The organism is Tahibacter sp. (assembly GCF_032229445.1).
Classification (GTDB): domain Bacteria; phylum Pseudomonadota; class Gammaproteobacteria; order Xanthomonadales; family Rhodanobacteraceae; genus Tahibacter.
Genome location: NZ_JAVTWC010000064.1, coordinates 1 through 55,796 on the forward strand (window position 1 = coordinate 1; position 55,796 = coordinate 55,796).

The 55,796-nt window shown below is 66.3% G+C and carries 52 protein-coding genes, 3 tRNA genes and 2 pseudogenes; 15 read left to right on the forward strand and 42 right to left on the reverse strand.

Features of this window, described 5'->3' with window-relative positions; translation table 11 throughout:
* The 18 genes from RUU78_RS12220 to tpiA form a co-directional block, all read right to left on the reverse strand.
* Positions 1-77, reverse strand: a tRNA-Met gene (locus RUU78_RS12220).
* 209 nt (positions 78-286) lie between these two features.
* Entirely contained in the window at positions 287-1,729 is a 1,443-nt protein-coding gene (gene nuoN / locus RUU78_RS12225; protein WP_313916962.1) for an NADH-quinone oxidoreductase subunit NuoN, read from the reverse strand.
* 10 nt (positions 1,730-1,739) lie between these two features.
* Positions 1,740-3,296: an NADH-quinone oxidoreductase subunit M gene (locus RUU78_RS12230; RefSeq protein WP_313916964.1), complete on the reverse strand. Its 1,557-nt coding sequence runs from the start codon at positions 3,294-3,296 to the stop codon at positions 1,740-1,742.
* 25 nt (positions 3,297-3,321) lie between these two features.
* Positions 3,322-5,361: an NADH-quinone oxidoreductase subunit L gene (nuoL, locus tag RUU78_RS12235; RefSeq protein ID WP_313916966.1), complete on the reverse strand. Its 2,040-nt coding sequence runs from the start codon at positions 5,359-5,361 to the stop codon at positions 3,322-3,324.
* 7 nt (positions 5,362-5,368) lie between these two features.
* A complete protein-coding gene (gene nuoK / locus RUU78_RS12240; protein WP_313916968.1) occupies positions 5,369-5,674 on the reverse strand; it encodes an NADH-quinone oxidoreductase subunit NuoK in 306 nt (101 codons plus the stop codon).
* Positions 5,671-6,285, reverse strand: coding sequence for an NADH-quinone oxidoreductase subunit J (locus tag RUU78_RS12245; protein WP_313916970.1), 615 nt, complete (start codon positions 6,283-6,285; stop codon positions 5,671-5,673). The genes nuoK and RUU78_RS12245 overlap by 4 nt, the downstream gene beginning before the upstream one ends.
* A 19-nt stretch (positions 6,286-6,304) precedes the next feature.
* On the reverse strand, positions 6,305-6,796 hold the full coding sequence (gene nuoI / locus RUU78_RS12250) for an NADH-quinone oxidoreductase subunit NuoI (protein WP_313916972.1): 492 nt from the start codon (positions 6,794-6,796) through the stop codon (positions 6,305-6,307).
* Positions 6,793-7,857, reverse strand: a complete 1,065-nt coding sequence (gene nuoH, locus RUU78_RS12255; protein WP_313916973.1) for an NADH-quinone oxidoreductase subunit NuoH — start codon at positions 7,855-7,857, stop codon at positions 6,793-6,795. Before nuoH ends, nuoI begins: the two co-directional genes overlap by 4 nt.
* 4 nt (positions 7,858-7,861) lie before the next feature.
* The gene (gene nuoG / locus RUU78_RS12260; protein ID WP_313916975.1) at positions 7,862-10,207 is read right to left on the reverse strand and encodes an NADH-quinone oxidoreductase subunit NuoG; all 2,346 of its coding nucleotides are present in this window, start codon (positions 10,205-10,207) and stop codon (positions 7,862-7,864) included.
* Between the two features lie 13 nt (positions 10,208-10,220).
* Positions 10,221-11,552: an NADH-quinone oxidoreductase subunit NuoF gene (nuoF, locus tag RUU78_RS12265; RefSeq protein ID WP_313916977.1), complete on the reverse strand. Its 1,332-nt coding sequence runs from the start codon at positions 11,550-11,552 to the stop codon at positions 10,221-10,223.
* Positions 11,553-11,560: 8 nt separating this feature from the next.
* Positions 11,561-12,088 carry an NADH-quinone oxidoreductase subunit NuoE gene (gene nuoE, locus RUU78_RS12270; protein WP_313916979.1) on the reverse strand — a complete coding sequence of 176 codons (528 nt, stop codon included), beginning with the start codon at positions 12,086-12,088 and terminating at the stop codon, positions 11,561-11,563.
* A 16-nt stretch (positions 12,089-12,104) separates the two neighbouring features.
* Complete coding sequence (locus RUU78_RS12275) at positions 12,105-13,358, reverse strand: NADH-quinone oxidoreductase subunit D (RefSeq protein WP_313916981.1); 1,254 nt, start codon at positions 13,356-13,358, stop codon at positions 12,105-12,107.
* A 3-nt stretch (positions 13,359-13,361) separates the two neighbouring features.
* Positions 13,362-14,096 carry an NADH-quinone oxidoreductase subunit C gene (locus tag RUU78_RS12280; protein ID WP_313916983.1) on the reverse strand — a complete coding sequence of 245 codons (735 nt, stop codon included), beginning with the start codon at positions 14,094-14,096 and terminating at the stop codon, positions 13,362-13,364.
* 12 nt (positions 14,097-14,108) lie between these two features.
* Positions 14,109-14,663, reverse strand: a complete 555-nt coding sequence (locus RUU78_RS12285) for an NADH-quinone oxidoreductase subunit B family protein (RefSeq protein ID WP_313916985.1) — start codon at positions 14,661-14,663, stop codon at positions 14,109-14,111.
* Complete coding sequence (locus RUU78_RS12290; RefSeq protein ID WP_313916986.1) at positions 14,654-15,010, reverse strand: NADH-quinone oxidoreductase subunit A; 357 nt, start codon at positions 15,008-15,010, stop codon at positions 14,654-14,656. The genes RUU78_RS12285 and RUU78_RS12290 overlap by 10 nt, the downstream gene beginning before the upstream one ends.
* A gap of 82 nt (positions 15,011-15,092) precedes the next feature.
* A tRNA-Leu gene (locus tag RUU78_RS12295) sits at positions 15,093-15,177 on the reverse strand.
* A 12-nt stretch (positions 15,178-15,189) separates the two neighbouring features.
* Positions 15,190-15,654: a preprotein translocase subunit SecG gene (secG, locus tag RUU78_RS12300; protein ID WP_313916988.1), complete on the reverse strand. Its 465-nt coding sequence runs from the start codon at positions 15,652-15,654 to the stop codon at positions 15,190-15,192.
* A 6-nt stretch (positions 15,655-15,660) separates the two neighbouring features.
* Entirely contained in the window at positions 15,661-16,422 is a 762-nt protein-coding gene (tpiA, locus tag RUU78_RS12305; RefSeq protein WP_313916990.1) for a triose-phosphate isomerase, read from the reverse strand.
* Positions 16,423-16,561: 139 nt separating this feature from the next.
* Here tpiA and RUU78_RS12310 point away from each other — a divergent pair, with 139 nt between their 5' ends.
* Positions 16,562-17,377 (forward strand): SDR family oxidoreductase, encoded by an 816-nt coding sequence (locus RUU78_RS12310; protein WP_313916992.1) that lies wholly within the window; start codon positions 16,562-16,564, stop codon positions 17,375-17,377.
* Positions 17,377-19,254, forward strand: a complete 1,878-nt coding sequence (locus tag RUU78_RS12315; protein WP_313916993.1) for a hypothetical protein — start codon at positions 17,377-17,379, stop codon at positions 19,252-19,254. Before RUU78_RS12310 ends, RUU78_RS12315 begins: the two co-directional genes overlap by 1 nt.
* A 128-nt stretch (positions 19,255-19,382) precedes the next feature.
* Here the strand turns inward: RUU78_RS12315 and RUU78_RS12320 are convergent, their stop codons facing one another.
* Entirely contained in the window at positions 19,383-20,318 is a 936-nt protein-coding gene (locus RUU78_RS12320) for a 2-oxoglutarate and iron-dependent oxygenase domain-containing protein (RefSeq protein ID WP_313916994.1), read from the reverse strand.
* 115 nt (positions 20,319-20,433) lie between these two features.
* Positions 20,434-21,786, reverse strand: coding sequence for a phosphoglucosamine mutase (gene glmM, locus RUU78_RS12325; protein ID WP_313916996.1), 1,353 nt, complete (start codon positions 21,784-21,786; stop codon positions 20,434-20,436).
* A gap of 421 nt (positions 21,787-22,207) precedes the next feature.
* On the opposite strand from glmM, the gene RUU78_RS12330 reads away from it, so the two are divergent.
* A complete protein-coding gene (locus RUU78_RS12330; protein ID WP_313917000.1) occupies positions 22,208-24,055 on the forward strand; it encodes a S8 family serine peptidase in 1,848 nt (615 codons plus the stop codon).
* Positions 24,056-24,059: 4 nt separating this feature from the next.
* On the opposite strand, the gene folP is transcribed toward RUU78_RS12330, so the two are convergent.
* From folP to rlmE, 3 genes are all read right to left on the reverse strand, one after another.
* Positions 24,060-24,950, reverse strand: a complete 891-nt coding sequence (gene folP, locus RUU78_RS12335) for a dihydropteroate synthase (protein ID WP_313917002.1) — start codon at positions 24,948-24,950, stop codon at positions 24,060-24,062.
* Between the two features lie 140 nt (positions 24,951-25,090).
* Positions 25,091-27,019: an ATP-dependent zinc metalloprotease FtsH gene (ftsH, locus tag RUU78_RS12340; RefSeq protein ID WP_313917004.1), complete on the reverse strand. Its 1,929-nt coding sequence runs from the start codon at positions 27,017-27,019 to the stop codon at positions 25,091-25,093.
* 11 nt (positions 27,020-27,030) lie between these two features.
* The gene (gene rlmE, locus RUU78_RS12345; RefSeq protein WP_313917006.1) at positions 27,031-27,654 is read right to left on the reverse strand and encodes a 23S rRNA (uridine(2552)-2'-O)-methyltransferase RlmE; all 624 of its coding nucleotides are present in this window, start codon (positions 27,652-27,654) and stop codon (positions 27,031-27,033) included.
* A 100-nt stretch (positions 27,655-27,754) separates the two neighbouring features.
* Between rlmE and yhbY the strand changes: the two genes are divergently transcribed.
* A complete protein-coding gene (gene yhbY, locus RUU78_RS12350) occupies positions 27,755-28,051 on the forward strand; it encodes a ribosome assembly RNA-binding protein YhbY (RefSeq protein WP_313917007.1) in 297 nt (98 codons plus the stop codon).
* 7 nt (positions 28,052-28,058) lie between these two features.
* Positions 28,059-28,430 carry an MTH938/NDUFAF3 family protein gene (locus RUU78_RS12355; RefSeq protein ID WP_313917009.1) on the forward strand — a complete coding sequence of 124 codons (372 nt, stop codon included), beginning with the start codon at positions 28,059-28,061 and terminating at the stop codon, positions 28,428-28,430.
* A gap of 7 nt (positions 28,431-28,437) precedes the next feature.
* Here the strand turns inward: RUU78_RS12355 and RUU78_RS12360 are convergent, their stop codons facing one another.
* From RUU78_RS12360 to surE, 6 genes and pseudogenes are all read right to left on the reverse strand, one after another.
* Positions 28,438-29,346 carry a sigma-70 family RNA polymerase sigma factor gene (locus RUU78_RS12360; protein ID WP_313917012.1) on the reverse strand — a complete coding sequence of 303 codons (909 nt, stop codon included), beginning with the start codon at positions 29,344-29,346 and terminating at the stop codon, positions 28,438-28,440.
* A gap of 258 nt (positions 29,347-29,604) precedes the next feature.
* Positions 29,605-30,054: pseudogene (locus RUU78_RS12365) on the reverse strand (peptidoglycan DD-metalloendopeptidase family protein); the annotation flags it as partial.
* 312 nt (positions 30,055-30,366) lie between these two features.
* A pseudogene (locus RUU78_RS12370) lies at positions 30,367-30,666 on the reverse strand (LysM domain-containing protein); the annotation flags it as partial.
* A gap of 13 nt (positions 30,667-30,679) precedes the next feature.
* On the reverse strand, positions 30,680-31,285 hold the full coding sequence (locus RUU78_RS12375; protein WP_313917014.1) for a DedA family protein: 606 nt from the start codon (positions 31,283-31,285) through the stop codon (positions 30,680-30,682).
* A gap of 43 nt (positions 31,286-31,328) precedes the next feature.
* On the reverse strand, positions 31,329-32,006 hold the full coding sequence (locus RUU78_RS12380; RefSeq protein WP_313917016.1) for a protein-L-isoaspartate(D-aspartate) O-methyltransferase: 678 nt from the start codon (positions 32,004-32,006) through the stop codon (positions 31,329-31,331).
* Positions 32,003-32,779: a 5'/3'-nucleotidase SurE gene (surE, locus tag RUU78_RS12385; protein ID WP_313917018.1), complete on the reverse strand. Its 777-nt coding sequence runs from the start codon at positions 32,777-32,779 to the stop codon at positions 32,003-32,005. Before surE ends, RUU78_RS12380 begins: the two co-directional genes overlap by 4 nt.
* 117 nt (positions 32,780-32,896) lie before the next feature.
* On the opposite strand from surE, the gene RUU78_RS12390 reads away from it, so the two are divergent.
* Positions 32,897-33,454 carry a Smr/MutS family protein gene (locus RUU78_RS12390; RefSeq protein ID WP_313917020.1) on the forward strand — a complete coding sequence of 186 codons (558 nt, stop codon included), beginning with the start codon at positions 32,897-32,899 and terminating at the stop codon, positions 33,452-33,454.
* Between the two features lie 49 nt (positions 33,455-33,503).
* Here the strand turns inward: RUU78_RS12390 and RUU78_RS12395 are convergent, their stop codons facing one another.
* The 9 genes from RUU78_RS12395 to RUU78_RS12435 all read right to left on the reverse strand — a co-directional run bounded on the left by RUU78_RS12395 (position 33,504) and on the right by RUU78_RS12435 (position 40,575).
* A complete protein-coding gene (locus RUU78_RS12395; protein ID WP_313917022.1) occupies positions 33,504-33,728 on the reverse strand; it encodes a hypothetical protein in 225 nt (74 codons plus the stop codon).
* A gap of 136 nt (positions 33,729-33,864) precedes the next feature.
* On the reverse strand, positions 33,865-34,902 hold the full coding sequence (gene truD / locus RUU78_RS12400; RefSeq protein WP_313917023.1) for a tRNA pseudouridine(13) synthase TruD: 1,038 nt from the start codon (positions 34,900-34,902) through the stop codon (positions 33,865-33,867).
* Positions 34,899-35,378 (reverse strand): 2-C-methyl-D-erythritol 2,4-cyclodiphosphate synthase, encoded by a 480-nt coding sequence (ispF, locus tag RUU78_RS12405; protein WP_313917064.1) that lies wholly within the window; start codon positions 35,376-35,378, stop codon positions 34,899-34,901. The genes truD and ispF overlap by 4 nt, the downstream gene beginning before the upstream one ends.
* A gap of 135 nt (positions 35,379-35,513) precedes the next feature.
* Complete coding sequence (gene ispD / locus RUU78_RS12410) at positions 35,514-36,206, reverse strand: 2-C-methyl-D-erythritol 4-phosphate cytidylyltransferase (RefSeq protein ID WP_313917025.1); 693 nt, start codon at positions 36,204-36,206, stop codon at positions 35,514-35,516.
* Positions 36,207-36,216: 10 nt separating this feature from the next.
* Positions 36,217-36,528 carry a cell division protein FtsB gene (gene ftsB, locus RUU78_RS12415; RefSeq protein ID WP_313917027.1) on the reverse strand — a complete coding sequence of 104 codons (312 nt, stop codon included), beginning with the start codon at positions 36,526-36,528 and terminating at the stop codon, positions 36,217-36,219.
* Between the two features lie 11 nt (positions 36,529-36,539).
* Positions 36,540-37,835 (reverse strand): phosphopyruvate hydratase, encoded by a 1,296-nt coding sequence (gene eno, locus RUU78_RS12420; RefSeq protein WP_313917029.1) that lies wholly within the window; start codon positions 37,833-37,835, stop codon positions 36,540-36,542.
* Positions 37,836-37,855: 20 nt separating this feature from the next.
* Positions 37,856-38,068 (reverse strand): hypothetical protein, encoded by a 213-nt coding sequence (locus RUU78_RS12425; RefSeq protein ID WP_313917031.1) that lies wholly within the window; start codon positions 38,066-38,068, stop codon positions 37,856-37,858.
* A gap of 9 nt (positions 38,069-38,077) precedes the next feature.
* Positions 38,078-38,911: a 3-deoxy-8-phosphooctulonate synthase gene (gene kdsA, locus RUU78_RS12430; protein WP_313917065.1), complete on the reverse strand. Its 834-nt coding sequence runs from the start codon at positions 38,909-38,911 to the stop codon at positions 38,078-38,080.
* A gap of 2 nt (positions 38,912-38,913) precedes the next feature.
* Positions 38,914-40,575 (reverse strand): CTP synthase, encoded by a 1,662-nt coding sequence (locus RUU78_RS12435; RefSeq protein ID WP_313917032.1) that lies wholly within the window; start codon positions 40,573-40,575, stop codon positions 38,914-38,916.
* 324 nt (positions 40,576-40,899) lie between these two features.
* On the opposite strand from RUU78_RS12435, the gene RUU78_RS12440 reads away from it, so the two are divergent.
* The 8 genes from RUU78_RS12440 to parE all read left to right on the forward strand — a co-directional run bounded on the left by RUU78_RS12440 (position 40,900) and on the right by parE (position 50,578).
* Entirely contained in the window at positions 40,900-41,061 is a 162-nt protein-coding gene (locus RUU78_RS12440) for a hypothetical protein (protein ID WP_313917035.1), read from the forward strand.
* An 89-nt stretch (positions 41,062-41,150) separates the two neighbouring features.
* Entirely contained in the window at positions 41,151-42,938 is a 1,788-nt protein-coding gene (locus RUU78_RS12445; protein WP_313917037.1) for an aminopeptidase P family protein, read from the forward strand.
* Between the two features lie 10 nt (positions 42,939-42,948).
* Positions 42,949-44,064, forward strand: coding sequence for a UDP-N-acetylglucosamine 2-epimerase (non-hydrolyzing) (gene wecB, locus RUU78_RS12450; protein ID WP_313917039.1), 1,116 nt, complete (start codon positions 42,949-42,951; stop codon positions 44,062-44,064).
* A 111-nt stretch (positions 44,065-44,175) separates the two neighbouring features.
* Positions 44,176-45,240, forward strand: coding sequence for a hypothetical protein (locus tag RUU78_RS12455; protein ID WP_313917041.1), 1,065 nt, complete (start codon positions 44,176-44,178; stop codon positions 45,238-45,240).
* Entirely contained in the window at positions 45,237-47,465 is a 2,229-nt protein-coding gene (locus RUU78_RS12460; protein ID WP_313917043.1) for a glycosyltransferase, read from the forward strand. Before RUU78_RS12455 ends, RUU78_RS12460 begins: the two co-directional genes overlap by 4 nt.
* A complete protein-coding gene (locus tag RUU78_RS12465; RefSeq protein WP_313917044.1) occupies positions 47,462-48,208 on the forward strand; it encodes a class I SAM-dependent methyltransferase in 747 nt (248 codons plus the stop codon). Before RUU78_RS12460 ends, RUU78_RS12465 begins: the two co-directional genes overlap by 4 nt.
* Positions 48,209-48,281: 73 nt before the next feature.
* Positions 48,282-48,548, forward strand: a complete 267-nt coding sequence (locus tag RUU78_RS12470; RefSeq protein ID WP_313917046.1) for a hypothetical protein — start codon at positions 48,282-48,284, stop codon at positions 48,546-48,548.
* A gap of 140 nt (positions 48,549-48,688) precedes the next feature.
* Entirely contained in the window at positions 48,689-50,578 is a 1,890-nt protein-coding gene (parE, locus tag RUU78_RS12475; protein ID WP_313917047.1) for a DNA topoisomerase IV subunit B, read from the forward strand.
* Between the two features lie 436 nt (positions 50,579-51,014).
* Here parE and RUU78_RS12480 read toward each other — a convergent pair whose 3' ends face one another.
* The 4 genes from RUU78_RS12480 to RUU78_RS12495 are packed head-to-tail and all read right to left on the reverse strand — an operon-like array spanning position 51,015 to position 55,186.
* Positions 51,015-51,215: a hypothetical protein gene (locus RUU78_RS12480; RefSeq protein WP_313917049.1), complete on the reverse strand. Its 201-nt coding sequence runs from the start codon at positions 51,213-51,215 to the stop codon at positions 51,015-51,017.
* Between the two features lie 47 nt (positions 51,216-51,262).
* Positions 51,263-52,042: an N-formylglutamate deformylase gene (hutG, locus tag RUU78_RS12485; protein WP_313917050.1), complete on the reverse strand. Its 780-nt coding sequence runs from the start codon at positions 52,040-52,042 to the stop codon at positions 51,263-51,265.
* 40 nt (positions 52,043-52,082) lie between these two features.
* The gene (locus RUU78_RS12490; protein ID WP_313917053.1) at positions 52,083-53,882 is read right to left on the reverse strand and encodes a CocE/NonD family hydrolase; all 1,800 of its coding nucleotides are present in this window, start codon (positions 53,880-53,882) and stop codon (positions 52,083-52,085) included.
* A gap of 11 nt (positions 53,883-53,893) precedes the next feature.
* Positions 53,894-55,186, reverse strand: coding sequence for an FAD-dependent oxidoreductase (locus RUU78_RS12495; RefSeq protein WP_313917055.1), 1,293 nt, complete (start codon positions 55,184-55,186; stop codon positions 53,894-53,896).
* 85 nt (positions 55,187-55,271) lie between these two features.
* Here RUU78_RS12495 and RUU78_RS12500 point away from each other — a divergent pair.
* Positions 55,272-55,348: transfer RNA gene (locus RUU78_RS12500), tRNA-Pro, on the forward strand.
* Positions 55,349-55,796 lie beyond the last annotated feature (448 nt).

Genomic DNA, 55,796 nt, shown 5'->3' on the forward strand with positions numbered 1-55,796 from the left:
TGGTAGCGGGGGCAGGATTTGAACCTGCGACCTTCGGGTTATGAGCCCGACGAGCTGCCAGACTGCTCCACCCCGCATCAGAGAAACGGAAGTCTACGGATAGTGAGGGATTTACGCAAGCATTAAGAGTGATCTCATCTGCATTGCGCGCAGGTTTCGATTCCCTGCTGCATCCCGTCACATCCTCGCCCCATGACTGTTGTCCAGTCATAAGGCCGTCCCAGACCCAAGGACACTCCACAAAAGCAAAAAGCGGTCCTGCTATCTCACCGGCCGGCGCTGCGGTTTACGGTGTGATGCCGAGCGCACGCGCGCACCATCCGTACAACGGACCCCAGGTGAGGCCGAGCACGAGCAATGCAAGGGCGTTGATCGAGATCACTGCGCGCATGGGCGCGTCGGCCGGCTTGACGATGGCAGTTGCGCCCTCGGCCGGGTCGTCGAAGTACATGACCTTGACGATGCGCAGGTAGTAGTAAATGCCGATGATCGCGAACACGGCGCCGGTGATGGCGAGCCAGAGCGTACCGGGGACGGCGACCGCCTTGAGCACGAGCAGCTTGCCGAAGAAGCCGAACAACGGCGGCACGCCGGCGAGTGAGAACATGGTCAATGCCATGAGGAACGCGTACCACGGCGCGCGCTGTCCGAGGCCCTTGTAGTCCTCGATTTCTTCCGCCTCGAAGCCGGCGCGGGACAACAACAGGATGACGCCGAAGGCCACGGCAGCGGTCAGCGCGTAGCTGATCGCGTAGAACATCGCGGCCGCATAGCCTTCCGGCTGGCCGTTGACGAGGCCAAGGAACAGGAAGCCCACATGTGAGATCGTCGAGTAGGCCAGCATGCGTTTGAGGTTGCTCTGCATGATCGCCGCGATATTGCCGATCGCGAGCGACAGCACCGCCAGCAGGGCCAGCATGAGCTGCCAGTGGCCGCCGACGCCGTCGAGACCCGACTCGAGCAGGCGATACGCCATGCCGAACGCGGCCAGCTTGGGCGCCGAGCCGATGAATGCGGTGACCGCGGTCGGTGCGCCCTGGTAGACGTCGGGCAACCACATGTGGAAGGGCGCCGCGCCGAACTTGAATCCCAGGCCGACGACGACGAACACCACGCCGAACAGCAGCAGGCCGCGTTGCGTGCCTTCGGCAGCCGCCTTGTGGATCACGGCCAGATCCAGCGAACCCGTCGCGCCGTAGATCATGGACATGCCATAGAGCAGCATGCCCGAGGCCAGAGCACCGAGGACGAAATACTTCATCGCCGCTTCGGAGGACAGCGGTGAATCCCGGTTCAGGGCAACCAGCGCATAGGACGACAGGGCGAGCAGTTCAAGGCCGAGGTAGATCATGACCAGGTTGCCGGCAGACACCAGCAACATCATGCCGAGCACCGCGAACAGGCAGAGCACGTAGAACTCGCCGATGAACAGGCCACGATCGCGCAGATACGGCCGCGCATAGACGAAGACCAGCGCGCTCGTCAGCAGCACGAACACCTTGAGTATGCTCGCGATGCCATCGCGCACGAACATGCCGCCGAACGCGGTGGGCGTGCCGAAATGTTGCAGCACCAGCCAGCCGGTCACGGCCAGCGCGACGATCGACAGATAGTGCGTGACGCTGCGCTGCGCCGGCTTGAGGAACAGATCGAGCAGCAGCAGCGCGCAGATCGCTACGGTCAGGAAGGACTCGGGCAGCAGGGTGAGGATGTCGTTAAGGCTGATCATGGTCGGTCCTTCACGCGCCCTTGCTGATGACGATGTGCTTCACGAGCTCGGCGATCGGCGCATCCATGAGGTTGCCCAGCGGCTGCGGCCACAGGCCGAACAACAGCACCGCCACGGCCAGAGTAGCGAGTACGAAAGTCTCGCGCGCATCCATGTCCTGCAGTTGGGCGACATTGTCGTTGGCGACCTCGCCGAAGATCACGCGCTTGACCAGCCACAAGGTGTAGGCCGCGCCGATGATCAGGGTGAACGCCGCCAGTGCGCCAACTACCGGGTTGTACTGGAACGCGGCAAGGATGACCCAGAACTCGCCGACGAAGCCGCTGGTGCCGGGCAGACCGCAGTTGGCCATCGCGAACAGCACGAAGAATGTCGCGAAGCGTGGCATCGTGTTCACCACGCCGCCGTAGTCGCGGATCATGCGTGTGTGCAGCCTGTCGTAGAGCACGCCGACGCTCGCGAACATCGCACCCGAGATGAAACCGTGCGAAATCATCTGCACCATCGCGCCCTGGATGCCGATTGCCGCACCGTTCGCATTGCCGCTACGCGCGAGCGCGAGCGATATGAAGACGCCGAGGGTGACGAAGCCCATGTGCGCGATCGACGAATACGCGATCAGCTTCTTCATGTCTTCCTGCACCAGCGCGACATAGCCGACGTAGACCACGGCGGTCAGCGACATCGCGATCACGACCCAGGCGTATTCGGTGCTGGCGTCGGGAACGATGGGCAGCGAGAAGCGGATGAAGCCGTAGCCGCCAATCTTCAGCATGATTGCGGCCAGCACGACGGAGCCACCGGTCGGCGCCTCGACGTGGGCATCCGGCAACCAGGTATGCACCGGCCACATCGGCACCTTGACCGCGAACGCGATCAGGAAGGCGAAAAACAGCCAGGCCTGTTCCTGCGCCGAAAGGCTGACCTGCGCCAGCTCCGCCAGCTCGAACGTGCCGGTCTTGAAATACAGGTACAGCAGTCCGATCAGCATGAAGATCGAACCGAAGAAGGTGTAGATGAAGAACTTCAGGGTCGCGTAAACGCGACGCACGCCGCCCCAGATGCCGATGAGGATGAACATCGGGATCAGCATGCCTTCGAAGAAGACATAGAACAGCAGCGCGTCGAGCGCGCAGAACACGCCGACCATGAGGCCTTCGAGCACCAGCATGGCAGCCATGTACTGACTGACCTTCTCATTGACCGAACCCCAGCCGAGGATGATCACGAGCACGCTTGTGAACGTGGTCAGCAGCACCAGCGCGACCGAGATGCCGTCGACACCCAGGTGATAGCGCACGTTCAGCGCTTCGATCCAGAGCACGTTTTCCTGCAGGTACATGTTCTTCAGCAGGCCCAGGTCCGGCGCGCTGCGGGCGATCGCGTCGGCCACGGCATGGTTGAAGCCCGTCAGCATCGCGAGACTGATGACGAACGTGAGTACAGCGACGCCGAGCGCGATCGCACGCGCAGCGCCGGGACGCTTGTCGCCCGCCAGCAGCACCGGAATCGCGCCGAGAATGGGCAGCCAGATCAGCAGGCTAAGCAAGGGCCAGTTCGCAAACATTGTCATTATTCCCTTGTGCGCCGAGTCAGCGTGCCAACCACAGACCGGCCAGCAGCACGATCAGCCCCAGAATCATCGCGAACGCGTAGTGGTACAGATACCCCGACTGCACGCGGCGCACGCGGGCCGCGATGCCGCGAACCAGTGCGGCCGCGCCGTTGACGATACCGTTGTCGATCACAGCGACATCGCCGCCGCGCCACAGGCCGCGGCCGAGCTTGAGGCCGCCGCGAGCGAACACCGCGAAATACAGGTCGTCGACGCCGTACTTGTTCTGCAGCAGGCGGTAGATCGGCGCGAACATCGTCGCGGCGCGATCGGCGATCGAGCGATTGAACAGGTACACATACGTGGCGACGGCGAAGCCGGCCAGCGCGAGCCAGAACGGCGGCGCCATCAGCCCATGCAGCAGCATCGCCCACGGCCCGTGCCATTCATGCGCGAGTTCGGCCAGCGGGCCGCCCTCCTTCACCACGATCGCGCCGGCGAAATAGTCGCCGAACAGCATCGGTCCGATCGTAAGCCAACCTATGATCACCGAAGGAATCGCGAGCAGGATCAGCGGCAGCGTGACGACCCAGGGCGACTCGTGCGGCGCATGTTCCAGGTGACCCGGCGCGTGATGGCCGTGGTCGTCGGCATGATCGTCAGCATGGCCGGCGTGATGCGCATGGTCCTTGTGCTCGACGACGAAGCGTTCCTTGCCATGGTAGGTCAGGTAGATCAGGCGGAAGCTGTACAGCGCAGTGACGAACACGCCAATCAGCACGCAGAAATACGCATAGCCTGAACCGAAGCGATGGGATTCGTGCACCGCCTCGATGATGGCGTCCTTGGAGAAAAAGCCCGAGAAGCCCGGGAAGCCGGTCAGCGCGAGGGTGCCGATCCAGCCCGTGATGAAGGTAATGGGCATGTATTTCTTGAGGCCACCCATGTAGCGCATGTCCTGCTCATGGTGCATCGCCATGATGACCGAGCCGGCACCGAGGAACAGCAGCGCCTTGAAGAACGCATGCGTCATCAGATGGAAGATTGCCGCGGAATACGCCGACACACCGAGCGCGACGGTCATGTAGCCCAGCTGGGACAGGGTCGAATACGCGACCACGCGCTTGACGTCGTTCTGCACGATGCCGATCAGGCCGGTGAACAGTGCCGTGGTCGCACCGATGATCATGACGAAGGACAGCGCCGTTTCCGACAGTTCGTACAGCGGCGACATGCGCGCGACCATGAAGATGCCGGCGGTGACCATCGTCGCGGCGTGGATCAGCGCCGAGATCGGCGTCGGGCCTTCCATCGAATCCGGAAGCCAGACGTGCAGCGGCACCTGCGCCGACTTGCCCATCGCGCCTATGAACAGCAGCACGCCGATCACGGTCGCGGCTTCCCAGGGATGTCCGGCAAGCACTTCGAGCGTCTTGCCGGTGAGCGTCGCATCGGCCGACCTGAACACGACGGCGTAGTCGAGCGAGCCGAACCAGAACAGCACAGCGGCGATGCCGAGCAGGAAGCCGAAATCGCCGACGCGGTTGACCAGGAACGCCTTCATGTTGGCGAAGATCGCCGTCGGCCGCTTGAACCAGAAGCCGATCAGCAGGTACGAGACCAGGCCGACCGCTTCCCAGCCGAAGAACAGCTGCATGAAGTTGTTGCTCATGACGAGCATGAGCATCGAGAACGTGAACAGCGAGATGTAGCTGAAGAAGCGCTGGTAGCCGGGATCTTCGTGCATGTAGCCGATGGTGTAGATGTGCACCAGCAGCGACACCGAGGTGACCACGACCATCATGACCGCGGTCAGGCGGTCGACGAGAAAACCGACATGAGCACTCAGCGGACCGATCTCGAACCAGGTGTACAGGTTCTCGTTGAACACGCCCCAGCCGCCGGTGGACTCCTGGTAGAGCACGTAGCACGACAGCAGGAACGACACCGCCACGCCGGCGATGGTGACGGTATGCGCGCCGGCGCGGCCGACCTGCCTGCCGAACAGGCCGGCAACGATGGCGCCGAACAGCGGCGCGAGCGCGATGACGAGGAGAATCAGCTTGGGCGTGATCATCTTCCGCTTATCCCTTCATCGAATCGATTTCGGCCACGTTGATGGTGGCTCGGTTGCGGAACAGCACGACCAGGATGGCCAGGCCGATCGCGGATTCCGCCGCGGCGACCGTCAGAATGAAGAACACGAAGACCTGCCCCGCCGGATCGCCCAGATAACGGCTGAAGGCGACGAAGTTCATGTTCACTGCGAGCAGCATCAGTTCGATCGCCATCAACAGCACGATGACGTTCTTGCGGTTGATGAAGATGCCCGCGACGGAGATGCAGAACAGGATCGTGCCGAGCACGATGAAATGCGCGAGCGAGATCATGCGGCGTCTCCGTTCTTCGGACCTTCGCTGGCCATCTTCACGACGCGCAGACGCTCATCGCGCTGCACCAGCACCTGCTGGCTCGGCTTCTGCGTGCGCACGCCGCTGCGCTTGCGCAGGGTCAGCGTGACCGCGGCAATCAGCGCGACGGTGAGGATCAGCGCGGCGATCTCGAACGGCAGCAGGAACTGCGTGAACAGCGCCTTGCCGAGCCAGGCAGTATTGCCGCCGGCGGCGATCGCCGGATTCTCCGGCAGAGGGATTGCCTGCATGGACTTCAGGCCGATCAGGCTGAGCATCTCCGCGAGCATCACGACCGCGACGATCACACCGACCGGCAGGAAACGGATGAAACCTTCGCGCAGGGGTTCCATCTTGATGTCGAGCATCATGACCACGAACAGGAAAAGCACCATCACGGCGCCGACATAGACCACGATCAGGGCGAGTCCGAGGAACTCGGCCTCCATCAGGATCCAGATGCCGGCCGCGGTGAAGAAGGTCAGCACGAGGCTCAGCGCCGCATGCACGGAATTCTTCAGCGTGATCACGGCCAGGGCCGATGCGACCAGCACCGCGGCGAAGGCATAGAACAGTATCTGCTGCGTCATCGGGCGTTCTCCTGCGCGCTCAGCGGTAAGCCGCGTCTTGTGCGCGTGCGGCCGCGATCTCGGCCTCGTAGCGGTCGCCCAGGGCCAGGAGTTTTTCCTTGGTCAGGATGTTCTCGCCGCGTTTTTCAAAGTGGTACTCATGGATGTCGGTCTCCACGATCGAATCGACCGGACAGGACTCTTCGCAGAAACCGCAGAAGATGCACTTGAACAGGTCGATCTCGTAACGCGTGGTACGGCGCTGGCCGTCGCTGGCGCGCGGCGCCGCGTCGATCGTGATGGCCAGGGCCGGGCACACGGCCTCGCACAGCTTGCACGCGATGCAGCGCTCTTCGCCGTTGGGATAGCGGCGTAGTGCGTGCAGGCCGCGGAAGCGGTTGGACTTGGGAATCTTTTCCATCGGGTACTGCATCGTGTATTTCGGCTTGACGAAATACTTGCCGGTAACCCATAGGCCCTGCAGCAATTCCAGCAGGAACAGGCTCTTGACGTAATTGAGGACGCGATTCACGGGGTGACTCCCGGGCCGATGGTCACGCCGCCAAAATAGGCGAGGCAGCCGGCGACGAAGGTCCAGGCGATGGTGATCGGTATGAACACCTTCCAGCCCAGGCGCATGATCTGGTCATAGCGGTAGCGCGGGAACGTCGCGCGGAACCACAGGAAGAAAAAGGCCATCACGAATGCCTTCGCGAACAGCCACCACCAGCCCGGCGCCGACAGGATGCCCAGTCCCCAGCCCTGCACCGGCGACAGCCAGCCGCCGAGAAACAGGATCGAAGCGAGGAACGCGACCAGGATCATGTTGGCGTATTCGGCCAGGAAGAAGATCGCGAAGGCCGAGCCCGAATATTCGACGTGGAAGCCGGCGACGATTTCCGACTCGCCCTCGGCCACATCGAACGGCGCGCGATTGGTTTCGGCTACGCCGGAGATGAAATAGATCACGAACATCGGCAGCAGCGGCAGCCAGAACCACTCGAGGAAGCCCCTGCTGCCGGCCTGGGCGTCGACGATGTCGGACAGGTTGAGGCTGCCGCAGAGGATCAGCACGCTGACCAGCGCCATGCCCATCGCGATTTCATAGGACACCACCTGCGCGGCCGAGCGCATCGCGCCGAGGAAGGCGTACTTCGAGTTCGACGCCCAACCCGCGAGGAGGATGCCGTAGACGCCGAGCGAGGTCATCGCGAGCAGGTACAGCAGTCCCGCGTTCGCATTCGACCAGGCGAGCCTGTCGCCGATCGGCACGACCGCCCACGCGGCCATCGCCGGCGCGAGCGCCAGCAGCGGCGCGAGATAGAACAGGAAGGTGCTGGCCTTCTCGGGAACCGTGATTTCCTTGAACAGCAGCTTGAACACGTCGGCGAAGGCCTGCGCGAGTCCGAGCGGACCGATCTGGTTCGGCCCCATGCGGACGTGCATCCAGGCCATGACCTTGCGTTCCCACCATACGAACATCGCCACCGAGATGATCAGCGGCACCATCGGCAGCAGGATCAGGCCGAGGAAAGTGGACAGCGTCGGCCACTGGGCGACGAAGTTGTTGAGCAGCGCGATCAGGGAGTCCATGCGCCTATGCCTTGCTGATGCTGAGTTCGGCGCCGTAGGCCGGCAGCGCTGCGGTTTCGCCGTAGCCCGCCTCGATCCAGGCGCCACCGCGGGGCACGCCGGCGCTGACCACGACCGGCAAGGTCGCGGTGCCGGCCGTGCCAGTAACCTTGACCATGCTGCCGTCGTCGATGCCGAGGCCGGCCGCGTCCTGCGGGTTCAGGCCGAGCCCTGCGCCGCTGTTGAGCGGATGCGCCTGCAGCGCCGTCGCGCGACGCACCACGGCGTCGCTGCGGTAGATCGGCACGGTCGCGATGCGCACAAGCCCCTTGGCTTCCTGACGGCTGGCGACCTTGGCCTGCACCTGCGGCGCGATCGTCGCGGTCTTCGCCGCGAGCGTGGCGCGCAGCTCGGCCATTTCCGTGAAGTCGAAACCCGCCACGGCGAGCTTGCCGCCGAGCGCGCGCAGCACCTTCCAGCCGGGACGCGCCTCACCCGGCGGTTTGGCGCCGGCCGTGACGGTCTGGCTGATGCCGTTGAGGTTCACGAGCGTCGCGTCGGTTTCCGGCAGCGCCGTGATCGGCAGGATCACGGTCGCGACGGCCTTGAGCGCGTCACTCGCGAATGCGCTGAACGCGATCACGACATCGGCCTTGGCGAGCGAGGTCATGGCCAGCCCACCGTCGCCGAAATCGTAGGGTGGCTCGGCGCCGTAGAGCACATAACCCTTGCGCGGCAGCGCAAGCATGGTGCGCGCATCGAGTCCGCCGCTGGCCGGCACGACGCCGCTGCGCGTCAGACCCAGCGTGTTCGCGCCGAGCGGAACTTCGTTGTAGCCGGCGTCCGTCGCAAGCGCGACGAAGCGCGCGCAGGCACGCAGCAGCGACGCCTGCGGATGCATCGCGGCAGCTTCGCCAAAGATGATCACCGCGGCGCTGGCGTCCTTGAGCGAGGCGGCCAGCGCGCGCGCGGCATCGTCGGTGGTCGCCGAAGCGAGCAGCGCAGCGAGCTCCGACGGTGCTTCCCCGCCGAGATCGAGCGCAGCCCTGGCGAGTTTTACGGCTTCGTCGGCAAGCGCCGCCGGCGCAGCGATCAGCTTGCTGGCGAGGTCATAGTTCAGATCGAAATCGATCGGGTTCAGCACATGCACTCGCGCGCCGCGCCGGGAAGCCTTGCGCACGCGATGGTTCACGAGCGGCAGTTCGTGACGCAGGTTGGATCCGAACAGCAGCACTGCGCCAGCCTTCTCGATCTCGGCCACTGGCGTGGCGAAGCCGAAGCCTGCCGCCGCGTCAGTGAAGTCGAGCTGGCGCAGGCGATGATCGACGTGCTTGGAACCCAGCCCGCGCACGAGTTCGGCAACGAGATGTCCTTCCTCGTTCGAGGTGGCCGGATGCACCAACGCGCCGAGGTCGTCGCCGCGCACACTCCTGAGCTTTTCGGCCGCCAGATTCAGCGCCTCGTCCCAGCCGACCGCAGTCCATTCGCCGTTCTTCTTCACGAGCGGCTGGGTCGCACGATCGGCCGCATGGAGACCCTGGTGGCTGTAGCGGTCGCGGTCGGACAGCCAGCACTCGTTGATCGCTTCGTTGTCGCGCGGCACATGGCGCAGCACGTCGCCGCGGCGCGTGTGCAGCCAGATGTTGGAACCTTGCGCGTCGTGGTAGCCGACGCTCTCACGCGCGATCAGTTCCCAGGCACGCGCCTGGAAGCGGAACGGCTTGTTCGTCAACGCGCCGACAGGGCAGACATCGATGATGTTGCCGCCGATCTCGCTCTCGATGGTCTTGCCGACATAGGTGCCGATTTCCAGGTTCTCGCCGCGGTTCATGCCGCCGAGCTCGTACGTGCCGGCGACTTCGCTGACGAAACGCACGCAACGCGTGCACTGGATGCAGCGCGTCATCTCGGTCGCGATCAGCGGGCCGATGTCCTCGTCTGCGACGGCGCGCTTGCGCTCGACGAAGCGGCTGACCGAACGGCCATAGCCCATCGACAGATCCTGCAGTTCGCACTCGCCGCCCTGATCGCAGATCGGGCAATCCAGCGGGTGGTTGATGAGCAGGAATTCCATGACGTTGCGCTGCGAGCCCAACGCCTTCTGCGAGCGTGTCAGAACCTTCATGCCTTCCATGACCGGCGTCGCGCAGGCCGGCATCGGCTTGGGCGATTTTTCCACTTCGACGAGGCACATGCGGCAGTTCGCCGCGATGGTCAGCTTGTCGTGGTAGCAGAAGCGCGGAATCGGCACGCCGGCCTTGTCGGCAGCGTGGATGATCATCGAGCCTTTCGGCGCGAGCATGGCCTTGCCGTCGATCTCGATGTTGACGTGATCGGGCGGCGTGGTCGGAGTTGCGGGCTGGGCGCTCATGCGTCGTTCGTCCTCACGCGGCCTTGCCGAGCTGGTCGTCGACGAGCGAGCGCTTGTTGACGATGAAATATTCGAATTCGTGCCAGAAGTGCCGCAGCATGCCCTGTACCGGCCAGGCCGCGGCTTCGCCGAACGCGCAGATGGTATGACCTTCGATCTGGCCCGCAGCCTGCTTGAGCATGGCCAGATCGCTGAGTTCGGCCTTGCCTTCGACGATGCGCGTAAGCATGCGGTACATCCAGCCCGTGCCTTCGCGGCAGGGCGTGCACTGGCCGCAGGATTCGGCGTAATAGAAGCGGCTGATGCGCTGGCAGGCGCGCACCATACAGGTCGAATCGTCCATGACGATGACGGCGCCCGAACCGAGGCCGGAACCGGCCTTCTGGATCGAGTCGTAGTCCATCGTGCATTCGAGCATGGTCGCCGCGGGCAATACCGGCATCGACGAACCGCCCGGAATCACGGCCTTGAGCTCGCGGCCGTTGCGGATGCCGCCGGCGAGCTGCAACAGATCCTTGAACGGCGTGCCGAGGCGGATCTCGTAGTTGCCCGGCTTTGCGACGTGCCCCGAGACGGAAAAGATCTTCGGCCCACCGTTGTTCGGCTTGCCGAGATTCAGGAACCAGTCCGCGCCGTTGCGCAGGATCGCCGGCACCGAGGCATAGGTCTCGGTGTTGTTGATCGTGGTCGGCCGGCCGTACAGGCCGAAACCGGCCGGGAACGGCGGCTTGAAGCGCGGCTGGCCCTTCTTGCCCTCGAGCGATTCCATCAGCGCAGTTTCTTCGCCGCAGATGTAGGCGCCGGCGCCGAGCGCGGTGTGGATGTCCACGTCGACGCCCGAGCCCTGGATGTTCTTGCCGAGCAGCCCCGCGGCGTACGCTTCTTTCAGCGCTTCCTCGAAGTTCTCGAACGGCTCGTGGTGGAATTCGCCGCGCAGGTAGTTGTAGGCGACCGTCGAACCGGTGCAATAGCAAGCGATGGCCAGGCCTTCGACGACCGAGTGCGGGTTGAAGCGCAGGATGTCGCGGTCCTTGCAGGTGCCCGGCTCGGACTCGTCCGAATTGCAAAGAATGTACTTCTGCCCCGGCGCCGTGCGCGGCATGAACGACCATTTCAGGCCGGTCGGAAAACCTGCGCCACCGCGGCCACGCAGCGAGGACTTCTTGATTTCCTCGATCAGCGTCGCGGCATCGGGTTTTTCGGCCAGGATCTTCTTCCAGGCCTGGTAGCCGCCCACGCTGAGATAGTTGTCAAACGCCCAGGGCTTGTCGAAATGCAGCGTCGTGTAGACGACCTGGTGTTCCTGCGGAGCGGGGCCGACCGGGCCAGTGGAATGCGATGCCATGTCGTGCCTCACTTCAGGCCGTCGAGAATCTGGTCCACCTTCTCGGTGGTCAGGTTCTCGTGGTAGTGGCCGTTGACGACCATCATCGGCGCGCCGCAGCAGGCAGCCAGGCACTCTTCCTCGCGTTTGAGGTAGATGCGACCGTCGCCGGTGGATTCGCCGAGCTTGACGCCGAGCTTGTTCTCGCAATAGCGCACGACGTCTTCGGCACCGTTGAGCCAGCACGAGATGTTGGTGCAGATCGCGACGTTGTTGCGGCCGACCGGCGACGTCTCGAACATCGAGTAGAACGTGGCAACTTCATAGGCCCAGACGCTGGGCAGGTCGAGGTACTTGGCCACCGCCGTGGTCAGCTCGTCGGTCAGATAACCACCGTGCTGCTCCTGCGCCGCCATGAGTCCCTGGATCAGCGCCGAGCGCTTGCGGTCCGGCGGGAACTTCGACGCCCAATGGTCGATGTGGCGGCGCGTCTGCTCGGTCAGCGCGACCAGCGGGTCGACGTCCTTGACCTGGTTGTAGGTGCCAGTGGCTTTCATGATGTGCTCCGGGCGCTCAGCGGTCGATTTCGCCGAACACGACGTCGTAGGTGCCGATCATCGCGACGACGTCGGGCAGCATATGGCCGCGCACGATCTCGTCCATCGACGACAGGTGGGCAAAGCCGGGCGCGCGCACTTTCAGGCGGAACGGCTTGTTGGCACCGTCGGAAACGAGATAGATGCCGAACTCGCCCTTGGGCGCCTCGACCGCGCTGTAGGTATCGCCGAGCGGCACGCAATAGCCTTCGGTGAAGAGTTTGAAGTGATGGATCAGCGCTTCCATGTCGTCCTTCATCTCCTCGCGGGACGGCGGAGCGACCTTGAAGTTCTCGATCATGACCGGGCCGGGATTGGCCCGCAGCCACTTCACGCACTGTTCGATGATGCGGTTGGACTGGCGCATTTCCTCGACACGCACGAGATAGCGGTCGTAGCAGTCGCCCTTCGTGCCCAGCGGAATGTCGAAATCCAGATTGGCATACGCGGCGTAGGGCTGCTTCCTGCGCAGATCCCAGGCAACGCCCGAACCGCGCAGCATCGGACCGGACATCCCCCAGGCGAACGCCTGTTCCGGTGTCACCACGCCGATACCTACGGTGCGCTGCTTCCAGATGCGGTTGTCGGTCAGCAGCGTTTCGTATTCGTCGACCTTGCCGTAGAAGTCCTTGCAGAAGGCCTCGAGGAAATCGAGCATCGAACCTTCGCGCCATTCGTTCATGCGCTTGAGATCGCCGCCCTTGTGCCAGCGCGATTCCTTGTACTGCGGCATGCGGTCCGGCAGGTCGCGGAAGACGCCGCCGGGACGATAGTACGTCGCATGCATGCGCGCGCCGGACACCGCCTCGTAGCAGTCCATCAGTTCCTCGCGCTCGCGGAACGCGTACAGGAACACCGCCATGGCGCCGAGATCGAGTGCGTTCGAACCGATCCACATCAGATGGTTGAGGATGCGCGTGATCTCGTCGAACATCGTGCGGATGTACTGCGCACGGATCGGCGCTTCGACGCCGACGAGCTTTTCGATCGCACGCACGTAGGCGTGCTCATTGCACATCATCGAGACGTAGTCGAGCCGGTCCATGTAGCCGATGGACTGGTTGAACGGCTTGGATTCGGCCAGCTTCTCGGTGCCGCGATGGAGCAGGCCGATATGCGGATCGGCGCGCATGATGGTCTCGCCGTCCATCTCCAGCACCAGGCGCAGCACACCGTGCGCGGCCGGGTGCTGCGGGCCGAAGTTGATCGTGTAATTGCGGATTTCCTGCATGGCTTACTTCCCCGCTGCCGCAGTGGCGGCGGCTTCGGCCTGGGCCGTGTCGTAGCGCGAATCGTCGCGGATGACGCGCGGCACGAGCACGCGCGGATCGATGCTGACGGGCTCGTAGATCACGCGCTGCTTCTCCGCGTCGTAGCGCACTTCGACGTTGCCGATCAGTGGGAAGTCCTTGCGGAAGGGATGGCCGACGAAACCATAGTCGGTGAGGATGCGGCGCAGGTCCGGATGGCCTTCGAACACGATGCCGTAGAGATCGAAGGCCTCGCGCTCGAACCAGTTCACGCCCGGATGCAGGGCGGTCAGCGACGGCATGATCGGCAGCGCGTCGTCGAGGCAGAAACCCTTGAGGCGCAGGCGCCGGTTGTGCGTGATCGACAACAGATGGGCGACGACGGCGTAGCGCTTCAGGTTGCCGCTCACGCGCGGGCGCTCGTCCCAGCGAAAGCGGCCCGGGCCCTGCCCTTCGACGCCACGCGAGAAGCCCTGGCTGGATACGTCGGTCGTATCCCACTCAGTCTGGCCATAGCTCAGATAGTCGACACCGCAGACGTCGACGACCTGCTCGAAGCGGAACTCGGCCTCATCGCGCAAAGCCTGCGCGACCGCGAACCAGTTCTGCGGCAGCACTTCCAGCGTGGTTTCGCCGCGCCACTCGGTGGCGGCGACGACATCGGCACCGAAGCGCGCGGTAAGGCGCTGCGCCAGCGTGGTAGGCAGGTTGTCGCTCATGCGGGGAGTCCGTTAGCGCGCGATGGTGTTGGTGCGGCGAATCTTTTTCTGCAACTGCAAGATGCCGTAGATCAGCGCTTCCGCGGTCGGCGGGCAGCCGGGCACGTAGATGTCGACCGGCACGATGCGATCACAGCCGCGCACCACCGCATAGGAATAGTGATAGTAGCCGCCGCCGTTGGCGCAGCTTCCCATCGAGATCACCCACTTCGGATCGGGCATCTGGTCGTAGACCTTGCGCAACGCCGGCGCCATCTTGTTGACCAGGGTACCGGCGACGATCATCACGTCGGACTGGCGCGGGCTCGGACGGAACACGACGCCGTAGCGGTCCAGATCCAGGCGCGAAGCGCCCGCATGCATCATCTCGACGGCGCAGCAGGCCAGCCCGAACGTCATCGGCCACATCGAGCCGGTGCGTGCCCAGTTGATCAGTGCATCGGCGGACGTGATCGCAAAACCGCGCTCGACCAGCGGGTTGTCGCCGTCAGGCCGCAGGATGTCGTCGACGGTGGAGACCGGAACCGGGTTGTGCATGACCCGGCTGAGGCTGTCGGTCATTCCCATTCCAGCGCTCCCTTCTTCCAGACGTAGACGAAGCCGACGACGAGCAAGGCCAGGAACAGACCCATTTCGATCAACGCGACGAGGCCGATCTGCTTGAAGACCACCGCCCACGGGAACAGGAAGGCGATTTCCAGATCGAAAATGATGAACAGGATGGCGATCAGGTAGTAGCGCACGTCGAATTTCATGCGCGCGTCTTCGAAAGCTTCGAAGCCGCATTCGTACGCGGATTGCTTACGCGCGTCGGGACTCTTGGGTCCCAGTACGGTGCCTACCGCCAACAGCACCAGGCCAAGGCCGGTGGCGGCGACGAGAAATAGCAGGATGGGCCAATATTCGGCAAGCACGAGTCCGTGAACCTCCGCACCGGTAAACGATGCATCAGCGGCCGCGCGCAGTGTGCTGAATCCCGCACGACCGTAACTAGATTGGTGCCCAAAGGGGGACTCGAACCCCCACGACCTAAGTCGCTACCACCTCAAGGTAGTGCGTCTACCAATTCCGCCATCTGGGCAATGTGTTCCAACTAGTTCTTCTTCGACTCGTCCGCCTTGGCTTCGGTCTTGTCGTCACTCTTGGGAGCGGCGGCAGGAGTAGCGGGCTGGGGCACCACGGGCACATCGGTAGCTGCCGGGGCCGGTACCGACGCCTGTGGTACATCGCCTGTCGGCGGTGCAGCGTCAGGAGTTTTCGCGGGAGCGGCAGGTACTTCGGTACCGGACATGAGACCCAGATCGGTTTGCGGCTTGGGAGCCGTGCCACCGCCAAGGTACATGCCCATGCCCAGACTGAGCAGGAAGAACAAACCGGCCAGAACCGCAGTAGCCCGCGACAGGAAGTTGGCCGATCCGCGCGCACCGAACACCGTAGCCGACGCACCCGAGCCGAAGCCCGAACCCGCGTCTGCACCGGCGCCGCGCTGCAGCAGAATCAGCGCCACCATCGCTACTGCGATCAAAATATAGAACACGTTGAAGATTGTAAGCAGCATCTCGACTCAGCCTGGGCGCGCCTGAAGCGCGGCCTCACAAATCTTGAGGAAATCGGCCGCGACCAGTGAGGCGCCGCCAATCAATCCACCGTCCACATCTGCCTGAGCGAACAGCTCGACGGCGTTGGCCGGTTTGACACTACCGCCATAAAGTATGCGCAGCAAGTTGGCGAGTGTAGCATCGTGAATCGCGAATTGGCTACGGATAAACGCGTGTACTGCCTGCGCCTGTTCCGCGCTCGCCGTGCGTCCCGTACCGATGGCCCAGACCGGCTCATAGGCGACCACGGCATCGGCAAACGCTGCGATGCCGCAGGCCTGGATCACCGCTGCTATCTGCGCGCCGACGACGGCTTCGGTCTGACCGGCCTCTCGCTGTTCGAGCGTCTCACCGACGCACAGCACCGGGATCAGTCCCGCCGCCTGGGCCTGACCGAACTTGGTCGCGACGCGCCCGTCAGATTCCGCGTGGTACTGGCGACGCTCGGAATGGCCGACCAGGGTATGGCGACAACCGATGTCGCGAGCCATGGCCGCGGCGATCTCACCGGTATAGGCGCCCTGCGCATGTTCGCTGACGTCCTGCACGCCGAACGCGAGCGCAGTGCCGGCGTGAGCGGCAGCCAACCCGGCCACGTAGACCGACGGTGGGAACACGGCCACATCGACCCCGGCCGGCAGCCCTGCAAGGATGGCGCGCACGAGCTCCGCCGCACTCGCGGCGCTGCCGTGCATCTTCCAGTTCCCTGCCACCAGCTTGCGACGCATCGGGTTCATATCCGCGAAAGGGCGCGCAGGATAGCGACGCATCCGTGGCGACGCAATTCGCCATTGCCAGTGACCGGGGTCTCAGGTTGAATCGCGGTTCCGCCCGCGGCCCAGCGCCGCCTTCGCGCAAGGAAACGCCATGTCCAACCCTGCCGCCCGCTGGGCGCTCGTCACCGGCGCCTCGGCCGGCATCGGCTCGGCCTTCGCGCGCGAACTGGCGGCCCGCGGCCATCGCGTCGTCCTCACGGCGCGGCGCGAAGACCGGCTCGCCGCGCTGGCCGACGAACTGCGCCAGCGTCACGCCGTCCAGGTGGAAACCATCAGTGCCGACCTGGCCGAAGTCGACGCGAGCGAACGGCTCTGCGCCGATCTCGACGCGCGCGGCATCGCCGTCGACGTGCTGATCAACAACGCCGGCTACGGCGTTGCCGGCCAGTACCCGTCGCAACCGTGGAAGGTGCATGCCGACTTCCTGCAAGTGATGGTGACCGCCCCCTGCGAGCTGGCCTATCGGCTGCTGCCGGGCATGCAGCAGCGCGGCTACGGCCGCATCGCCAATATCGCCTCGCTGGCCGGCCATGTGCCCGGCTCCGCCGGCCACACCCTGTATGCCGCCTCGAAAGCCTTCCTGATCAAGTTCTCGCAATCGCTGGGGCTGGAAAATCGCAGCCGCGGCGTGAACGTCTGCGCGGTCTGCCCGGGCTTCACCTGGTCGGAATTCCACGATGTCGTCGGCTCGCGCGAACAGGTCTCGCGCATGCCGAAATGGATGTGGATGACGGCCGAGGATGTCGCGCGCGAGGGTCTGGACGCGCTGGAGCGCGGCGAGATCGTGCACGTGACCGGCCGCGCCAATCGCGCGATCAAGGCCCTCGTGAAGATGTTGCCGGACCGCTTCGCGCTGAATCTGATCCAGCGCCGCTCGAAGGACTTCCGCGTGCAGGAACCGCACTGATGCGGTCAGCGGACGCCGCCGCGCATCCGGCGGCCGACTCGGCCCCGGCGGCGTGGCACTGGCTGCTGCTGACCGCGCTCATCGTGCTGCAGAGCTGGACCGCCGCCGGCATGGCCGGCACGCCCGACACACTGCGCGATCTGTATTTCGCGCAGCAGCTCGCCGCCGGCCAGCAGTGGCCGTTGGCGGGGCCGGTCATCTACAACACCCTGCATCTCGGGCCGGTCTGGTACTACCTGCTGGGCCTGGCCATGTGGCTGGTACCGCATCCCCTGACGGTGCCGGTGCTGACGGCGGCGATCGCCGGACTCAAATATCCTCTCGCGTACGTGATCGGCCGCCGCTACGGCGGCGCGCGCCTGGGCCTGCTGTTCGCGCTAGCGTTTTTCGCGCCGGGCTGGTCATCCTTCATTCTGGCCGCGATGACGCATACCACGGTCGTGGAAAGCGCGATGCTGTTCGGCCTGTGGTGCGCGTTGTACTACCGCGACCGCCCCGGACCGACGCGCGCGCTGCTGCTCGGCCTCGGCGCCACGCTCATGTTCCATGCGCATCCCACGACCCTTCTGATCGGCAGCCTGCTGGTCGCCTATGCGACAGCCGCCACGGCAGGGTGGGCGACGCGCGCGCGCGATCTGGTACTGGTTGCCGCCGTAGGCCTGCTGAGCCTGCTGCCGATGCTGATCGAACAGATGCTCAACGGCTTCGCCGACCTGAACACACTCGGCAGCTACGCGGGCCGCGACCCTGCCGTGCCGACCGCGGCGCGTCTGGTCGCGATGCTGCTGAGCCTGGCCGGTTATGGCGCCGAGTACACATTGCGCTATTGGCTGGAACTACCGGATGCAGCGCGGCGCGCGCTGATGATCCTGCATCTGCTCGCGCTCGCGGCGTGCACGCTGCTGGCGCTGAGTTCGCGCTGCCGCGAGCGTCGCCGCATCGCCGTGCTGATGCTGATCCTGCTGCCGCTGCAATCGGCCTTCGTGCTCGCGTTGCGGCCGGTGACGCCGTACTGGATGATTTTCGCGCACCTGCCGCTCGTGGCCGTGCTGGTGGCGCTGGGGCTCGAGCGGCTCTGCGAGTTCGGCCGCGCCGCGCAAGCGACCGTCGCCATCGTGCTGCTCGTCTGGAGCACGTGGTCGGTCGCGATCTACGTGTCGCTCTCGCATCCGCCCGAAGAGGCTTACATCCCCGTCGCCGAACCCGGACGGCACGGCCTCATGGACGTGATCCATCGCCTGACCAAAGGCGAGCGGCGCAACATCCTGCTGCTCGCCATGAACGACCGCTACACGATCACCACGCCGCTGTGCGGACAGACCACGCTGTACGCGCACTACGCGGAATTCATCGACCAGTCCCTCGGCGTTGGCCTGCTCGTGCGCTGCGGCCGCAAGGACCAGGTGCAGATTGGCGGTCCGCCCCAGGGCCGCGCGCTCATTGGACTGCGCGACCATACCTGGGCCTTGATCGGCGCCACGCCACAGCAGCGCATCGCACACCTGGGCTACAGCGATATCGGCCAGATGCTGCACGCGGGCCGGCCCTCGCCGCCAGCGGTCGCCGGCAAGTTTCCAGCCCATCCCGACCTGCCGGTCCAGCCACAGGACTTCGTCGTACGCGGCGAATCCGCGCCCGGCGAATTCGTTGTCGTATCGCATCGCGCGGCGTTTCACGAACCGTTCGAGGTCGGACGGGCCAGCGCGGATGGAGAGCCGATCGAGGCCGTCTACCGCGACCACATCACTGCGATCTTCCGCGCGCCGACAGCCGCGACTGCCGCGGTGCGATGGGAGATTCCGGTACACGCCAGTCCGGATCACGTCGACGCGGTGAGCGTCGCCGACGCCGGGAATGGGCAGGCCGCCAAACCGTAGCGGTGGCCCGCCTCCGGCACTGTGTATCAGCCCCCTTACGCGCCTGCTGCCGGCAAACGGCCTGCAGGTCCGGTGCGACAACAGCAAGCCGGCGGCGCGATCAGATCGCTGCCGCCGGCGCCGCGTGCTCAGGCCAGCTTGATCTCGCGCAGCCGTTCCATGAGGTATTCGTGCGAGGTGATCGACGTGCTGTAGCGGCTCGGATTGTCCGGCGTAATGCAGGAGGCCAGCGGATCCAGCACAACGTCCGGATTCGGATGCAGGAAGAACGGTACTGAATAACGCGGCTTGCGCGCGAGTTCGCCTGGCGGGTTGACCACGCGATGCGTCGTCGACGGATAGACGTGGTTGGTCAGGCGCTGCAGCATGTCGCCGATGTTCACGACGATGGTATCGGCGTCGGAGGTAAAGGGAACCCAGTCGCCCGTGCGCGACTTCACTTCGAGGCCCGCCGCGCTCGCGCCGACCAGCAGCGTGATGAAATTGATGTCCTCGTGCGCGCCGGCGCGCACGTTGGGAATGTCGGGCGCGGTGATCGGCGGGTAGTGGATCGGCCGCAGGATCGAATTGCCCTCGTCGGTCTTGTCCTCGAAGAAGCTCTCCGGCAGACCGATGTGCAGGGCCAGTGCACGCAGCACGCGCGTGCCGAGCTGATCGAGCGCGTCATAGAGACCATAGCCGTAGTCGCGGAAGCCGGCGATTTCGGTCGGCCACAGGTTCGGCGGCATCACGTCGGCGAAGCGCGAATCGCGCGGGATCTCGCGGCCGATGTGCCAGAACTCCTTGAGATCCGGATATTTCGAGTCCTTCGCCGTCTCAACGCCAAACGGCGTATAGCCGCGCGCGCCGCCGCTGCCGGCCAGGTGGTACTGCATCTTGGTATCCGCGGGCAGCGCGAAGAACTGGCGGAAGCGCTCATAGGCACCGTCGATCAGTTCTTTGCTGATGCCATGGCCGCGGATACCGGCAAAGCCCCATTCGCGGTAGGCGGCGCCGAGCTCGGCGACGAACGCGTCGCGGTCGGTGTCATAGCGGCGGATGTCCAGGGTGGGAATGGCTGACATGAGGAATTCCTGCGTAGTGGCCAGGACGGCGCGGACGCCGCTGCGGATGCGCCACCGCCGCGGCAGCGCGTAGGTATCCGTCGCGACGTAAGCTCGGATCGGATACCCGCCAGGATCAGACGAGTTCGTTGGCCGCGGATTCTACGGCGCGCGCAAGCCGGCCGGCCAGCGCATCGACCAGCGCCGCATCGGCCGCCTCGATCGTGACCCGCACCAGCGGCTCGGTGCCGGAGGCCCGCAACACCAGACGCCCCCGGTTTTCCAGTTCGCGCTCGACCACGGCGCGCTCTGCAAGCACCAGAGGATGGTCGAGCAGGCGGCCGGCATTGGCGACGCGCACGTTGCGCGTGATCTGCGGCAGACGCTCCCAGCCGGCGCAGCAGGCGGCCAGCGTCTCGCCGCGGCGCACCAGCACCTCGAGCACCTGCAGCGCGCTGACGATGCCATCACCGGTCGACGCGCTGTCCAGGCAGAGGATATGGCCGGAAGTTTCGCCACCGAGCACGCCGGCGCTTTCCTTGAGCAGGCGCATCACGTGGCGATCGCCGACCTTGGCGCGCAGAAACCCGATGCCCGCGGCGCCGAACGCGCGCTCGAGGCCGTAGTTGGTCATCAGCGTGCCGACGACCGGCCCGGTCAGGCGTCCGCTGCGCTGCCAGTCGCTGGCGAGCACGTAGAGGATGTCGTCGCCGTCGACGAGGCGCCCCTGATGGTCGACGAACTGCAGGCGGTCGCCATCGCCGTCGAAGGCGATGCCGAGGTCGGCGCCCTGCTCGATCACGGCGCGCTGCAAGGCAGCCGGACTGGTCGAACCACAGTCGCGGTTGATGTTCAGGCCGTCGGGCTGGGTGCCGATGGTGGTGATGCGTGCGCCGAGCTCCTCGAACAGCTTGGGCGCGACCTGGTATGTCGCGCCGTGGGCGCAGTCGATCACGAGCTTGAGCGAGCGCAGGCTCAGATCGTGCGGGAAGGTCGAATTGCAGAACTCCGCATAGCGTGTGGCCGCGTCGTTGACGCGCGCGGCCTTGCCGATGTGCTCGGATTCGACCGTCACGAACGGGGCTTCGAGTTCGCGCTCGATCGCCTCCTCGACGTCATCGGCGAGTTTTTCGCCGGCAGCGGAGAAGAACTTGATGCCGTTGTCCTGGTGCGGATTGTGCGAGGCGCTGATCACGATGCCGGCGCTCGCGCGCAGGCTGCGCGTGAGATACGCCACGGCCGGCGTCGGCATGGGCCCGAGCAGTCGCACATTGGCGCCGGCGGCGACGAGTCCAGCCTCGAGCGCGGATTCGAACATGTAGCCGGAAATGCGCGTGTCCTTGCCGATCACGACGGTCGCCTCGCCGTCGGAGCCGGCCAGCACCTTGCCCGCCGCACGACCGAGCTTCAGCATGAACTCGGCCGTGATCGGCCATTCGCCCACATGGCCTCGGATGCCGTCGGTGCCGAAGTACTTGCGCTTGCTCATTGCGACTGCCTGGAACGGCCCGCGCGCGGCGGCGGCGGGAACCGGGCCGCCTAGTGTGCCGGCCCGTAAGTTTCCGAACAAGAAATTCCGGATGGATTTCGCCACGAGACTAGACGCGGCGAGGAGGCGTACTTGCAGTACGGCGACGAGTCGCAACGACGTATCGTGGCGAAAGACGCCGGAATGTTCGGAAACTTATGGGTTGGCACACTAGCTTGCCAGACTGAGGCACGTCCGGCCACTTTCGGGCTCTTCCGCCCGGCAGCGACCCGCCCGAAACGATCGCCGCGTGAACAACCGAACATTGTTCGCTTTTATCAGCAGCGTCGTTTTTCAGGACCAGCAACGCGCCGCACTCGCGGAAGACGACGACGCCGCAATCCCGCGGCAGGGACAGGCGTTGCCGATCAGGAGAAACGTCATGCCTCGGCAGACTCGCAACACCCCGAAGACCACGCAGCTCGCGCAGGCCCTCGTGCTCGCTTTCGCCGCCGCTGCGGCGCAGGCCGCGTCGCCCGGCGGCGACGCGCCGTCGCGCGTCGATACCAGCGCGCTCGACGCGGCCACGCCGGTATCGCGACTCATCGTCACTCTCGATTCGCGAGCCGATACGGCGACGTTGCGCGGCGAACTCGACCGCGTCGGCGCGACGTTCGGCCGCCGCTTCGACATCGTGCGTCAACTCGCGACCGGCGCGTGGCTGATCGAAGCGCAGGACGGCACGAAAGCCGGCGCCGCGACACTTGCCGGCGCCGAAGCCGCGCTCGTCATGGAAGAACTCGCGCGCAGCGCGTCGGTCGCGGCGATCGAGCCCGATCGCCTGCTGACGCACACGTTCACGCCGAACGACGACCGCTATCCGGACCAGTGGGCGTATTTCCGTTCGCGCTTCGGCACGAATGTCGCGGGGGCCTGGCACTACTCGACCGGCAGCGGCATCAAGGTCGCCGTGATCGACACGGGCATCACGCCGCACAGCGATCTCGACGCGAACGTCGTCGGCGGCTACGACTTCATCACGAGCGCGACGACCGCGCGCGACGGCGACGGCCGCGATCCGAATCCGAACGACGAAGGCGACTGGTACGCGGTCGGCGACTGCGCAGCCGATCCGAACGGCAGCGAGAACTCGAGCTGGCACGGCTCGCACGTCGCCGGCATCGTCGCCGCGGCTACCAACAACAGTTTCACGGGTACGGCCGGCATGGCCTACGGCGCGAAAGTCGTTCCGCTGCGCGTACTCGGCCGCTGCGGCGGTTCGCTGTCGGACGTCGTCGACGCGATCATCTGGGCGTCAGGCGGTTCGGTCACCGACATTCCGGCCAACACGAACGTGGCACAGGTCATCAATCTGAGCCTCGGCGGCCAGGGCAGCTGCAGCGCGAACATGCAGAGCGCGATCAACACGGCCGTTGGCAACGGCACCGTCGTCGTCGTCGCCGCCGGCAATTCGGCCGCGAATGTCGCGAACTTCACGCCCGCCCGCTGCAACAACGTCGTCGCGGTTGCGGCGACGACGACATCGGGCGCGCTCGCCGCGTATTCGAACTATGGCGACAAGATCGACGTCGCCGCGCCGGGCGGCATCCTGTCCACCGTCAACACCGGTACGACCGTACAGGTCGCCGAAGGCTACAAGACGCTCAACGGCACCTCGATGGCCGCGCCGCAGGTCGCCGGCCTCGCGGCGATGATTCTCGCGCAGGACTCGTTCACGCCGCAGCAGATCGAGAACCTCATGAAGTACAACGGCACCGCGGCCCTCGACTGCGCCTTCGATTCGGTCAAGTCCTGCGGCTGGGGCCTCATCGATGCGCTGCACACGCTGCGCGCGGTCGGCCAGGGCTACGACGGCACTGTCGCCGCTAGCCCCAGTCCGGCCAGCTTCTTCAAGCCGACATTCTTCGAGAACGCCAACAACTACCACCTCGCGCCGAATGTCACGGAGCTCGTGCCGAACACGGCCTGGGGTCAGTACGGCGCCAACGCGCCATCGTCACTGACGGTGAAGTTCAAGCTCATAGTGCGCGGCATCGGTGTGGTCATCGATCCGAAAAAGTACAAGATCGAGCTGATCGCACCGGACGGCAGCGTGGTCAAGGTACTGCACAACAACGGACCGAGCTTCACCTACACGCAGACCGTCGACGCCTCGAGCGAGATCGCCGACGGGCTCTGGAAGCTGCGCGTGCTCAATTCCGGCAGCGCGAACAACGTTTATATCGACAGCTGGAGCCTGCGTTTCCCGAGTGTGTTCAGCCCGCTCTAAGCGTTCAGTCGTCGTCGCCCCAGCGCACGCGGGGCGGCGACGACGTTTTCGCCGGTTTGCCGGCCCCGACCGCATTCCAGACCTTGAGCGCGTCGGCGGTGGCGGCGACGTCGTGCACGCGCACGATGGACGCTCCGCGCTGCACCGCGATCAGCGCCGCGGCGACCGACGCATGCACGCGCTCGGCCGGATTGCTGCGGCCGCTGAGCTGGCCCAGGAACGATTTGCGCGACAGCCCGACCAGCAGCGGCACGCCGAGCGTCGCGAACTGCTGCAATTCGCGCAGCAGCGCGAGGTTGTGGTCCAGCGTCTTGCCGAAACCGAAGCCCGGATCGATCAGCAGCCGCTTGCGCGGGATGCCGGCCAGTTCGCAGCCAAAGATGCGGTCCGCGAGGAATCGCTTGATGTCACCGACGACCTCGTCATAGTGCGGATCGGCCTGCATGCCGCCCGGTTCGCCCTGCATGTGCATGAGGCAAATCGGCACCTCGAGTTCAGCGGCGGCATCGAGTGCACCTTCCTGGCGTAAGGCATGGACATCGTTGATGAGCCCAGCGCCCGCGCGCACCGCGGCACGCATCACGCCGGGCTTGGAGGTGTCGATCGACAGCGGCACCGTGGTCTGCCGCGCCAGCGCCTCGATGACCGGAATCACGCGGCGCAGCTCCTCCTGCTCGGACACGGCCTGCGCACCGGGCCGCGTGGATTCGCCGCCGATGTCGAGCAGGTCGGCGCCCTGCCCGACCAGCGCGAGCCCATGCCGGATCGCGGCGTCCGCATCGAAATTCACGCCGCCGTCGGAGAACGAATCCGGCGTCACGTTGACGATGCCGCAGACCAGCGGCCGGTCGAGCGTGAGCACGCGGCCGGCGCAATCGAGGGTCGGATGGATCATGCGAAGCTCCTTGGCCGATCGCGGAAGATCACTGCGAACAAATGGAAAAGGCCGCGACTGCGGCCTTTTCCTCATCGAGACAGCGCGAGCGCTGACTCGTCGTCATTGCCATCCCAGACTCCGCCGGGGATGGCTGATGCTCACTCCGCGCCCGTCGCCGCATCCCGCGTCACCGCCGGGCCACCGATCGGGCTTTCGCCGCGCGGGCCGCTGGCCGGCGTGTTGCTCTTGGCGCTGCCGGTCCAGTCCTTCGGCGGCGGCGGCTCGCGGCCTTCCATGATCGCGTCGATCTGCGTCGCGTCGATGGTCTCGTACAGCAGCAGCGCCTTGGCCATCGCGTGGAGCTTTTCGCGGTTGTCGCTGAGGATCTGCGTCGCCTGCACGTAGGCCTTGTCCAGAATCGAACGCACGACCTCGTCGATCTGGCGCGCGGTCTCGTCGGACACGTTCTTGTGCTGGGTGACCGAGCGGCCGAGGAACACCTCGTCTTCCTGCTCGCCGTAGGCGATCGGACCCAGCTCGTCGGACAGGCCCCACTTCGTGACCATGTTGCGCGCCATCTCGGTCGCGCGCTTGATGTCGTTGGACGCGCCGGTGGTCACCTTGTCCGCACCGAAGATGAGTTCCTCGGCGACGCGGCCGCCGTAGAGCGAGCACAGGTTGCTGTTGATGAACGTGCGGTTGTAGCTGTAGCGATCGCCTTCCGGCAGGAACATGGTCACGCCCAGCGCGCGACCGCGCGGGATGATCGTGACCTTGTGCACCGGGTCGTGCTCGGGCATCAGGCGGCCGACGATCGCATGACCGGCTTCGTGGTACGCCGTATTGCGCTTTTCGTCCTCGCTCATCGCCATGGAGCGCCGCTCGGCGCCCATCATGATCTTGTCCTTGGCGCGGTCGAAGTGACTCATGATCACTTCGCGGCAATTCTCGCGCGCGGCGAACAGCGCCGCCTCGTTGACGAGGTTCGCCAGATCCGCGCCGGAGAAGCCCGGCGTACCGCGCGCGATCACCATCGGCTCGACATCGCTTGACACCGGCACCTTGCGCATGTGCACCTTGAGGATCTGCTCGCGGCCACGCACATCGGGCAGCGGCACGACGACCTGGCGATCGAAGCGGCCCGGACGCAGCAGCGCCGGGTCCAGCACGTCCGGCCGGTTGGTCGCGGCGATGACGATGATGCCTTCGTTGCCTTCGAAGCCGTCCATCTCGACCAGCAACTGGTTCAGCGTCTGCTCGCGTTCGTCATGACCGCCGCCGAGACCCGCGCCGCGATGACGGCCGACCGCGTCGATTTCATCGATGAAGATGATGCAGGGCGCATGCTTCTTGGCCTGCTCGAACATGTCGCGCACACGCGCAGCGCCGACACCGACGAACATCTCGACGAAATCGGAACCGGAAATCGTGAAGAACGGGACTTTGGCTTCGCCGGCGATCGCCTTGGCGAGCAGGGTCTTGCCGGTGCCGGGCGAGCCGACCATGAGCACGCCGCGCGGAATCTTGCCGCCGAGCTTCTGGAACTTGCCCGGATCGCGCAGGAAGTCGACGAGCTCCTTCACCTCTTCCTTGGCCTCGTCGCAGCCGGCCACGTCGGCGAAGGTGATCTTGACCTGGTCCTCGCCCTGCAGGCGCGCCCGCGAACGGCCGAAGCTCATCGCGCCGCGGCCGCCACCGCCGGACTGCATCTGGCGCATGACGTAGATGAGGAAACCGATGAAGATCAGGAACGGCGCCCAGTTGACCAGGATGCCGAGCAGCGAGAAGCCGTTGTCGGTCGGCTCGACGCGCATCTTGTCGACCTTCTTCTGCAGCTCGGCAATGTTCGCGTCGGTCAGCAGCGCCGTCGTGCGCACCGAACTGCCGTCCTTGAGCTTGGCCTCGATCGTGCGGTTGTCGTTGTGCACCAGCACTTCGGCGACCGAATTGTGCTCAACCTTGTCCATGAAGTCGGAATAGGCGAGATCCTGCGTGCCCGTCCCGCGCGGGTTGAAGCTTTGGAACACCGTCAGCAGGACCACCGCGATGATGAGCCAGAGCAGCAGGTTCTTGGCCATGTCGTTCATCAAAACACTCCTTACGCGCGCCGGCCTCGGGCCAGTGCATAGACTTCGTTGGATCGTGCCCGCGAAGCCTTGGGTTTACGGATGCTGACGCGGGTGAATGCCGTCCGCAAGTTCCTTACGTAATCGTCGAAACCAACGCCGTGAAACAACTTGATCAGGAAATCGCCGCCGGGCTTGAGCCATCGACTGGCGAAGTCCAGGGCCAGTTCCGAAAGGTGCATGGCACGTGTCTGATCGACCAGGTCCACGCCGCTCATATTGGGGGCCATGTCCGACAGCACAAGATCCACCTGCGTGCCTTGCAGTCGCGCCTCGAGTTCCGCCAGGACACTGTCCTCGCGGAAATCGCCGCAGATGAAATCGACGCCAGAGATGCCCTGCATCGGCAGGATGTCGAGCGCGACGATACGGCCGCGGTTCTTGAGCTTTTCGTTGACCAGTTGCGACCAGCCGCCCGGCGCGGCGCCCAGGTCGACCACGGTCATGCCCGGCTTGAGCAGGTCGTCGCGCTCGATCAGTTCGTCCAGCTTGAACACGGCGCGCGACCGGTAACCTTCGGCCTGAGCCTTCTTGACGTAAGGGTCTTTGAAATGTTCGTGCAGCCAGCGCTGGCTGCTCTTGCTGCGTGACGACATGAGGGTTGGGCGGGCCGGTGCGGGCCGCAGGGTCGACGGCTGCGCATGATACCCTGTACGCCTTGCCTGCGGTGCAGCACCGCGTCCTTGCCCAGATCCCATGCCCTTGAGCAATAGCCAGCGCCGCTACCTGCGCGGTCTCGCCCACGACCTGAAACCCGTCATCCTCGCCGGCGCCAAGGGCGTCACCGACGCGCTGATCCAGGAATTCACCCTGGCCCTGGACCACCACGAACTCGTCAAGGTGCGCATCCCGGCCGAAGACCGCAGCGATTTTGCCGCCCAGGCCGGCCGGCTGGCCGAGGCCACCGGCGCGGAAACCGTACAGACCATCGGTCGCACCGCGGTGTTTTTCCGCCGCAACACCGAAAAGCCGGTCATCGCGCTGCCGCGCTGAGTCCGCCATGCAGCTGTCGCTGAACCGCCCCGGCGAATACCTGTTCGTGCGCAAGGTCGCTGCCGAGGCCGTCACCGTCGTCGACCGCGACTTTGCCGGCAGCTTCATCCTGGCGCCAGACCGCGCCATCGAGGGCTGGCCCGTCAGGACGGTGTCCGATATCGATGAGACCGCCATCGCGCCGATCCTCGAACTCAAGCCCGCCGTGCTGATCCTGGGCACCGGTCCGCGCATCGTGTTCCCGGCCCAGTCGGTACTGGCCGAATTCCTGGGTCGCGGTATCGGCATCGAAGTCATGGACAACGCCGCAGCGGCACGCACCTTCAATGTGCTCGTCAGCGAAAGCCGCAAGGTCGTGGCGGCCTTCATCCTGCCCTGAAGTCCGGCTAACCCTTGCCCGTCATCCCTTCGGCTTCGCCGATGCGGCGCAGCCGCACCAGTGCCTCGACCTGAATCTGCCGCACGCGTTCCCGGGTGAGGCCCAGCTCGGCGGCGATTTCGGCCAGCGTCTGCGCCGCGTGGCCAGCCAGTCCGTAGCGCCGTTCGACCACGAGCCGCTGCCGAGGCGTGAGCTTGGCCAGCCAGCCCGGCAGGCGCACGTCGGCCAGTTCGACCAGTTCGCGGCTTGCACCGGCGTGGCCGGTTTCCGCCGCCAGCTGTTCGACCAGCGCACGGTCGTCCGCATCGGACATGGGCGCGTCGAGCGAGCGGATTTCCTCGGTCACGCAGAACAGCGCCGAGACCTCGGAAACCGACTTGTTCAACGCCGTGGCCAGTTCGTCCTGGGTGGGCTGTCGTTCCAGCGCGAGCACCAGCTCGCGCCGCGCGCGCAAAGCCTGGGCCAGTTCACGCAGTACGTGGACCGGCACGCGCACGGTGCGCTGCTGCATCAGGGCGCGCTGCACCGATTCGCGAATCCACCAGGTCGCGTAGGTCGAAAAACGCAGGCCGCGCATGGCATCGAATTTTTCGACCGCGCGGATCAGGCCGAGATTGCCTTCCTCGATGAGATCCAGCAGCGGAACCCCGCGCCCGACATAGCTGCGCGCGACCGCGACGACGAGACGCAGGTTGGCCTCGATCATCTGCCGGCGCGCCTCGGTATCGCCGGCCATCACGCGCTCGGCAAGGCGGCGTTCGCCGACCGCGTCGAGCAGTGGTATCAGTCCGATCTCGTTGAGGTAGGCGCTCGTGGAATTGCGCGCCTCGTCGCCCTGCCGCGGCTCGACGACGTCGAGCAAAGCCAGCATGTCATCGGCGTCCAGCGAGGGTTCTTCGCGCCCGGTCGAACTCATTGCGCCAGCATACTCTCAGGGAGTCCGAAACAAGTTATGAGACTGCCGTTCTTTGATCTGCACCAGATCTCCACAACCCCGCCAAACGCTGCGCGTTTGGCCGCCCCCTTGACTCAAGGGGGCTCCAAAAGCGAAGATCTGTTCCGTCGCGTTCAGAGATTTCCCGGCAGTGGCGAGTGACGATAGGCGAGAAAAGACCAGAAGTCAGCCACGCCCTGGCCTCACTGTTTTCTCGCTCCCCTCCCCTCGTTTCTCGCATCACCGCGCCGGCAGGTACTCGAGCGGGTTCACCGGCTTGCCGTTGCGGCGTATTTCAAAATGCAACATTTCCCTATTGGAACCGCCCATCTCGGCGATGGCCTGACCGGCCTTGACCGTGTCGCCTTCTTTGACGAGTCGCTTGCGGTTGTGGCCGTAGGCGGACAGGAACGAGGTCGAGTGCTTGACGATGACGAGCTCGCCGTAGCCGAGCAGCCCGTTGCCGCTGTAGACCACGGTGCCATCGGCGGCAGCGGCCACGCTGGCGCCGGCGCTACCGGCGATATCGACGCCCTGGCGGGTCTGGTCGCCGCTGACGAAGGTGCCGACGACCTTGCCGCTGGCCGGCCAGCGCCAGCTCACCCCGCCGCTGTTGAGCACGGGCGTGACCGGGCCCGGCGTGGCCACCGCCGTGGTATTGGCGCCGGGCGCGAGCGCGCCGCTCCTGGACGGCACGGCGACGGGATCGCCGGCAGGCGTCGACGGAGCGGGAACCGGCACCGGCGCAATCGCCGGCGTCGGAACGGTCGCGGCGGCAACCGAGTTGGCCGGCGGCTTGTTGACGGCAGCGGGCGCTGCCGTGACGCGCTCGTTGCTCGGGGGTGTGGCGTTGCGCACGGCGCGCGGGTCGACACTCGCGTTCGGCGCAGGCCTGCGTGGCGCTTCGGGCAGTGCGGTGATGGTGACCTGACCCGCCGGCGGCGCCGGCACCGCGCTCACCGCGACCTGTTCCTTCGGCGGCGGATCGGCGAGCTTGAGCTCCTGGCCCACGAAGATGCGGAACGGACTTTCGATGCGGTTGATGCGCGCGAGTTCGCGGTAGTCCAGCCCGTTCTTGAACGCGATCGAATACAAGGTGTCGCCTGCGACGACCTTGTGGATCGCCATGATCGGGCCGCTGCGCGGACTGCGCACGGGCTCGGCCGGCGGAGGCCGCCGCTCCTGCAGCGCGATGTCTTCGACCGGCGCTGGCGGCGTGCTTGCGCAGGCCGTCAGCAACAGGGCCAGCGACAGGGCCGCGGCGGCCCTGTCCTTCGTCGCAGTGTTGCGCTTGAGGTGCATTACCTGACCTTCCTCAGTGCCGCAGCTGCAGCCAGATCACGAGGCCGATGATCAGCGCCACGATCGCCCAGCCCAGCCACTCGATGTACTTGTGCAGCAGGGCCTCGGCCTTGGGGCCGCCGAGGCGGATGGCGCCGGTCAGCAGATACACGCGCTTGCCGCGGCCGATAATCATTCCGGGAATGAACGCGATCATCGGCACGCCGACGATCCCCGATGCCCAGGTGAAGATCTTTAGCGGAACCGGGATGAACCCCGCGAGTACGAGCATGACGAACGCGGCCCAGGCGCTGCCGGCGACCTCCGTACGCAGCTTGCCGACCATCTCGTCGATGCGCGGCAGCCAGCCCAGCGCCTCGAACACCGGCCGCAGCGCCTCGAACGCGTAGTGCCCGAGCACGTAGCCGACGAGCGCGCCAAGCAGCGAAAACACCAGGCTGATCGTCGCATAGCGGATCCAGTGCCGCGGCCGCGCCAGCGTCATCGGCGCGAGCATCACCTCGGGCATGACCGGGAAGATGATGGCCTCGACGAAGCTCAATCCCGCGAGCAGGCGCTCGGCCTGCGGATGCGCGGCCCATACCAGGGCCTTCTCGTATAGCGGCTTGAACAGTTTCATGCGGTATTCGTTCCCTGAGTCCCGGATCCGTTGCAGCGATCGTTCAAAGCACACCGCCCAGCAACGGCACGAAGCTGACTTTGCACAGCACCTCGCGCAGTCGCGCATCGCCATCGGGGCGCACGCGCACGAGTTGCTGGCGCCCCGCCGCGCCGACCGGCGCGACGAGCACGCCCTCCGGCGCCAACTGATCGAGCAAGGCGTTCTCGAGATCGACACCGGCGGCGGTCAGCACGATGGCGTCGAATGGCGCTTCCTCGGGCCAGCCCAGACGCCCGTCGTCGTGCTTGGAGCGCACGTTGGCGATGCCGAGCTTGCGGAAGCGCCGGCGCGCGTTGCGCAGCAGCTCCTCGATGCGCTCTACCGTGTAGACCTGCTCGACCAGACCCGCCAGCACGGCGGCCTGATAGCCCGAACCCGTGCCAATCTCCAGCACGCGTCTGGGCGCGCCGAATTCGAGCAGCGCCTCGCTCATGCGTGCCACGACCCAGGGCTGCGAGATGGTCTGGCCCTGGCCGATCGGCAAGGCGGAGTCTTCATACGCGCGCGTGGCCAGCGCTTCCTCGACGAACAGGTGGCGTGGCAGCTGGCGCATCACGTCGAGCACGCGGCGGTCGCGGATGCCGTCGGCCTGCAGACGCTCGATCAGCCGGTCGCGCGCGCGCTGGGACGTCATGCCCAGCCCGCGGGCTTCGGGTGTCAGGCGCGAATAGGCGGTCATGCGTCGCCGAATGCCGGATGCGGCAGGCTGGTCACCCAGCCGGCGACCTTTTCCAGCGCCTGGTAGCGGGTCAGATCGACCTGGATCGGCGTGATCGAGATCGAACCTTCGCGCACGGCGTGGAAATCGGTGCCGGGACCGTCGTCCTCGGCCTCGCCGGCCGGGCCTATCCAGTAGATCGTGCGGCCGCGCGGGTCGCGCTCGCGGATACACGGCGCGGACCGATGGCGCCGCCCCAGGCGTGTCACGGCGAAGCCGCGGATCTCGTTCCAGGGCCGGTCCGGCACGTTGACGTTGAGGATGGTGTCGGCCGGCAGCGGGTCGACGAGCAGGCGCTGCATCAGCACGAGGGCGGCCTGGGCGGCGGTTTCGTAGTGCTCGGCCTGGTGGTTGTGGCAGGCCAGCGAGACCGCGATCGCGGGCAGGCCGAGGAAGCGGCCTTCCATCGCCGCCGAGACGGTGCCGGAATAGATCACGTCATCGCCGAGGTTGGGCGCGTTGTTGATGCCGGAAACGACGATGTCGGGCTGGAAATCGAGCAGTCCCGCCAATGCCAGGTGCACGCAATCGGTCGGCGTGCCCGCCACGCTGTAGCGGCCATCCTCCAGGCGGTTGACGCGGATGGGCTGGTCCAGGGTCAGCGAATTGCTGGCGCCGGAACGGTCGCGGTCCGGCGCGACGACCGTGACGCTGCCGACGGCGGCCAGACGCGCGGCCAGGATGCGTATGCCCGGCGCGTCCACGCCGTCATCGTTGGAAACCAGAACTCGCATGCCGTGCATCCGCGGAAACAGGCGGAAAGTTTAGCGGAATTCGCGGCGCTCTCACCCGCGGATGACGTAAGGTGGCGTGGGTCGTACCCGTTCCGGCTCCCAGGAATCCCGTCCGCCATGCGCAACCGCTCCCACCTCTCACCGCTGGTCACCGACGAGGACCGTGCGCTGTTCGAGGAAGCGATAGGCCCCGTGCGCCGCCATACGGCGGCGGAGCCGCTGCGCGAAAAGCCGCGGCCGGCGCCGGAGCCGCGCCAGTTCGAGCTGGACGAGGCGCGCGTGCTCGACGAACTGATGACCATGCACATTGATCCGGCCGAGATCGAGGTCGGCGAGGAGCTCAGCTACCTGCGCGACGGCTACCGGCCCGATGTGCTCAAGCGCCTCAAGCGCGGCAGTTTCAGCGTGCAGGACGAGATCGACCTGCATCAGATGACGGCGGACGTGGCGCGCATGGCGGTCTCGGGCTTTCTGGCCGAGGCGCACCAGCGCGGACTGCACTGCGTCAAGCTGATTCACGGCAAAGGCCTGCGCTCGCGCGCGGCTGGTCCGGTCATCAAGCGCCTGGTGGACAAGATGCTGCGCCAGCGCGACGACGTGGTCGCCTTCGCGTCGGCCCGCTCCGAGCAGGGCGGCACCGGCGCTGCGCTGGTGCTGCTGCGGCACAAGCGCTGAACAGCGCCCCAGGGCCGATGCGCGGTCGGCCCGGTTGCGCCTGCGCTGATCAGTCCTTCTTGTCGGCTTCCTTCTGCCCCTTGCGTGGCAGGTTGACCCAGGTGACGCTGTAGCCGCGGTCATTGGCCCATTTGTTCACCGAGACGATCTTTTCCTGATCGACCTGATAGTCATACTGCGTCTTGGCCACACGCGTACCGCCCGAGCCCGCGCAGCCGCCGAGGGCCAGGCCGGCGACCGCAATCGCTGCGCTGCAAAAAAATACACTTTTCATGACGACCTCCTGACAGGTACTGGATGGCGCGCCGGTATTCCCGACGCCGTGTGAATCCAGTATAGGAAGCGTGGCGAGGGGCGGAAGCAGAGTGCGCCCAACTCGTGATTTCCGCTACAGCCGGTTCCGCTGGCGGCTATTCCTGCACCGCATCAGACTCGGCCGTGCCGTCCAGGCGCGCCAGTTCGCGCAGCAACGTGGTCGCATAGCAGCCGGCCGGCAGCGCGAATTCGAGCTGCAGCGTGTCCGCATCCCAGTGCCAGGCCAGTTCCTGGGCGAACAGGCGCAAGCTGCGCCGTTCCTGCGCGAGCCCGGCTGCCGCGAGGCCTTGCGCGAGACCCGCATGTGCTTCCGCGACTGCCTGCTCCAGCGCCGCGACGGTAGCACCGCTGCGCAGGCTGCCTTCGCCCCAGAGCACGCCGGTCGTGTGGATGTCGCCGCGCTGCAGACGCGATTCCAGTTCCGCCGTCAGTGCTTCGGGGCCGAAGATGCTGTGACTGCCGTCGAGCATCCATACCTCGCCGTCCAGGCTGCGATCCCAGCTGTCCTGTTCCACACGCCGTGCCAGCACGGCGTTGAAGATCTGCGCGCGGGCCGCCGACAGCAGCATGCCGCGTTCGTGCCGCGGCACGCGGCGGCCGTCGAACATGGCCTGCGCGCGCGCGGCGTTGTCGCCGTCGCGGCCGAAACGCTGCTCACCGAAATAGTTCGGCACGCCGCGCGCGGCCATGCCCGCAAGACGCTGCTGCGTGGCGTCGCGGTCGCCGCTGACGTCGCGCAGCAGGATGCGGAAGCGGTTGCGCTTGAGCGCGCCGCGCTTGAGCTTGCGCCCGTGCCGTCGTGCCTCGAGCACGCGGAACTCGTCACTGGCCAGCGTGCTCCAGTCCAGCTCGCGCTTGAGCGGCACCGGTACCGAGAACGTCTGCCGCGTCACCGCATGGCGGTCCTTCAGACCTGCGAAGCTGACAACTTCGGGGGCCACGCCGGCGAAGCGCGCGAGCGCGCGCGCCACCCATTCGGTATTCGCGCCGCGTTTTTCCACGCGCAGGAATACATGCTCGCCGCTGCCGTCGGGGGCAAAACCGAGGTCTTCGTCGACGAAGAAATCCTCGGGCTGCGCGCGCAGGCGCGCCGACAGCGGCGGTCCGCCGAGTGCATACGGCCAGTGGCTCATGCGGGATCCCGGCGCAGCAGCGCGACCGCCATCGCGGCGATGCCTTCGCCGCGGCCGGTGAAGCCCAGCCGCTCGCTGGTCGTGGCCTTGACGCTGACCGCATCGATCGTGCAACCCAGGTCCTCGGCCAGCAGCGCGCGCATCGCGGCTGCATGCGGCCCTACCTTGGGCCGCTCGGCGATCACCGTGACGTCCGCATTGCCCAGCACGTAGCCGTGGCTGCGCATCAGCTCGCGGCAGTGGCGCAGGAACACGCGGCTGTCCGCGCCGCGCCAGCGCTCGTCGCTGGGTGGGAAATGCACGCCGATATCGCCCAGCGCCAGCGCGCCCAGCAGCGCGTCGCAGAGCGCGTGGATGACAACGTCGCCGTCCGAATGCGCGACCACACCGTGCGTATGCGGCACGCTCACGCCACCGAGCACGACATGATCGCCGGGGCCGAACGCGTGTACGTCGAATCCTTGTCCGATACGCATCATTTTCCGCAATCCCTTATTTCGCAAATCGAAGCACGCTCCATTCCTGCAGCGGCGCCCCCAAAGCCCTCCCCTTCAAGGGGAGGGTTGGGTGGGGATGGTGTTTCGGCTCTCGTCACCAAAGCGAACTGCTATTCAGTTCGCCCGCGCCAGCAGAAACTCCGCCAGCGCGAGATCGGCCGGCGTCGTCACCTTGATGTTGTCCTCGCTGCCCTCGACCAGCAGCGGCGCATGACCGGCCCGTTCCATCGCCATCGCCTCGTCGGTGACATCGATGCCGGCCGCCGCTGCGTCGGCCAGTGCGGCTTCCAGCGCGCCGCGCGGAAACAGTTGTGGCGTCAACGCGCGCCAGCGCGATTCGCGCGGCTCGGTCGCAGCCACCCGGCCCTGCGCATCGGCCCGCTTGAGCGTATCGCGCAACGGCGCGGCGAGCAGCCCGCCGCCGGCCGGTACGGCCTCGTCGATCAGGCGCGAGATATCCGCCGCACGTACGCAGGGCCGCGCGGCGTCGTGCACGAGCACGGCATCCTCTTGCGCAACGGAGGCCGGCAGCGCGCGCAGTCCGGCCAGCACGGAATCGGCGCGTTGCGCACCGCCGCTCGCGCGCAGCAGCGGCTTGCCGAGCACCTCGATCAGACCGTGCGCCCAGCTCGCGTCATCAGCCGCGATCACGAGCATCAGCCCGGCGATGCGCGGATGCGCGGCCAAGCGCTCCAGCGTCTGCAGCAGCAGCGGCTTACCGGCCAGCTGCAGGTATTGCTTGGGCACGTCCCCGCCAAAACGGCGGCCGCGGCCAGCGGCCGGCACTACGCACCAGAGCCCGCTCATGCGCATCCGCTCATTTCTGCTGCGGCGGCGTTGGCGCGTCGGACGCTGCCGGTTCGACGACCTGATAGAAGGTCTCGCCCGGCTTGACCAGGCCCAGCTCCGAGCGCGCGCGCTCCTCGATCGCGTCGCGGCCTTCCTTGAGATCCTGCACCTCGGCCTGCAACGCGTCATTGCGCGCCTTGAGCGCCTCGTTTGCCCTGCGCGTCTCGGCCACCGTCTGGCGCAAACTGTCCACGTCGCGCACGCCGCCAGTTCCCGTCCACAGCTTGAGCTGCAGGCCGATCAGCAGGATCAGCAGGATCAGCGCGGCGTAGCGCATCATGGCGGGTCGCCTCAGCGAAACAGGTCGGGCAGGTTCGGGAAGGCCTGCTTGCCCGCATAGGTCGCCGCCGTGCCCAGGGCCTCCTCGATGCGCAGCAGCTGGTTGTACTTCGCGACCCGGTCGCTGCGGCACAGCGAGCCGGTCTTGATCTGCGTCGCCGTGGTCGCGACTGAAATGTCGGCGATCGTGGTGTCCTCGGTCTCGCCGGAGCGGTGCGAGACCACCGAGGTATAGCCAGCCGCCTCGGCCATCGCGATGGCTTCGAGCGTCTCGGTCAGCGTGCCGATCTGGTTGACCTTGATCAGGATGGAATTGGCGATCTGCTTCTCGATGCCCTGACTGAAGATCGCCGTGTTGGTCACGAACAGGTCGTCGCCGACGAGCTGAATCTTCTTGCCGAGCTTGTCGGTCAGTACCTTCCAGCCGTCCCAGTCGCCTTCGGCCATGCCGTCCTCGATCGTGATGATCGGATAGCGCGCGCACCAGTCGGCGAGGAAATCGGCGAACTGTTCGGAGCTCAGGCGCTTGCCTTCGCCGGACAGGTTGTACTTGCCGTTCTCGAAGAATTCGGAGCTGGCCACGTCGAGGCCGAGGTAGACGTCTTCGCCGGCCGTATAGCCGGCCTTGGCGATGGCTTCGAGGATGGTCTCGACCGCTTCCTCGTTCGACTTCAGGTCCGGCGCGAACCCGCCTTCATCGCCGACCGCGGTCGACAGGCCGCGGCTCTTGAGCACGGATTTCAGTGCATGGAAGATCTCGGCGCCGCAGCGCAGCGCTTCGGAGAAGCTCGCGCAGCCCACCGGCAGCACCATGAATTCCTGCATGTCGACGTTGTTGTCCGCATGCGCGCCGCCGTTGACGATGTTCATCATCGGCACCGGCAGGCGAGCCGGCCGCGCACCGGCGAGATGCTTCCACAGCGGCAGTCCGCGCGCCGCGGCGACCGCATGCGCGTTGGCCAGCGACACGCCGAGCAGCGCGTTCGCGCCGAGATGGTTCTTGTTCGGCGAACCATCGAGCGCGATGAGCTTGCGGTCCAGCGCATTCTGGTCGGCCGCATCGAAACCCATGAGCGCGGACGCGATCGTCGTGTTGACGTTGCCGACCGCCTTGGTCACGCCCTTGCCGAGATAGCGCGTCTTGTCGCCGTCGCGCAATTCCACCGCCTCGCGCGAGCCGGTCGACGCGCCCGAGGGCACGGCGGCGCGGCCGGTATGGCCGGTCGACAGCGTGACTTCCGCTTCGAGCGTGGGATTGCCGCGGGAATCGAGGATTTCGCGGGCGTGGATCTTGGTGATCGTGGTCATTGGCAAGGAGACTCGTCAGGTCAAAGAGAAAGGAAGTAGTAGAACAGGATGGCAAGCGCCACGGCGCCCACGCTCACCACGATGCGATACAGGCGCGCGCCGCGCCGCTGGATATCGATCGTCGTCTGTTGCGCCTGCAGCGAACGCTGCGCCGTCTCGCGATGCAACGCGATCAGTTCCTGCTGACCGTCGCGGATCTCACGCAGCAGTTGCACCACCTGTTCGTCCTGCATCGGAAGCTCCTAGGCCTGCGTTTCGAGGAAGCCATTGCGCTTGCCGATGCGGTCGAGTTCGACCAGCGTCTCCAGCAACGCCTCCATCTTGCCCAGCGGCCAGGCATTCGGCCCGTCGCTGAGCGCCTTGTCCGGATCCGGGTGCGTTTCCATGAAGATACCGGCGATGCCGACCGCGACCGCGGCGCGCGACAGCACCGGCACGAATTCGCGCTGGCCGCCGGACTTGCCGTCGGCACCGCCGGGCAACTGCACCGAATGCGTCGCGTCGAACACGACCGGGCACCCGGTATCGCGCATCACCGACAGGCTGCGCATGTCCGACACCAGGTTGTTGTAGCCGAAGCTCGCGCCGCGCTCGCAGACCATGATCTGCTCGTTGCCGGTGGCCTTGGCCTTGGCCGCAACGTGTTTCATTTCCCAGGGCGACAGGAACTGCCCTTTCTTGATGTTGACCGGCTTGCCGGCACGCGCGACGTTCTGGATGAAGTCGGTCTGGCGGCACAGGAAAGCCGGCGTCTGCAGCACGTCGACGACGCTCGCGACCTCGTCCATCGGCGTGTACTCGTGCACGTCGGTGAGCACCGGCACGCCGAGCTGGCGCTTCACCGCGTCGAGCACCTTGAGGCCTTCCTCGATGCCGGGACCGCGGAAACTCGTGCCCGAGGTGCGGTTGGCCTTGTCGAAGCTCGACTTGAAGATGAAGTTGATGCCGAGCCGGCCGGTGATTTCCTTCAGCGTGCCGGCCGTGTCCATCTGCAGCTGCAGCGATTCGATCACGCAGGGTCCGGCGATCAGGAACAGCGGCTGGTCCAGGCCGACTTTGAATCCGCACAGGTCCATGCTCATGCGCCGGCCGCCTGGGCGAGGCGCGGTGCGTTGCGCACGATCTTGTATTCGCGCGCAGCCTGCACGAAGCCGATGAACAGCGGATGCCCGTCGCGCGGCGTGGAGGTGAATTCCGGATGGAACTGGCAGGCGAGGAACCACGGATGATTCGGCAGTTCGATCACTTCCACGAGCAGGTCGTCCATCGACTTGCCGGCCATGGTCAGGCCCAGGTCCTCGAACTGCTGGCGATACATGTTGTTGAATTCATAGCGATGGCGATGGCGCTCGCGGATCACGTCCTGCCCGTACAGCTTGCGCGCGAGCGAGCCGGCCTTGAGGCGGCATTCCTGCGCGCCCAGGCGCATGGTGCCGCCGAGGTCGGACGCCTCGGTGCGTTTTTCCACGTCGCCCGCGGCGGTGCGCCATTCGGTGATCAGGCCGATGACCGGATGCGCGCAGTTCTTCTCGTTCTCGCTCGAATTGGCGCCTTCCAGGCCGGCGATGTTGCGCGCGAAATCCACGACCGCCGCATGCATGCCGTAGCAGATGCCGAAGTACGGCACGCCGTTCTCGCGCGCCCAGCGCGCCGCGGCGACCTTGCCTTCGAAGCCGCGCTTGCCGAAACCGCCGGGCACGAGCACCGCATCGCAGTCCTTGAGCACGCTGCCGCCTTCGGCCTCGACCTGCTCGGACTCCAGCCAGCGCAGGTTGACCCGCGTCGACTGTTTGATGCCACCGTGGCGCAGCGCTTCGCCGAGCGACTTGTACGCGTCCTTGTGCTCGACGTACTTGCCGATGATCGCGACGGTGACCTCGTCCTTGGGGTTTTCCACCGCAGCAACGACGCGATCCCAGGCCGACAGGTCGGCCGGGCCGGCATCCAGGCGCAGGTGGTCGATGACGAGGCGGTCGAGGCCCTGCTGGTGCAGCCAGGACGGCAGCTGGTAGATCGTGTCGACGTCCATCGCGCTGAGCACAGCGCGTTCGGGAACATTGGTAAAAAGCGCAATCTTGCGCCGTTCGCTGTCGGGCACCGGCTGTTCGCAGCGCAGCAGCAGGATGTCGGGCTGGATGCCGATGGTGCGCAGTTCCTTGACGGAATGCTGGGTCGGCTTGGTCTTGATCTCGCCGGCGGCCTTGATGTACGGCACCAGGGTCAGGTGCATGAACAGGCACTTTTCCGGACCGTGTTCGATGCGGATCTGGCGAATCGCCTCGAGGAACGGCAGCGACTCGATGTCGCCGACGGTGCCGCCGACCTCGACCAGCGCGACGTCGTAGCCGCGCGTGGCCTCGTAGATGCAGTGCTTGATCTCGTCGGTGATATGCGGAATCACCTGCACCGTGCCGCCAAGGTAGTCGCCACGGCGCTCCTTGCGGATCACGGACTCGTAGATCTTGCCGGTGGTGATCGAATTGCGCCCGGTCAGGCGCGTACGCACGAAGCGTTCGTAATGGCCCAGGTCCAGGTCGGTCTCGGCACCGTCGTCGGTGACGTAGACCTCGCCGTGCTGGAACGGACTCATGGTGCCCGGGTCGACGTTGATGTAGGGATCGAGTTTCATCATCGTCACGCGCAGGCCGCGGGCTTCGAGGATGGACGCGAGAGAGGCGGCGGCGATGCCCTTGCCTAGCGAGGACACCACACCACCGGTAACGAAGATCAGAGGGGTCATGAGCAGCGGGGATGGCTGGAAAACCCGATTTTACCGGCATCGGGGCGCAACCGCGAGCGACGTGACGAATCCTCACTGGCCATCGAACCACTGCTGCGCAAACCCGATGCAAGGAGCAACCGGGTTACTCCGATTGACTGCCCGGGAATGTGCGCCCTCTTCGGGGCCGCGCTGCGCCCGCTTACACTCGCGCGAAGACACCGCCCAAGGCGAGGAGCGCCGATGGTTCGCCGACATGCTCTGGACTTTTTCTGTTCGATTCCTCTGATAACACTGGGTTTTTTTCTGGGATACGGGTTTCGGTGGCCCGGATGGGCTGTCCTGGTGTTCTGCCTGCTGTGGTTGTTGCTGATTGACGTGTCGCTTCAGATGCTTGCCAGGAAGCTGCGCAACGCCATGGCTGCGCGCCTGAGCCTGTTGGTAGGCGGCCTGATCGCTCTCGCGCTGTTCCTGTGGCTGTTCGGCAGTTGGCGCTCCGCAACATGAGGCTCGGCAACCGGAGCGGCAGCGGCTTGTGCTCCCCCCGCAGAGATTGCTAGCGTGGCCGGCTGCCCCGAAACCCCGGCATTCCGACCATGAGCACCAGCGAACGTCTGCGCGACCTGCGTGCTTCCCTGACGCGGCACGGTGTCGATGCCGTCATCGTTCCCACGGCCGATCCGCACCTGTCCGAATATCTGCCGGCACGCTGGCAGGGGCGCCAGTGGCTGTCGGGTTTCTCCGGTTCGAGCGGCACGCTGGTCGTGACGGCCGATTTCGCCGGGATCTGGACCGATTCGCGCTACTTCGAGCAAGCCACGCAGGAATTGGCGGGCAGCGAGGTCAGCCTGATGCGCCTGACGACACCGCACCGGCCCGAGCATGTGGACTGGCTCTGCGCCCGGCTCACGTCCGGCCAGACCGTCGCTGTCGCCGGCGACGTGCAGGCCCTGGGCATGCAGGACCTGCTGCAGCCGCGTCTGTCCGCCCGCGGCATAGTGCTGCGCACCGACCTCGATCTGATCGATGCAATCTGGGACGACCGGCCACCGCTGCCGTGCGATCCGGTGCGTGAACACGGTGCCGACTACGTCAGCTCCAGCCGCGAGGAACGCCTCGCCCGGGTACGCGCCGCGATGGCACAGGCCGGCGCGACGCATCATCTGGTGTCCTCGCTCGACGACGTGGCCTGGATCACCAACCTGCGCGGCAGCGACGTACCGTACAACCCGGTCTTTCTCGCCCACCTGCTGATCGGCCCGGACAAGGCCATCCTGTTCGTCCCACCCGGCAAGATCACGCCGGTGCTGGGCCGCCAGCTCGCCGCCGACGGCATCGTGCTGGCCGACTACGCCGCGGCCACGACCGCACTCGCCACGCTGGGCGCCGGCGACTGCATCCTGCTCGACCCGCGCCGCGTCGTGCATGCGCTGGCCGCCGCCGTCGCCGACGAGGTCCGCGTCGTGCAGCAGATCAATCCGAGCCAGCGCTTCAAGGCGATAAAGACGCCGGCCGAACTCCAGCACATCCGCGCCGCCATGCGCCACGATGGCGTGGCGCTGGTGCGATTCCTGATCTGGCTCGAGCAGCACATCGGCACCACCCCGCTGACCGAACTCGACGTCGCCGCGGAGCTGAAGCGCCAGCGCGAAGCGCAGCCGGATTTCGTCGGCGAGAGCTTCGCCACCATCGCCGGCTACATGGCCAACGGCGCACTGCCGCACTACCGCGCAACCGCGCAGAGCCACGCCACGCTGTCGCCCAGCGGTCTGCTGCTGGTCGACTCCGGCGGCCAGTACGAAGGCGGCACCACCGACATCACGCGCACGATCGCGCTCGGCGACACCACGCCGGAGCAGCGCCGCGACTACACCCTGGTGCTCAAGGGCATGATCGCGCTGTCGCGTGCGCGCTTTCCGCGCGGCACCACCGGCCAGCAGCTCGATGCGCTCGCGCGTGCGCCGATCTGGGCCGAGGGCATCAACTACGGCCACGGCACCGGCCACGGCGTAGGTTATTTCCTCAACGTACACGAAGGGCCGCAGTCGATACGCCCGCCCGTGCCCGGCGAAACCGGGGAGCCGCTGCTGCCGGGCATGGTCACCTCGAACGAGCCCGGCATCTACCGCCCGGGGCGCCACGGCGTGCGCATCGAGAACCTGATCGCGACGGTGTGCGCCGGCGACGGCGAATTCGGTGAATTCCTGGCGTTCGACACCTTGACCCTATGCCCCATCGACACGCGCCCCATCGTCACCGCACTGCTGACCACGGCCGAACGCGACTGGCTCGACTGGTATCACGCCCAGGTCGAAGCCGAGCTCGCGCCGCTGCTGGACGCCGATGCGCAGCGCTGGCTGGCGCTGCGCTGCGCGGCGCTGTAGGCCGATCGCCATGACCTCTGTCCTTCCGCGCCGCCGCGTCCTCGTCGTCGCCGGCACCCGCCCCGAATGCCTCAAGCTCGCCAGCGTCGTCCGCGCGCTGCGGGCGCAGCCGGTGCTGGACACGCAACTGCTCAACAGCGGCCAGCACCAGGCCATGGTCGAGCGCACGTTCGCCCAGCTCGGCCTGCACTGCGATCTGACGATCAGCCAGATCGCCGCCGCATCGCTGTCGCATGCGCTGACCGCGCTGCGCGAACGGATCCGCGATACCGCCCGCGCGCAACGCAGTGCACTCGTCGTGAGCCAGGGCGATACCTCGACCGCGTATGCCGCCGCGCTCGCCGCACGCGATCTCGGTCTGCCGCTAGCCCATGTCGAGGCCGGCCTGCGCACGAACCATCCGTATCGGCCGTTTCCGGAAGAACTGTTTCGCCGCCGCATCGCGCCGATCGCGCGCCTGCATTTCGCGCCGACCGCGCATGCCGCCGCCAACCTGCGCGGCGAAGGCATCGCGGCCGAACGTATCTTCGATGTCGGCAACAGCGTGATCGACCTGCTGCGCGAGCAGGTCGAGGACACGCGGCCGCTGGCCCTGCCCTTCCTGCCCGACACGCCGCGGCATGTCGCGCTGACCCTGCACCGGCGCGAGAACTACGGCCGCGGCCTCGACATCGTCTGCGCCGCCGTGCTCGAGCTGCTGGCGCGGCACGCCGACGTCGGCGTGGTCTGCCCGGTGCATCCGAACCCCGCCGTCGGCCATCGCATCCGCCGGCATCTGTCGGGGCATCCACGCATCAGCCTCGTCGAACCGCTGGACTACCGTCCGTTCATCGCCCTGCTCGCGCACGCGCGCCTGGCGATAACCGATTCCGGCGGCATCCAGGAAGAAGCGCCCTATCTCGGCACGCCCGTGCTGGTCGTGCGCGAAAACACCGAACGGCCGGAAAGCGTCGCGCTCGGTGCGGCAACACTGGTGCCGCTGCGCACCGACCGCATCGTGGCCGAAGCCGATCGCCTGCTGTCGACGCCACCGGCGCCGGCGCTGGCCTTTACGCGCGACGCGCCGTACGGCGATGGCCGCAGCGGTGAGCGCATCGCACAGACGATCGCGCAGTTTCTCGCCTGAGTTTTCGCGCCCGGATTTTCGCGCGGATTTTTCCCGCGCGGCGATGCCGCCGTGCGTAGCGCATCGACGAACTCACGCTACCATGTGCGCCCTTGCGGACAAGGACGTGGCATGAGCGGCGAAGCCCTGACTGACCTGTGCGAAACCACCGCGGCGCGGCTGCGCCATTGGCTGCTCGCCGGCGACGTGCAATGCGCGCAAGGCGCGCAGGCAGGCGGCATCTACGGCGCATTCGACGCCGACGGCAAGGCGCGTTACGTCTATCCCGAGATTACCGGTTACTACCTGCACTGGCTGGCCGATGTCGCCAGCGTCACCGATGCGGACCTCCTGCGCCCGGCCGCGCAGGCCGCGACCGACTGGGCCGAGCGCGTGCTCGCCGACGGCGCGGTGCCGGCGACGCGGGCTTACGTTGGCGCGGACGGCGCCGACGACTGGCGCAACCGTGCCGTGTTTTTCTTTGATCTGGCCATGCTGTTGCGCGGACTGTGCGCCGCGCACGAGGCCGGACTCGTCGCGCTCCCGACGAGCGCGGTCGAGCGGCTGATCGACGAACTCGCCGCGTTCGTCGATGCCGACGGCCGTATCCGCGCCGCACGAACCGACGCCGGCGTGACCTTGCCACCGCGCTGGTCGACGCTCGGCGGACCGTTCGAAGTCAAGGCCAGCTCGCGCGCGGAACTCGCGGAGCGGCACAGGCCGCTGCCCGCCGCGCTCACGCAGGCCTGCCGCGCGCTCGCGCAGTCGTATCGCGGCGAGGTCGCAACGCTGGCCCTCGACATGCTGCATCCGACGCTGTATTTCGCCGAAGGCATGCTCGTCGCCGAGCCTGATTGCAAAGCCGCGATCGCCACGCTCGCGCAGCGCTGCCTCGCGCTCGCCGATGCTGGCGGCAATCTGCCCGAAGCCGAGGATTCACCGGTGCCGCGCAGCGACATCCTCGCGCAGACATTGCGCGTGCTGCTGCTGACCGGCGCGGCCGAAGGCGCCGCCGTCGAGCAGCTGGTCGCAACGCTGGCCGATCGCGTCGACGCGGCCGGACGCCTGCCGTTCCGCGTCGATGTGGACGCGCCGCAGCCCAACGTCTGGTGCGCGATGTTTGCCGAACAGGCGCTGCGCTGGACCGCACGCGCGCGCCGCGGTCTCGCCCTGCCCGCCGCGGAATGGCTGGTGTGAGCCGTTCGAGTCTGAGCCGATTGAAGCAGCGGTCCGGCGTCGTACTGCGCCTGCTGCCGCACCTGCCGCTCGCGGCCGCACTGTTCGGCGCCGATCTGCTCGCGCGGCTGCGTCCCGGTGCTGCACGCACGGCACGCGGCGCGCGCCTGTCCGGCCTCAGCGTGATCGTGCCCGAACGCGGCACGCCGGACCTGCTGGCCGAAACCCTGACCGCGCTGGAACGGGCACTCGACGCGGTCGCCGAACCGCAGCAGGTTATCGTCGTCGTCAACGGCGCCGCGCGCGCGGACTACGCCGGCCTGCAGCAGCGCTGGCCCGGCTACGAATGGCAGTTCCACGCCGACGCGCTGGGCTACAACGGCGCGATCGAAGCGGGACTCGCCGCCGCGCGCCACGGCTGGAGCTATCTGCTCAACAGCGACATGCGCCTGGCACCCGATGCGCTCGCGCAATTGCTGCCGTATCGCTACGACCACGTCTTCGCGGTCACCTCGCAGATCTTCTTCACCGACGCGGACCGACGCCGCGAGGAAACCGGCTGGTCCGACTTCCACGCGAACCCCGAGCACGCCGAGGTTTACGAACGCGATCCTGGCAACCTGCGCCTCGCGCGCGGCAACCTGTATCCCGGCGGCGGCAGCTCGCTGTGCCGCACCGCCGAGTTGCGGCGCTATGTCGCCGATTCGCGCGACTACCGCCCGTTCTACTGGGAAGACGCCGACTGGGGCATACGCGCCTGGAGCGAGGGCTGGGAACTCGTGTTCTGCCCGGTGTCGCATGCGCACCACTACCATCGCGGCACGGTGCGGCGCTATTTCGAGGCCGACGAAGTGGCACGCGTGATCCGCCGCAACGAACTGCTGTTCGACCTGCGTCATCGCTGGACGCGGCGCCATCCGCTGCGCAGCCTGCAGCGCCTGTCACAGATCGATGCGGTGTCGCGGCGCGAACTGCGCGGCATCGGACTGGCCATTCGCGCGTTCCGCAGCCGCCTTGCGACCGAACGCGCGCGCCATCACGGCCTGCGCTTCGAACGCATCACGCAGGATCACTGGTACTGGCCGCGACACAACGATGATCGACGCCGGCCGCGCGTGCTGCTGGTCTCGCCGTTCGCGCTATTCCCGCCAGCGCACGGCGGCGCACGGCGGATTGCCGAACTCGTCGCGCGGCTGTCGGACGAGGTGGATTTTTTCCTGCTCGGCGACGAAGCCTCGCTCTACGGCCCGGCCAGCGAACCCTGGCTCCGGCATTTCCGCGGCGCGCGCCTGCTTGAAGGCCGCGGTGACATCGCTGGCGAAGCGGCGCTCGATCTGCCGACCCGGCTCACGCGCCACGCCTGGCCCGGACTGCGCACCGCGCTCGATATCGCCGTCGCGCAGTTCCAGCCCGACATCGTGCAGGTCGAATTCATGGAGCTGGCCGAGCTGGCGCAGGGCCGCGCCGCCGTGCCCGGCGCGCCGCGCTGGCTGCTATGCCTGCACGACGTCTATCTCGACAGCGCGCGTCGAGCCAACGATGACGGCGCCAGCGACGCGCGCCAGCGCGCCGCGATCGCGGCCTACGACAGCGTCGTAGTCTGCTCGACGGAAGACGCAGCACTTCTGGCGCCGCAACCGGCGACATTGATCGGCAACGGTGCGATCGACCGGCGCGCAAGCCACGTGCCCTCGCCCGACGGCCTGCTGCTGTTCATGGGCCCGTTCCGCTACGCGCAGAACCTGCACGGCATCCTCGCCTTCATCGACCACGCCTGGCCCGCGCTGCGCGCGGAGTTCCCGACGCTGCGGCTGCGCATCCTCGGCGGCGCCGAGTCCGCCGCGATCGCCGACACCGACGCGCGCCTGCGCGGACCCGGCATCGAACTGGTGTCGGCCTTCGTCGATCCGGCGCCGCACCTGTCCGAATGCAGTCTCAGCATCAACCCGCAGGTCGACATCCGCGGCTCGTCGATCAAGCTCATCGAGTCTCTGCTCGCCGGCCGCATCTGCGTCAGCACCGCCGACGGCGCGCGCGGCTTTGCAGAGGCCGGCCTCGGCGCGCTGGTCTGCAGTCCCGACATTGCCGGCATGGCCGCGCAGATCGCGCCGCTGCTGCGCGACACGGACCGGCGCCATCGCCTGGAGCGCGCCGACGACGACATTCTGGACAATTTCACCTGGGACGCGATGGCCGCGCGCCAGCGCGAGGTCTATCGCACGCTCTGCCCCGAGGACAAATCATGACCTGGTCATACGATGCGATCGCCGACGTCTACGCCACCGACATGGGCCGCAGCATGCCGTTCGACGACGTCGGCTGGTACCGCGCGTTCTGCCGCGAGCAGGACGGCGCCGTGCTGGAACTCGGCTGCGGCACTGGCCGCATCCTCATCGAACTGCTGGCGGCCGGGCTCGATGTCACCGGCGCGGACCGCTCGCTGCCGATGCTGCAGCGCCTGCGCCGGGATGCCGCCGCGCGTGGCCTCGCCGCGAACGTGCTGCAGATGGACCTGCGCGCGACCGCCGTGCGCGGGCGCTTCGCCACGATCCTGCTGCCGTATTCGCTGATCACCTACCTGACCGACCTGCACGTCGCCGTCGACGTGCTCGCTGCATTGCGCGCGCTGCTCAGCGACCAGGGCTGCGTCGTGCTCGACGCGTTCGTGCCCAAGCCCGTCGAGAGCTTCGCCGATTTCCGTCTCGACTACCGGCGCCCGCACGACGACGGTTTCCTCGAACGGCGCAAGCGCATCAGCGCGAACGACGACGGCACCAACCGCATCGAACGCCAGTACCGCGTACTCGCCGCCGACGACACGCTGCTGCAGGAATTCCACACCGACGAAACCATCCGTCCCTACGCGCCCGCGCAACTGCAGTCGCTCGCGCAGCAGGCCGGCTATGTCGTGCAGCGCGAAGTGCGCGACTACGGCAACGCACCGCCGAGCGCGGACATGCGCTTCGTCACGCTGATATTGCGGCCTTAGGGCTCCTTTCCTCGATTACCATGGCCGCAGAGCCCGCCATGAGGGGTGGCGAGGCGTAAAACAGGCTCCAGACATGAGCAATCGAACCTTCGCCTGCCTTGATTGCCGCAAGCTCCAGCGAAAGCCGTCGCAGCGTGCGGTCGCGGTGATCTGCCCACATTGCCGCCAGGAATGCATCGTGGTTGCCTGGAAACTGCACGTGCCGGCGCCGCGGAAACGCAAGAAATGGGATGCGTTCTGGAAGCAATACCTGCTGGAGCTGCGCCTGATCCAGCAGAAGCGAGCCAACCCGCATATGGGCAGTATGTATTTGCCGCTGCTCAACCAGTATTGGGTGTGATGCCGCGGATGCCCCGCTCCCGAAGACGGGCGGATCGGTCAATTTCCCACTGAGGCAGTACCGTCGCCTTCGCCTGCTTGATCCGCGCAGCGCTTGCCGCCACCATGAGCGGTTCGCGTCCGCAGCCAGGTTCCACCGCAATGAGCAGTCGCTACAACGCCGCCGATATCGAAGTCCTGTCGGGGCTGGACCCGGTCAAGCGCCGCCCGGGCATGTATACCGACACCTCGCGCCCGAACCATCTCGCGCAGGAAGTCATCGACAACTCGGTGGACGAGGCGCTGGCCGGCCACGCCAAGACCATCGAAGTCACCGTCTACACCGACGGCTCGGTCAGCGTCAGCGACGACGGCCGCGGCATGCCGGTCGACATCCATCCCGAAGAAGGCATCCCCGGCGTCGAGCTGATCCTCACGCGCCTGCATGCCGGCGGCAAATTCTCGAACAAGAACTACCAGTTTTCCGGCGGCCTGCACGGCGTGGGCGTATCGGTCGTCAACGCGCTGTCGACGCGCGTCGAGGTCACGATCAAGCGCGACGCGCAGATCCATCGCATGGAATTCCGCAACGGCGACCGCGCCAGCGCACTCGAAGTCGTCGGCAGCGTGCCCAAGAGGCAGACCGGCACGACCGTGCGCTTCTGGCCCGATCCGAAATACTTCGACACGCCGAAGATCCTGCTGACGCGGCTCAAGCACGTGCTGCAGGCCAAGGCCGTGCTGTGCTCCGGCCTGACCGTGCGTCTGACCGACGAAGGCAGCGGCGACAAGGACACCTGGTACTACGAGGACGGCCTGCAGGATTACCTGCGCTCCATGCTCGGCCAGAACGAATACCTGCCCAACGATCTGTTCGTGCACGAACTCAAGCGCGAGACCGAAGCCGTCGAGTTCGCGCTGGCCTGGGTGCCCGAGGGCGAGCTGGTGCAGGAGTCCTACGTCAACCTGATTCCGACCGCGCAGGGCGGCACGCACTGCAACGGCCTGCGCACCGGCCTGACCGAAGCGCTGCGCGAGTTCTGCGACATCCGCAACCTGTTGCCGCGCGGCGTGAAGCTCGCGCCGGAAGACGTCTGGGACCGGCTGTCCTTCGTGCTGTCGCTGAAGCTGCAGGACGCGCAGTTCTCGGGCCAGACCAAGGAACGCCTGTCCTCGCGCAATGCCGCGGGCTTCGTCGAAGGCGTCGCCCACGACGGCTTCTCGCTGTATCTCAACCAGCATGTGCAGATCGGCGAACGCATCGCCCAGCTCGCGATCGAGCGCGCCGCGGCGCGACTCAAGGCCGAAAAGCAGATCGTGCGCAAGAAGATCACGCAGGGACCGGCCCTGCCCGGCAAGCTCGCCGACTGCGCGTCGAGCGACCTGTCGCGCACCGAGCTGTTCCTCGTCGAAGGCGACTCCGCCGGCGGTTCGGCCAAGCAGGCGCGCGACAAGGACTTCCAGGCCATCCTGCCGCTGCGCGGCAAGATCCTGAACACCTGGGAAGTGGAATCGGGCTCGGTGCTGGCCTCGCAGGAAGTGCACGACCTCGCCGTCGCAATCGGCTGCGATCCCGGCGTCGATCGCATCGACGGTCTGCGCTACGGCAAGATCATCGTGCTCGCCGATGCGGACTCTGACGGCCTGCACATCGCGACCCTGCTCTGCGCGCTGTTCATGCGCCACTTCCCCGCACTCGTGCGCAACGGCCACATCTTCGTCGCCATGCCGCCGCTGTTCCGTGTCGACGTGGGCAAGCAGGTGTTCTATTGCCTCGACGAGAACGAAAAACGCGCGCTGCTCGAACGCATCGAACGCGAGAAGATGAAGGGCCAGGTCTCGGTCACACGCTTCAAGGGCCTCGGCGAGATGAACCCGCCGCAGCTACGCGAATCGGCCGTGCATCCGGACACCCGCCGCCTCGTGCAACTGACCGTGGAAAGCGACGACGGCACCAGCAAGGTCATGGACATGCTGCTGTCGAAGAAACGCGCGAGCGACCGCAAGAGCTGGCTCGAGGAAAAGGGCGACCTGGCTTCGCTGGAAGTCTGAGGCGAGGGGCTATTCGAGCGGCCCAGCAGAATGCCTAGGCGAAACGCCAAGCTGAGAGCCACAAGCCCTCCCCTTCAAGGGGGTGAAAGGCGACCGCTTAGAACCGAAGGTTCTGGTCGTCTTGAACGCCCAACGGGCCGGAGGGTTGGGTGGGGATGGTGTTCGGCGTAACGCTAGGGCATGCCATATACGTCACGCTCAACGTCAGCGCCGGTGTTCTATCTGCGGTGCGGAGCAACATCAACATCAACCCCATCCCCACCCAACCCTCCCCTTGAAGGGGAGGGGTAATGCGAGTCGCTCCCCTTGAAGGGGAGGGCTAATGCGAGTCGCCCGCCTTCAAGGGGCCAATGCGATCAGCCTGTCGCTTCAGCGAGCAGTCCGTCCGACGATATTGCCGCGTGCGTGCGTGTGCTGCGCCCCGCCCGCCACACCATCACTCGTCCTTCTTGCCCTTTTTCTTCTTGTTTTGCGCCGGTGCCTGCTCCTGCGGCGGCTCCTCGCCCTTCTTGTTTTCCTGCTCTTCCGGCGGCGGCGTGCGTGTACGGCCCAGGCCGGCCTGCGCCGAGGCCGGCGACGGCAAGATGGCGAGGGAAGCGAATACGACCAGGACGGCGGTGGCTATGGCGATACGCATGACGGGATCCTCAGCTGCGGTACGGTGACGAACGCCCGGCCGGGCGCTCAGTGTTCCAGAGCGGCTTGAAGCAGACGCCGTATCAATGCGGCAGTCGGCCCGGCGCGTTCCGGAAGATACGAAAAGGTTTCTTCATCCATGTAATTGATCTGCGCCAGCTCGAGCTGCACGGCCTCCACGCCGTCCGCCGGCCGACCGTACTGGCGCGTGATGTAGCCGCCCTTGAAGCGGCCGTTGAAGACGTGGCTGTAGTCGTTCTGGGCATCCATCACCGCGGCCAGTCGCGCCTGCAGCGCCGGCGTGCAGCTCGCGCCCGCGGCCGTGCCGACGTTGAAATCCGGCAGGCGTCCTTCAAACAGGAACGGCACGACGCTGCGGATCGAATGGCCTTCCCACAGCACGACGCGGCCGTGTTCGGCGCGCAGCCGCGCGAGTTCCTGCTGCAATGCGGTGTGATACGGCTGCCAGTACGTCTGCACGCGCGCGGCGATTTCCTCGGCGTCCGGCTCCTGCCCCGGCCGATACACCGGCTCGCCGCTGAATTGCACGGTCGGGCACAGCCCGGTCGTGTTCTGTCCCGGATACAGCGACACGTCGTCCGGCGGACGGTTGAGATCGACCACATAGCGCGAGAACCGCGGCACGAGGATCGACGCGCCGAGTTCGCGCGCAAAGTCGTACAGCCGGCTCACATGCCAGTCGGTATCGGGCACGCGCCGCGCCGACGCGGTCAGACGGTCCTCGAAACCGGCCGGCAGCGCGCTGCCGTCATGCGGCAGCGAAATCAGCAGCGGCGCGTGGCCGTGGTGCAACGTACAGACAGACATGAGCAAAACCGTATCGGAAGCCGGGGGAATTCGTCGTGGCTCAGCGCTTGTCTGCCGCGACCGCGGCCGACCTCTCACCTGCCAGCGGCACATACAGCGCCGACGGGTGCTGTGCATCGTGCAGCAGCTCCACCGTCACGGTACGCGCGTCCTTCGCGCCTTCGGCGTTCACCACGCCGCCGCTGTTGTAGTTTTTCTGCAGGTTGAAGGTATTGATCGGCCCGACCACGAGGCGCAGGCGGCTGCCGCGCGCGAGCCGGCGCGCGACGAAGGTGAAGTTCTTGAACTCGTAACGCTCGACCTTGCCCGGCGTGACCAGTACCGATTCACGCAGGCTCTCGCGGTGGCGCGCGCGCAGCACGTCGTTGCTCAGGAACAGGCTGCTGCCGTCGGGCGCGATCGCGTACACGTCGACGCTGAAATCGGTGTCGCGCTGGTCGAGTTTCAGCCACGCGCTGAAGCGGAAAAAGCCGGCGATATCGGTGTCCTTATCCAGCGGCGCCGTGTGATAGACCAGCTGCTTGCCGTTGCGGCGCAGCAGAGGGCGCTGGTCGGTCAGCTCGCTGCCCGACTCGTCGGCCGCATCGCCTTCCGCGGCGCTGACGTCGAGCGGATCGTAGACATACCGGTCGGCACCGCTGCGCGTCCCCTTGCCCGTTTCGAGCCGGCCAGAGGCATACACGTCGTTCGCGCGGCCGTTGTCGGAATCCAGGAAATATTCCGCGTGCGAAGCCGTCACCGCATCCAACGTATCGGCATAGCGCCACTCGTCCGGACCGGTGACGTAGTAGGCCACGCGCGCCTTGAGGAATTCGGGCTTGCGTCCGTCCTTGAGCGTCCAGTCATACCACTCGCGGTGCAGCGCGTTCATGTCGAGCAGGCTGGCCTTGCCGAGCTTGAGACCGGCGTATTCCTCGCGCGGCGTGCGCGTACCGGCGTGGTCCCACGGCCCGATGATCAGATAATGCCGGTCGCGCGCCGAGGCCGAACCGTGCTGCATGTGCCTGGCGTAGAACGCGAGCGCGCCGGGCTGGTCGCCGTCGTAGTGGCCGGTGACCGTGAGGATGGGCAGGTCGAGCGCGGCGTACTGTTCGTTGGTCGGATTCAGCCGGTCCCAGTACTCGCCCTGCAGCGGATTCGCGATCCACTGCTGGAAGATCGGCGACGGATTGCCGAAGCGCGTATCCAGCGTATTGAACGGCGCATGCGCCTCGTGCGCGCTGCGGAACAGCGTGGTCCACATTTTCTCATCGCCGAACAGCTTGTCCTGCGTCGCGCGGCCGCTGACATAGGTGAGCCAGCGCATGTCGTAGGGATAGAAGATATTGCCGCGCATCGGGAAATCGAGCCCCGGCATCACCGCCGCGACCGGCACGATGGTGGCCAGGTGCGCCGGCTTTTCCTTGGCCGTGGCCCACTGGTCGTAGCCGCCGTAGGAACCGCCCCACATCGTAATCTTGCCGTTGCAATAGCTCTGCTTCGCAAGCCACTCGACGATGTCGTGACCGTCCTTGGCTTCCTGCAGGAACGGCGTGAACTCACCGCCGGAATTGCCGCGTCCGCGCACGTCGACCGACGCGAACACATAGCCGCGCGCGGCGAAATACATGCCGCGATCGTGATAGTTCTGAGCGATATACGGCGTCAGCGACAGGATGCACGGCAGCGCCTCGCGCTCGCCCTGTGGGCGATACAGCGTGCCCTGCAGTTCCACGCCGTCGCGCAGCGGAATCTTCACGCCCCACTGCAGATCGACCGGCGCTTCGGCGGTAGGCGCTGGCCCTGCAGCCGCACTAGCGGCGATCGACAGCAACACGGCACAACAAGCGGCTCGCAGCATGGGTCGAAACCTCACAGGTGGAAACGGAGCGGACTGTACGGCGCGGGGTCCAGCGTCGGCGTGGCACCGGCCAGCAGCTCGGCGACGAGCTGCCCGCTGGCCAGCGACATGCTCACGCCGAGCATGCCATGGCCGGTGGCGAGACTGAGATTGTCCCAGCGTGCGCTGCGGCCGAGTATCGGCAGATCGTCCCAGGTCATCGGACGCCAGCCGAACCATTCTTCCAACACGCGCGGCCCTTCCGGCTCGCGCAGGTAGCGCGCCGCACCGCGCCGCAAGGCATCCAGGCGCAGGCGATTCAGCGTTTCGTCGTAGCCGGCGAATTCCATCGTGCTGCCGAGGCGATAGCCGTCGGCCCACGCGGTCACGCAGACGCTGTCTTCCCTGAGCACCAGCGGAATCCGCGGCGCCAGCGCCGGCCGCTCATAGGTAATCGAATAGCCCTTGCCCGGCTGCAGCGGAATGCGCAGATCCAGGCGCCGCGCCAGCGGCGGCGACCAGGCCCCGAGCGCGAGCACGATCTCGTCGGCGACGTAACGCCCGCGCGCCGTCACGACGCCGTCGATACGCGAGCCGGTCACCGCGAAATCCTCGACCGCGCAGTCCTCGACGATGACGCCACCCGCCTCACGCACCAGCCGCGCAAGTTCCGCCACATAGCGATCCGGCCGCAACTGCGCATCCCCCGGATGAAACACGCCGCCGATGACCTCGTCACGCAGGCACGGCTCCAGCGCACGCAGTTGCGCGCCAGTGCGTTCCTCCACCGGAATGCCGACCGCCCGCAGGCTGTCGAGATGCCAGCCGAACCCATCCAGCGCCTGCTGCTCGCGGAACACATACAGCGTGCCGGTCGCGGCAAAGCCGCAGTCCATGCCCTGCCCCGCCACCAGATCGCCGATCAGCCCGCGCGAATGCGTGAGGATCTGCGCCTTGGCGCGGTTGACCGCGTGGAAATCGCGCCAGTTGCAGCGCCCGGCAAAGCGCGCCAGCCAGCCCAGCAATTCGACATCCAGCCGTGGCGCGACATGGAACGGCGCATCCTTGCGCCACATCATGCGCAGCGCCTTGAGCACCATGCCCGGCATGGCCAGCGGCGCCGAGTGACTCGGCGTCAGCGTGCCGCAGTTGCCGTGCGACGCACCGCCGCCCACCCGGCCGCGGTCGAGCACGGCCACGCGCCGGCCGCTTTCCAGCAGATACCAGGCGCACGCAAGGCCAATCACACCGGCGCCGAGGATCAGCACGTCAGGCCGGGTTTCGGCGGCGGCTTCGGAAGGGATTTCGGATGGAGGTTCAGACATCGGCCGATCCTACCGATTTTCCGCCCCGACCCGCCACGCAGGTATTGCCAACTCCCGGATCGGTCATTAAGATGCGCGACTCCCTCGGGGTGTAGCTCAGCCTGGTAGAGCGCTACGTTCGGGACGTAGAAGTCGCAGGTTCAAATCCTGTCTCCCCGACCAATGAATTCATGGTCTTAGAAAAACCCGCCTAGTGCGGGTTTTTCTTTTGCCAACATCCTGCCAACAGTTTTAGCGCCCAAGTTCGGCATAGCCACCGACTGGTGATGGCTGGCTCTGTCCCGAGCCGCCGACGACATTACCTCTCCGCGGTGACAGCGTTGAGCGCGCACGCGCTGTCGCGTAGATGTTGGCCACCAGCGCACCGTGAGAATCAGGGCTCCAGAGTCGCGTCCGGGAGCGCTGGCGGGCTGGGGCGAGCAGAGTAGCGGCCCCTGATGAGAGCCTTGCGTATGTCTGATACGACTGGGTCGCTATAGCTGCACGAAGGATGAGCTCGCCGAGTTCACGGGCTATCAGTGACGCTGGAATCGAAGGTGCTCCGCGAGCCAAGGTGTCCGGGCCGAATTGGGCCGCCCTACCTGCCCGTAAGCGCCCGAAATGATTTGCG

What these genes read in the sequence shown, in the direction of transcription:
- RUU78_RS12360 (WP_313917012.1), bottom strand. Translation starts at nt 29,346, where the DNA reads ATGAGTTCGACCGGGCGCGAAGAACCCTCGCTGGACGCCGATGACATG.
- RUU78_RS12245 (WP_313916970.1), bottom strand. Translation starts at nt 6,285, where the DNA reads ATGACGCAGCAGATACTGTTCTATGCCTTCGCCGCGGTGCTGGTCGCA.
- rlmE (WP_313917006.1), bottom strand. Translation starts at nt 27,654, where the DNA reads ATGTCGTCACGCAGCAAGAGCAGCCAGCGCTGGCTGCACGAACATTTC.
- RUU78_RS12390 (WP_313917020.1), top strand. Translation starts at nt 32,897, where the DNA reads ATGCGCAACCGCTCCCACCTCTCACCGCTGGTCACCGACGAGGACCGT.
- RUU78_RS12320 (WP_313916994.1), bottom strand. Translation starts at nt 20,318, where the DNA reads ATGTCAGCCATTCCCACCCTGGACATCCGCCGCTATGACACCGACCGC.
- RUU78_RS12465 (WP_313917044.1), top strand. Translation starts at nt 47,462, where the DNA reads ATGACCTGGTCATACGATGCGATCGCCGACGTCTACGCCACCGACATG.
- RUU78_RS12435 (WP_313917032.1), bottom strand. Translation starts at nt 40,575, where the DNA reads ATGACCCCTCTGATCTTCGTTACCGGTGGTGTGGTGTCCTCGCTAGGC.
- folP (WP_313917002.1), bottom strand. Translation starts at nt 24,950, where the DNA reads ATGATCCATCCGACCCTCGATTGCGCCGGCCGCGTGCTCACGCTCGAC.
- eno (WP_313917029.1), bottom strand. Translation starts at nt 37,835, where the DNA reads ATGACCACGATCACCAAGATCCACGCCCGCGAAATCCTCGATTCCCGC.
- RUU78_RS12280 (WP_313916983.1), bottom strand. Translation starts at nt 14,096, where the DNA reads ATGAGCGACAACCTGCCTACCACGCTGGCGCAGCGCCTTACCGCGCGC.
- RUU78_RS12355 (WP_313917009.1), top strand. Translation starts at nt 28,059, where the DNA reads ATGCAGCTGTCGCTGAACCGCCCCGGCGAATACCTGTTCGTGCGCAAG.
- wecB (WP_313917039.1), top strand. Translation starts at nt 42,949, where the DNA reads ATGACCTCTGTCCTTCCGCGCCGCCGCGTCCTCGTCGTCGCCGGCACC.
- nuoE (WP_313916979.1), bottom strand. Translation starts at nt 12,088, where the DNA reads ATGAAAGCCACTGGCACCTACAACCAGGTCAAGGACGTCGACCCGCTG.
- nuoK (WP_313916968.1), bottom strand. Translation starts at nt 5,674, where the DNA reads ATGATCTCGCTCGCGCATTTCATCGTGCTCGGCACGATCCTGTTCTGC.
- surE (WP_313917018.1), bottom strand. Translation starts at nt 32,779, where the DNA reads ATGCGAGTTCTGGTTTCCAACGATGACGGCGTGGACGCGCCGGGCATA.
- kdsA (WP_313917065.1), bottom strand. Translation starts at nt 38,911, where the DNA reads ATGGACCTGTGCGGATTCAAAGTCGGCCTGGACCAGCCGCTGTTCCTG.
- RUU78_RS12425 (WP_313917031.1), bottom strand. Translation starts at nt 38,068, where the DNA reads ATGCAGGACGAACAGGTGGTGCAACTGCTGCGTGAGATCCGCGACGGT.
- secG (WP_313916988.1), bottom strand. Translation starts at nt 15,654, where the DNA reads ATGCTGCTTACAATCTTCAACGTGTTCTATATTTTGATCGCAGTAGCG.
- RUU78_RS12470 (WP_313917046.1), top strand. Translation starts at nt 48,282, where the DNA reads ATGAGCAATCGAACCTTCGCCTGCCTTGATTGCCGCAAGCTCCAGCGA.
- yhbY (WP_313917007.1), top strand. Translation starts at nt 27,755, where the DNA reads ATGCCCTTGAGCAATAGCCAGCGCCGCTACCTGCGCGGTCTCGCCCAC.
- nuoL (WP_313916966.1), bottom strand. Translation starts at nt 5,361, where the DNA reads ATGATCACGCCCAAGCTGATTCTCCTCGTCATCGCGCTCGCGCCGCTG.
- RUU78_RS12275 (WP_313916981.1), bottom strand. Translation starts at nt 13,358, where the DNA reads ATGCAGGAAATCCGCAATTACACGATCAACTTCGGCCCGCAGCACCCG.
- RUU78_RS12480 (WP_313917049.1), bottom strand. Translation starts at nt 51,215, where the DNA reads ATGCGTATCGCCATAGCCACCGCCGTCCTGGTCGTATTCGCTTCCCTC.
- RUU78_RS12330 (WP_313917000.1), top strand. Translation starts at nt 22,208, where the DNA reads ATGCCTCGGCAGACTCGCAACACCCCGAAGACCACGCAGCTCGCGCAG.
- RUU78_RS12285 (WP_313916985.1), bottom strand. Translation starts at nt 14,663, where the DNA reads ATGGGAATGACCGACAGCCTCAGCCGGGTCATGCACAACCCGGTTCCG.
- RUU78_RS12380 (WP_313917016.1), bottom strand. Translation starts at nt 32,006, where the DNA reads ATGACCGCCTATTCGCGCCTGACACCCGAAGCCCGCGGGCTGGGCATG.
- RUU78_RS12310 (WP_313916992.1), top strand. Translation starts at nt 16,562, where the DNA reads ATGTCCAACCCTGCCGCCCGCTGGGCGCTCGTCACCGGCGCCTCGGCC.
- RUU78_RS12455 (WP_313917041.1), top strand. Translation starts at nt 44,176, where the DNA reads ATGAGCGGCGAAGCCCTGACTGACCTGTGCGAAACCACCGCGGCGCGG.
- glmM (WP_313916996.1), bottom strand. Translation starts at nt 21,786, where the DNA reads ATGAGCAAGCGCAAGTACTTCGGCACCGACGGCATCCGAGGCCATGTG.
- nuoG (WP_313916975.1), bottom strand. Translation starts at nt 10,207, where the DNA reads ATGAGCGCCCAGCCCGCAACTCCGACCACGCCGCCCGATCACGTCAAC.
- nuoN (WP_313916962.1), bottom strand. Translation starts at nt 1,729, where the DNA reads ATGATCAGCCTTAACGACATCCTCACCCTGCTGCCCGAGTCCTTCCTG.
- truD (WP_313917023.1), bottom strand. Translation starts at nt 34,902, where the DNA reads ATGAGCCACTGGCCGTATGCACTCGGCGGACCGCCGCTGTCGGCGCGC.
- nuoH (WP_313916973.1), bottom strand. Translation starts at nt 7,857, where the DNA reads ATGGACTCCCTGATCGCGCTGCTCAACAACTTCGTCGCCCAGTGGCCG.
- tpiA (WP_313916990.1), bottom strand. Translation starts at nt 16,422, where the DNA reads ATGCGTCGCAAGCTGGTGGCAGGGAACTGGAAGATGCACGGCAGCGCC.
- parE (WP_313917047.1), top strand. Translation starts at nt 48,689, where the DNA reads ATGAGCAGTCGCTACAACGCCGCCGATATCGAAGTCCTGTCGGGGCTG.
- ispD (WP_313917025.1), bottom strand. Translation starts at nt 36,206, where the DNA reads ATGAGCGGGCTCTGGTGCGTAGTGCCGGCCGCTGGCCGCGGCCGCCGT.
- RUU78_RS12230 (WP_313916964.1), bottom strand. Translation starts at nt 3,296, where the DNA reads ATGTTTGCGAACTGGCCCTTGCTTAGCCTGCTGATCTGGCTGCCCATT.
- RUU78_RS12445 (WP_313917037.1), top strand. Translation starts at nt 41,151, where the DNA reads ATGAGCACCAGCGAACGTCTGCGCGACCTGCGTGCTTCCCTGACGCGG.
- RUU78_RS12315 (WP_313916993.1), top strand. Translation starts at nt 17,377, where the DNA reads ATGCGGTCAGCGGACGCCGCCGCGCATCCGGCGGCCGACTCGGCCCCG.
- hutG (WP_313917050.1), bottom strand. Translation starts at nt 52,042, where the DNA reads ATGTCTGTCTGTACGTTGCACCACGGCCACGCGCCGCTGCTGATTTCG.
- RUU78_RS12395 (WP_313917022.1), bottom strand. Translation starts at nt 33,728, where the DNA reads ATGAAAAGTGTATTTTTTTGCAGCGCAGCGATTGCGGTCGCCGGCCTG.
- ftsB (WP_313917027.1), bottom strand. Translation starts at nt 36,528, where the DNA reads ATGATGCGCTACGCCGCGCTGATCCTGCTGATCCTGCTGATCGGCCTG.
- nuoF (WP_313916977.1), bottom strand. Translation starts at nt 11,552, where the DNA reads ATGGCATCGCATTCCACTGGCCCGGTCGGCCCCGCTCCGCAGGAACAC.
- ispF (WP_313917064.1), bottom strand. Translation starts at nt 35,378, where the DNA reads ATGCGTATCGGACAAGGATTCGACGTACACGCGTTCGGCCCCGGCGAT.
- RUU78_RS12495 (WP_313917055.1), bottom strand. Translation starts at nt 55,186, where the DNA reads ATGTCTGAACCTCCATCCGAAATCCCTTCCGAAGCCGCCGCCGAAACC.
- RUU78_RS12375 (WP_313917014.1), bottom strand. Translation starts at nt 31,285, where the DNA reads ATGAAACTGTTCAAGCCGCTATACGAGAAGGCCCTGGTATGGGCCGCG.
- RUU78_RS12490 (WP_313917053.1), bottom strand. Translation starts at nt 53,882, where the DNA reads ATGCTGCGAGCCGCTTGTTGTGCCGTGTTGCTGTCGATCGCCGCTAGT.
- ftsH (WP_313917004.1), bottom strand. Translation starts at nt 27,019, where the DNA reads ATGAACGACATGGCCAAGAACCTGCTGCTCTGGCTCATCATCGCGGTG.